Below are 57671 nucleotides of genomic sequence, written 5' to 3' on the forward strand. Positions count from 1 at the left end.
AGATTCCTTAGAAAGGAGGTGATCCAGCCGCACCTTCCGATACGGCTACCTTGTTACGACTTCACCCCAATCATCTGTCCCACCTTCGGCGGCTGGCTCCCAGAGGGTTACCCCACCGACTTCGGGTGTTACAAACTCTCGTGGTGTGACGGGCGGTGTGTACAAGGCCCGGGAACGTATTCACCGCGGCATGCTGATCCGCGATTACTAGCGATTCCGGCTTCATGCAGGCGAGTTGCAGCCTGCAATCCGAACTGAGAATGGTTTTATGGGATTGGCTAAACCTCGCGGTCTTGCAGCCCTTTGTACCATCCATTGTAGCACGTGTGTAGCCCAGGTCATAAGGGGCATGATGATTTGACGTCATCCCCACCTTCCTCCGGTTTGTCACCGGCAGTCACCTTAGAGTGCCCAACTAAATGCTGGCAACTAAGATCAAGGGTTGCGCTCGTTGCGGGACTTAACCCAACATCTCACGACACGAGCTGACGACAACCATGCACCACCTGTCACCGCTGCCCCCGAAGGGGAAGGCCTATCTCTAGGCCGGTCAGCGGGATGTCAAGACCTGGTAAGGTTCTTCGCGTTGCTTCGAATTAAACCACATGCTCCACCGCTTGTGCGGGCCCCCGTCAATTCCTTTGAGTTTCAGCCTTGCGGCCGTACTCCCCAGGCGGAGTGCTTAATGCGTTTGCTGCAGCACTAAAGGGCGGAAACCCTCTAACACTTAGCACTCATCGTTTACGGCGTGGACTACCAGGGTATCTAATCCTGTTCGCTCCCCACGCTTTCGCGCCTCAGCGTCAGTTACAGACCAAAGAGCCGCCTTCGCCACTGGTGTTCCTCCACATCTCTACGCATTTCACCGCTACACGTGGAATTCCGCTCTTCTCTTCTGCACTCAAGTTTCCCAGTTTCCAATGACCGCTCACGGTTGAGCCGCGAGATTTCACATCAGACTTAAGAAACCGCCTGCGCGCGCTTTACGCCCAATAATTCCGGACAACGCTTGCCACCTACGTATTACCGCGGCTGCTGGCACGTAGTTAGCCGTGGCTTTCTGGTCAGGTACCGTCACGGTACCGTTAGTTACACGGTACTTGTTCTTCCCTGATAACAGAGTTTTACGATCCGAAAACCTTCTTCACTCACGCGGCGTTGCTCCGTCAGACTTTCGTCCATTGCGGAAGATTCCCTACTGCTGCCTCCCGTAGGAGTCTGGGCCGTGTCTCAGTCCCAGTGTGGCCGATCACCCTCTCAGGTCGGCTACGCATCGTTGCCTTGGTGAGCCGTTACCTCACCAACTAGCTAATGCGCCGCGGGCCCATCTGTAAGTGACAGCATAACCGTCTTTCAACCTTTCCCCATGCAGGGAAAGAAGTTATCCGGTATTAGCTCCGGTTTCCCGAAGTTATCCCAGTCTTACAGGCAGGTTGCCCACGTGTTACTCACCCGTCCGCCGCTAATCTTTAGGAGCAAGCTCCTAAAGATCCGCTCGACTTGCATGTATTAGGCACGCCGCCAGCGTTCGTCCTGAGCCAGGATCAAACTCTCATTAAAGTTTGTTAGCTCATTAGCTGGTCTTGCAAAAAAAATAATTTTTGACGTTTTGTTTCGTTCAGTTTTCAAAGATCAAACTCTCATAAGCTTTTTAAGCAACTTTTATATAATAACATCGATGTTATTCAATGTCAATACATTTTTTAAAATAAAACTTTCAAGCTCGTAAGCACATTTACTAATATAACAACTTTCGATAAAGTATGCAAGAGTTTTTTTAAAAAGAAAATAATGGTATTTTTGTCCAACATCTATTCTTTGTTAGCTTCCTATAATGGAATCGATATAAATGTTTCTATTTTTCTCTAGATCAAGGATTTCACCTGTATCTAAGATTTTCACCAATGGTCTAAGCAAGGCGTCTTGTTTTACGAAAATAATCTTTCCTAGCTGATCATCAGAAAGTTTAATAGTTGTTCCGACAGGAAGAGAAGCAATTCCGGATATTAAAACCTTCAAAATGGAAATATGCAATTTGCCAAACTGGTCTTCCTCCATCACTTGTAAGGCTTTAAAAGGGGATTGCATACTTTTATATGGTCGTTCTGCCGTCATCGCATGATAGATATCTGCAATTGCCACAATTTGTGAATGCATTTGAACCCGATTTCCTATTTCACCAATTGGATAACCGGAACCATCCAATCGTTCATGATGTTGTAATATGGCTATCTTAGTTTCAGGTTTTAATAATGAAATATCCTTCACTAATTGATAACTATGTATTGGATGTTTCTTAATTTCATTCCATTCTTGTTCGTTTAAGGATCTTGTATTCATAAACGTCGATTCATTTATTTTTGCCATTCCACAATCCGCAAGACAACCAGCTAAAGCAACTTGCAAACATTGTCCATTGTCATAGCCTAATCCCTTTGCTATAAAGCTGGCAATCATAGCGACTGCAATCGGGTGATGATAAAAATAATCCTGTTTATTCGAAAATCGGTGAATTCTTCGAATCCAATTTTTATTTTCTTGAGCTTTATCAAATAGTGGTATTAGGAATGTTCTTATATTAGCAATATTTATTCCCATTCCTGATTGCCAAGATTGAAATTCCTTTTTATACTGCTCAACTGCTTGACTGTAATACTCTAAAAAGGAAGCGGACTGTGATGACTTCTCTTGAGAAGTGCTTTCTAATTCACTCGTTCCCTTAAAATACTCACCGTTTTCTAATTTATTTTCTATTTCAACTTCTGTTATCAAAAAAGATTTTAATATTTGCAAATGAATTTTATTCAATACCGTATCGGCCGGTATAATAGGATTTTTCGTCCTTCCCATTACATCCTTATGTATAATGCATCCTTCAACTAAATTCTCTACTTTAACTTTCACTATTCCACCCCCGGAAAACGTTTTCCTCTTCATATTGTATCAAAATAAGGTCAATTCGTGGGGATTTTTAATAAGCAAAATAAATATAAATGAGAAAACTCCAAATAATAAAAAGCTCGCTAAGGAGCCTTTAATGGTTATTTTGATTTAGTAAGGTCTGTATCCGATGATTTATAATCAGTAAAGAAAAATAAGAAAAACGCTAAAAGACCGGCTGCAATAAAAAGTGCACTTTTGAAAGGCTTTATTGTAGGCATATCTGTAAGTGCCATTCCCTTTCCCCCTTTCATTTACGATGATAATCAAGACCATTTGCTTTTAAAAAAAGTGAAAGATGTTCAAAAAATTCTTTCTTTGCCTCTTCTAAAACTTCTGTTTTTGGAGCCCCAAATATAGGCTCACTTACGATAATTGAAAAATACCCCGATGAGATTAATGTACCTCTGACACTGATTTGCCCGAATATCAGCAAGAGGGCGATAATAAAATCAATGGAATCTACCACAAAAGTTAAAGCTTTTGAATTATTTTTTCCGACTAATCGTCTCCACCCGTGATTGGTCCCTGCAATGGGATGGAAAATCCCCCAGTCGGTAGAATAAATATACCGTTCATCGTTAATTGACCCGTTATCAACAGGACAGCAGCAATAAGATTAATATCAAGATAAATCCATTCGGCTGTATCTTTTTCCAAAATTCTCACCGTCCTATTCCTTTCACTATAAGATATTCATTGCCTGAAGGAGCGTAACAACGTTTATATTTGAAATCATCATGGCAGGTTTTTTCTCCTCTCATCTCGTTTATCTTTACTAAAATTTCTTCACTGTTTTTCGAATTGATGAATGTAAACTGCCATCATCATCATAAGATGAATTAGCATGCCCTAATTAGGTGGGGGTGAAAGAAAGCATGACGATCATTGGAAAAAGCATTTACCGTAAAGAATCCTTAGATAAAGTAACGGGTAAGGCTAAATATACGAATGATTTTGAATCAAAAGAAATGCTATACGGAAAACTTGTAACTAGTCCATACGGCCATGCAAAAATTATTCATATAGATGACACAAAAACCCGTACTATAAAAGGAATTCGCGCCATTATTACAGGTGGAAATTTCCCGCTTACAGGCGAAGAATTACGTGACCGTCCTCCCATCGCTTTTGATCGGGTGCGTTATTTTGGAGAAGTCGTCGCGATTGTTGTAGCGGATACTCGTCAATTAGCAGAAATGGGAGCTAATAACCTTGATATAACATATGAATCTTTACCTGTTGTCAATTCTCCAAGTGATGCCATTCAGCCAAATGCACCGTTAATCCACGAACATCTAGAAGATTATAAAAAAACAGCAGGTGTGTCTCCCGAACCAGGAACGAATATCGCTTCAAAAATAAAAATTCGCAAAGGAGATATTCGAAAAGGTTGGATGGAGAGCGCTGTAGCGGTCGAAGCAACTTTTTCATTTCATCCCTCAGACCATGCTGCGATGGAAACACGTTGTTCATTTGCCCAAATTCATGATAGTGGTATGGTCGAAATTACATCCTCATCGCAGGCTCCCTTTATGATAAAAAAGTTGATTGCGGATTATTTCGACATACCTTCTGGAAACATCGTTGTGAATACTCCACTAGTCGGAGGAGCATACGGTGGAAAAGCATCCGTTCAATTGGAGATCCTCGCCTATATAGCAACATTGGCAGTAGGTGGCAGACCCGTTAAAATCGTCAACACGAGGGAAGAAGATATGGTCACTTCCCCAGGGCATATTGGGCTCGAAGCAAAAGTAAAACTTGGGTGTACAGAAAAAGGACTTTTAAAGGTTGCGGAACTTATTTATTTATGGGATAGCGGTGCTTATTCAGATAAAGGGATTGATTTAGCGAGAGCTGGCGCCGTCGATTGTACAGGACCGTATCATATTGAGAATATTTATTGTGATTCATATTGTATGTATACGAATCATCCTTACCCAGCACCTTTTAGAGGCTTTAGCCATTCAGAAGTTCAATTTGCTTTTGAAAGAACGATGGATACGCTAGCCAATAAATTGAATATGGACCCCTTTCATTTGAGATCAATTAATGCAATTAAACCGGGAGATACGACACCCACCCAAGTTAAACTAAACACTAGCAACGTAGGGAACTTACAAAAATGTATTTCTATTTTGAAGGAACGAATGGATTGGGATAACGGACAGGTGATCAAAGTCGATCAGCACAAAATTAGAGCGAAAGGAATTAGCTGCATTTGGAAAAACTCTACGATCGATTCAAATGCAAGTTCAGGCGTTATTTTAACGTTCAATCCCGATGGAAGTATAAATTTAATATCAGGTGTCGTAGAAATTGGAACTGGGACAAAAACGGTCTTAGCACAAATCTTAGCCGAAAAATTGAAAATGCCGATTGAAAAAATCCATGTACAAATGCCAGTTAATACCCAAAGTACGCCAGAACATTGGAAAACAGTCGCAAGCCGGGGAACATTTATGGCAGGAAGGGCTGTGTTAAAAGCTGCAGACGATGTTATTTTTCAATTAAAAGAAAGGGCTGCTTGTGTTTTACTTGCACCAATGGAGGATTTGGAAGTCGGATATGAAAAAGTATTTTTAAGAGATGACCCGACCATTCATATTATCATTAAAGACATTGCATATGGCTTTGTTTACCCAAATGGCAATGCGGTTGGCGGACAAATGATCGGGAGCGGAACATATACACTTAGGCATATTACTACATTGAACAATGAGACGGGCGCAGGAAAGCCCGGGCCTGAATGGACAGTCGGAGCTCAAGGAGTAGAAATTGAAATTGATACGAGGTCTTATCAATATCGGTTAATAAAAGCTTATTCGGTCATTGATATCGGCAAGGTTTTAAATCAAGCTGGCGCCAGAGGACAAGTAATGGGAGCCATGAGCATAGGGTTGTCATTCGCAGGAAGAGAGACATTCATTTTTGATGAAGATGCCCGGGTTTTAAACCCTCAGTTAAGGACGTATCGCCCGCTGCGCTTTGGAGAGCAGCCTAAATACATTGTAGATTTTGTAGAGACTCTTCAAATTGATGCACCTTATGGAGCAAGGGGTGTTGGGGAACACGGCCTAATAGGAATGCCCGCTGCCCTTGGAAATGCTTTATCTGCAGGACTTCACATAAACCTCAACCACTTGCCTCTTATTCCCGAACTAATATGGAGAACAAAAGAGGGAGGGAAATAATATATGTTGCCGGCATATGTGGAGTATTATAAACCAACTAGTTTATCTGAGGCAGTGGAATTGTTTCGAGATTTAAAAAAAGCAAATAAACAGCCAATGTATTTTTCAGGTGGGACAGAGATATTAACACTTGGCAGATTGAACATGGATACTCCCAGCTCCATCATTGATATTAAAGGGATACCGGATTGCAATATGATGGAAAGAACAACCCAATTTTTAATGATAGGTGCGTCTGTTCCCCTGACAATGATCGAATCTAATAATGATTTCCCACTATTAACGAATGTTTCTTACGAAATTGCTGATCGAACCGCTCGTAATAAAATTACAATTGGCGGGAATATTTGTGGAAAAATATTTTATCGGGAAGCAGTTTTGCCCTTCCTGATCTCAGATAGCCACCTTCTTATAGCCAGTTTACAAGGCATACAACAAATTCCGATAAATGTAATCTTTAATAAAGAACTGCTGCTGGAGGAAGGCCAGCTGCTCGTGAGTATACGAACTGAATCACATTTTTTAAGTCTCCCTTTTATTTCTCGAAAAATTAGAAAGCAATGGGAAACAGGTTATCCCCTCATTACAGGTGCTGCTCTAAAAATGGATGGAGTTCTTAGAATAGCCTTCAGTGGAATTTGCCCATTTCCTTTTCGCTCCTTCGCCATGGAAAAGGAAATAAACAATACTACTCTATCTTTTGAAAGCAGAATTGAAAATGCCATACAGCAATTACCCCATCCCATCCTTGATGACATTGAAGGATCAAAGGAATATCGGCTATTTGTTTTAAGGAATATATTAATGGATTTCTTGTTAGAAATGGAGGGGTATAATGGCTAAAGATGGAGATCGAACATTTGAGATAGAATTAGACATAAACGGCGAAATGAAAAATATTAATATTCAGGCAGGCGAAACCCTTCTACATCTCCTTCGCAATAAACTTTCATTGACCGGTGCAAAACCGGGATGCCTAAATGGAGATTGCGGCGCGTGCACTGTCATGGTTGACAATCTCCCTTTAAAATCATGCATTATGTTGGCGATAGAGGCTGCGGGTCATAAAATTACAACGATTGAAGGATTGCGCGGCACTCCTATTCAAGAAGCCTTTATTCAGCATTTTGCCTTTCAATGCGGATATTGTACACCAGGCTTCATTATCAATTGCCATTCATTGCTTTTAAATCATTCAAAACCATCAAAAGAAACAGTTAGAAGCTGGCTCTCATCTAATATATGCAGATGCACAAGTTATCAGGAAATTGAAGAAGCAATCTGGTCTGCCATTGAGAATGAATTAAGGCTATTTTCTTAAAAGCATAAAAAAAAGCGCCAAAATTGGCGCTCGTTTAATTTATTTCATCTTCTATTGGTTCGTCGGAATCAATACTTTCCTCTTCTTCCTTTTCAACCTTCGCTACTGTAGCAACAGCTCCCTCATCACCGAGCGTAATGAGTTTGACGCCTTGCGTATTTCGGCCGATGACAGAAATATCCTGTACATCCATTCGGATCAAGATTCCACCTGCTGTAATCAGCATGACATCTTCATCGCCTCTTACCGTTTCCACTGCTACTACTGTACCGGTTCTATCGGTTACTTTACACGTAATGAGTCCTTTACCACCACGAGTTTGAAGGCGGTATTCAGCTGCAGAAGTTCTTTTCCCATAACCATTCTTTGTTACGACGAGAACATCATGATCCTCTTCAAGAATCTCCATTCCAACTGCTTCGTCGTCATCTGATAAGGTAATCCCTTTTACCCCAGTAGCCGACCTACCCATGGACCTTACATCTGTTTCGACAAAACGAATCAATAAACCACTTTTCGTTCCAATGACGATATTTTTCTCGCCATCTGTTAATTTAACTGAAATCAGCTCATCGTTTTCACGAAGACCTAAAGCAATTAATCCGTTGTTTCGAATATTGGCAAATGCGGAAAGCGGAGTCCGCTTCACAACACCTTGCTTCGTTGCAAAGAACAAATACCAATCATCAAGAAATTCTTCTACACAAATGACCGTATTAATCCATTCGTCTTTTTCAATTCCAAGAAGATTAATGATTGGAAGACCTTTAGCAGTACGACTGAATTCAGGAATTTCATACCCTTTTGCACGATAAACCTTCCCTTTATTCGTGAAGAACAATATCGTATCGTGAGTAGATGTGGTGATCAAATGCTTCACAAAATCATCGTCATTCGTTCCCATTCCTTGTACGCCGCGGCCGCCTCGCCTTTGGCTTCGATAGGTGGAAATCGGCAATCGTTTAATATATCCATTATGAGTCAACGTCACTACGATATTTTCTCTCGGGATTAAATCTTCATCTTCAATTTCCTCTATGCCGCCTGCTACAATTTCGGTACGTCTTCCGTCATCAAAGCGTTCTTTTATTTCCAGCAATTCTTCTCGAATGATTTCAAGAATTTTTTCTTCGTCTGCCAAAATAGCTTTTAATTCAGCAATTAATTTGACTAGACCTTGATATTCTTCTTCAATTTTTTCGCGTTCTAATCCTGTTAAACGCTGAAGTCGCATATCTAAAATCGCTTGTGCCTGCTTTTCAGTTAAGTTAAATTGCTCCATTAATCCATTTCTAGCAATTTCAGTCGTTTCTGATCCCCTGATTAAGCTAATAATGGCATCGATATGATCAAGCGCAATTCTTAAACCTTCTAAAATATGAGCACGCGCTTCCGCTTTTCTCAGTTCAAACTCAGTTCTACGTCTTATAATCGTCTTTTGATGTTCGAGATAATAATATAGACATTGCTTTAAGTTCAATACTTTCGGCTGTCCATCAACTAGCGCCAGCATATTGATCCCGAAACTAGTTTGCATGGCGGTCAATTTGTATAAATTATTTAAAATGACATTGGCATTTGCATCTCTGCGGACTTCCATGACAATGCGCATACCTGTCCTGTCGGATTCATCCCTTAAATCCGTAATACCCTCAATTTTTTTCTCACGGACAAGTTCAGCGATCCGTTCAATCAATTTTGCTTTATTTACTTGGTAAGGAAGCTCATGAACGAGAATCGTTTCTCTGCCGTTTGCCTTCGTTTCGACCTCTACTTTTGCTCTTAAAGTAATAGAGCCACGGCCTGTTTCATATGCTCTTCTAATTCCGCTTCTGCCTAAGATCATTCCTGCAGTAGGGAAATCAGGCCCTTGAATAGACTCCATTAATTCTTGAATAGTAATGTCTGGATCACGGCTTAACAGCATCAATCCGTCGATTACTTCTCCAAGCTGATGTGGTGGAATATTCGTTGCCATACCAACAGCAATTCCCGAAGAACCATTGACTAAAAGATTAGGAAAACGAGCAGGCAAAACAACCGGTTCTCTTTCAGAGCCGTCATAATTGTCTTTATAATCAATCGTATCTTTATTTAAATCTCGGACAAGTTCCATCGAAATTTTGGACATTCTCGCTTCTGTATAACGCATGGCAGCAGCAGAATCCCCATCAACCGATCCAAAGTTCCCGTGTCCATCTACAAGCATATTTCGATAGCTAAAATCTTGCGCCATCCGAACCATTGTTTCATAAACAGCCGAGTCGCCGTGTGGATGGTATTTACCGATAACTTCCCCTACGATCCTCGCTGACTTCTTATACGCTTTATCACTTGTCATTCCAAGGTCATTCATCGCATATAAAATACGACGATGCACCGGCTTTAATCCATCCCGAACATCAGGTAAAGCACGGGCAACGATAACACTCATCGCGTAATCAAGGAATGAAGAACGCATTTCATAACTTAAATTAATTTCTTTTATATTTGAATTAGGTACATCTGCCATAATAGTGGCAACCTCCTCTATAGAAAAGCGCTATGGATATTGATGCAGAATCTATTAAATATCTAGATTCTTTACATTCAACGCGTTTTCTTCAATGAAAATTCGACGCGGCTCCACTTTTTCACCCATTAACATATCAAATGTTTGGTCCGCTTCAATCGCATCTTCAAGGCTCACTTGAAGAAGTGTACGATTTTCTGGGTCCATTGTTGTTTCCCAAAGCTGCTCTGGATTCATTTCCCCTAGACCTTTATATCGCTGAATGCCTGGCTTTGGAACTTGTGGCAATTCAGCCAATAAATCCTCCAACTCTTTATCTGAATACACATAATGATCTTTTTTACTTTGGGAAATTTTATAAAGAGGTGGTTGAGCAATGTATACAAACCCTGCCTCTAACAATGGCCTCATAAATCGGTAAAAGAATGTTAATAGCAATGTTCGAATATGAGCACCATCAACATCCGCATCCGTCATAATCACCATTTTGTGATATCGAGACTTAGCAATATCGAATTCTTCTCCAATCCCCGTTCCAAGCGCCGTAATAATTGTTCGAATCTCATTATTCGAAAGGATTCTATCGAGACGTGCCTTTTCAACATTCAAGATCTTACCTCTTAACGGTAAAATAGCTTGGAAATGCCGATCTCGTCCTTGTTTTGCGGAACCACCTGCAGAATCACCCTCAACGACGAACAGTTCGCTAATTTCCGGATCACGGGAAGAACAGTCTGCTAATTTTCCTGGTAAATTAGAAATTTCAAGCGCACTTTTTCTCCGTGTCAATTCACGAGCTTTTTTTGCCGCTAATCGAGCTCTTGCTGCCATTAATCCTTTATCAACAATTTTGCGGGCAAGTACTGGATTCTCCAGCAATATTTTTTCAAAGTACTCGGAAAACAATGAGTCAGTAATTGTACGAGCTTCTGAATTACCGAGTTTCGTTTTCGTTTGACCTTCAAATTGTGGATCTGGATGCTTAATGGAAACGATCGCCGTTAAGCCTTCACGCACATCTTCACCCGAAAGATTATTATCATTATCTTTAAAAATATTACTTCTCCGTGCGTAATCATTAATAACCCGAGTTAACGCAGTCTTAAATCCAAATTCATGCGTACCGCCTTCATATGTGTGAATATTATTGGCGAAAGAGTATAAATTACTTGCATAGCCATCGTTATATTGAAGGGCAACCTCAACCTCAATACCATCTTTCTCCCCTTCAATATACACAGGCTCCTCATGCAGAACTTCTTTCGATTTGTTTAAATGCTCAACATATGATTTTATTCCGCCTTCATAATGAAACTCACTAATTTTTGGTTCTTCGCCACGTTTGTCCTCAATCGTCAGCTTTAAGCCCTTATTTAAAAAAGCAAGTTCCCGAATACGGGTAGCGAGAGTATCAAATTCGTATTCGACCGTCTCTGTGAATATTTCTGTATCTGGTATAAAGTGGATAATTGTGCCAGTATAATCCGTTTCACCGATCACTTTTAAGTCAAAACATGGAACGCCACGTTCATATTTCTGATAGTGAATTTGTCCATTTAAGTGGACATATACTTCCAATTCAGTCGAAAGGGCGTTTACGACTGATGCTCCAACGCCATGGAGGCCGCCCGATACTTTGTATCCGCCGCCGCCGAATTTTCCTCCAGCATGAAGTACAGTTAAAATAACTTCAACTGCAGGTCTTCCCATTTTCTCCTGGATCCCAACCGGTATACCACGGCCATTATCTTTAACGGTAATGCTATTATCTTTTTCAATCGTGACATTAATTTCATCACAATATCCTGCCAACGCTTCGTCAATGCTATTATCTACAATTTCCCATACAAGGTGATGAAGTCCTTTTGAGCTGGTTGAGCCGATATACATTCCAGGTCGTTTTCGAACTGCTTCCAAGCCTTCAAGCACTTGTATTTGATTTTCATCATATGATTGCTCTTGAAAATCTTTTTGATCCATTGTCATAAAACTCACCCGCTCTTTCAATCATCTATTTCGACATCGCTTTCTGGTTGCAATAAGCGTTTTTTCAATGTTCCTGAAGCAATAGGAGATAAGTAAACATGAGGATTGGTCACGATCATCGATTTAAAATTTCCGTTCGATAAATGAACAATCGCCTTTTTATTTTCTTCTAAAAAGTGCTTAATTTCATCGGAGGAATGGACCGTATCTTTTTCTAGTATGGCAATGATTTCGCTTGAGCGAATCATGACATCTTCCCCGACATGAATATACATCCGTTCACCTCATTTCACTCTTTCCATTACTCCACTCCGAACATTGAAAGTTGTAGCTTCCCTCAGTGTTTGATGATCAATCCCATCAATGGTTGTCGTCGTGACAAACGTCTGGATTTTCCCTTTGATCGTATTTAATAAATGCGACTGGCGATAATCATCAAGTTCAGATAAAACATCATCCAGCAACAAAATCGGATATTCATTAATTTCTGAATAAATCAAATCTATTTCAGCCAATTTTACGGATAATGCGGTTGTTCGCTGCTGTCCTTGGGAACCGAACGTTTGCACATCCCTGCCATTGACAAAAAAAATAATTTCGTCACGATGTGGTCCAATCAAACTAACACCACGATCAATTTCTCTTTGCTTTAGTGAATCGATTTTATCTTCAAATACTGTTACCATTTTGGACCAATCCGTGTCTTCCGATACCTCAATGGACGGCTTATATTGAATAGAAAGTGTTTCTAATCCGCGAGAAATTCCCGAATGGATTGGTTTTGCCCACTTCTCCAGCATTTGGATGAATTCAAATCTCTTTTTTATAACCCTTACCGCCACTTCGATATATTGCGCGGTCAGTACTTCAAGAAACGTAAGATCAGTTTGTTTTTTGATTTGCAGCTGTTTCAAGTAATTATTGCGTTGCTGCAATATTTTTTGAAATTGGCTCATATCGTATAAATACACAGGAGATACTTGGCCAATTTCCATATCAATAAAACGACGCCTTACTTGAGGGCTCCCTTTTACAAGATGGAGATCTTCAGGCGCAAACATGACAACATTCATATTTCCTACGTAGCGGCTTAATTTTTGCTGTTCAATATGATTAAACTTCGCTTTTTTACCCTTTTTTGAAATAATGAGCTCCAATGGTACAGAACCATTTATTTTTTGCAGCCTTCCCTTTATTTTAGCATAATCTGCGTCCCAACGTATTAAATCTTTATCATTGGACGTTCTATGTGATTTTGCCATGGCTAATACGAATATCGATTCCATGACATTTGTTTTCCCTTGAGCATTTTCGCCTAATATGACGTTAACATTATTTTCAAAGGAAACGGTCAGATCATGATAATTTCGATAATCTTTCAACTCCAGCTCTTCAATATACATGAAGTCAACATCCTTTAGCGGACAATGACAAAGGTGCCAAGCCCTTTTATGTCAATTTTATCATTTACTTTCAGTTTTCGGCCTCTTCGTTGGTCCTGCTCACCATTAATAAACACCTCGTGTTCGCTTAAAAACCACTTTGCCATTCCACCGGAGGAAATGACGTCAGCAAGTTTTAAAAACTGACCAAGTGTAATTGTATCCGTATCTATTTTAATTTCATTATCCACGTTCTCACTCTTTTCATGAATAGTCCTTTCTTTATTTTACTAAAGATTGAGGATCATTACAAAAAATTGCTGAAATCTTTGATAACAAAGGTTCCTCGGTTAAAAAATTTAAAAATCCCGCCGTGTTTTTGGCAGGATTTTTAAAACTTATCCGTTGATTTCCGCTGCAGGCGTTCGCCTTCCACTCCAATCAACTCTGTGTATAAACAAATTATTTATTTAAAAGTTTTCTTAATTAAAATGTTCTCACTGGCAAGATCAATTGCAAAATCGATTCATCATCAACTGATTTTATAATAAAAGGTCTCATCGCTCCGGTAAAGTGGATGATGATATCTGTGCCTTCTAAAGCTTTTAGTGCGTCCATCATGTATTTGGCGCTGAAGGAGATTTTTAGTTCTTCTCCGCTGATGGATTCGCTTTGGATTTGTTCGACAACATTACCGATTTCAGGAGTAGTTGAAGATATTTCAATTGTTTTTTCTTCCAACGTAACTAGTTTTACAACATTATTTCGTTCACCTCTAGCAAGGAGTGAAGCACGGTCGATAGCGTGAAGAAAATCCTTTGCCTGAAGTACAAGTTCAGTTTTGCTTTCAGTTGGTATAAGTCTAGATGTATCAGGGTAATTCCCTTCTAAACGACGAGAAAAGAATAAAAGATTTTTTGATTTAAAAAGAAATTGATTATCTGTCATAACAATTTCTACAGGATTATTAGTATCATCCAAAATTTTACTTAGTTCGATTAAACTTTTCCCTGGAATGACAGCATTATAATTTTCCGATGGATCCATATCAATCGGAGCTGTACGCATTGCGAGTCTATGACTATCAGTTGCTGTACATGTCAGTTTCCCATCTTCTATGTGCCAGTTTACACCTGTCAAGATGGGGCGTGTTTCTGAGGTGGACACTGCAAAAACCGTCTGTCTAATAATAGACTTTAATAAATCTGTTGGGATTGAAAAGACTTTATCCTCAGATATTTGTGGGAGATGCGGGTATTCATCAGCATCCAATCCGTTAAGATTAAATTCTGCTTTACCTGATCTAATAATCGTTTGATGATGGTTTTGCACTTCAAATTCAACAAAATCCATTGGCAGCTTCCTGACAATTTCACCAAAAAACTTAGCATTTAAAACAATTGCACCAGGTTCTTTTATTTCTACAATCTCATCTCCGTTTTCCTCTTTTGGGATAAAGGATTCAATAGAAATATCAGAATCACTGCCTGTTAACGTAATTCCTTGATTAGAAGCAACAATTTTAATTCCTGTTAATATTGGGATTGTCGTTCTTGATGATACGGCCTTCATAACATCTTGAACACTATCGATTAGACGATTTCGCTGAATGACAAACTTCATGCTTATTCCCCCATTTCCTAAAATTGAAATTAACTAGTATATTATTATTTTTTAAAAATAAAATCGTAGTAATAGTAATAGGGCCTGTGAATATGTGGATAACCCTGTGAATTACTTGGAAATACAAATTATTCACATGTGGACATGCTGTGCATGAAGGTGTTCAAGTTATACACAAAATCCCCATTATATATTTTTTAGAGAAGAACGAATTTCTTCGAGCTTATTTTGTAATTCCTGATCGATTTCCAATAGCTTCGATATTTTTTCATGGGCATGAATAACAGTTGTATGGTCACGTCCGCCAAATTCCTCACCAATTTTAGGAAGAGAAAAATCAGTCATCTCACGTGAAAGAAACATGGCGATTTGACGAGGAAAAGCAATCGATTTTGTCCGCTTTTTCGCTTTGAAATCATCCAACTTTACATTATATTCAGCGCCAACCACCTTCTGGATATCGAGGATCGTTACAACCTTTGGCTTTGAACTTGGGATGATACTTTTTAATGCTTCTGCAGCTAAATCAGCATTAATATCTTTATTAATGAGGGATGAATAAGCTACTACTCGAATGAGAGCACCCTCTAGCTCTCTAATATTCGAATCGATTTGATTAGCTATATAAAGCATGACCTCATTAGAAATATCTAGTCCATCCGCTTTCGCTTTCTTACGTAAAATGGCGATGCGCGTTTCTAAATCTGGAGGTGTAATGTCTGTTATGAGTCCCCATTCGAAACGTGATCTTAAACGGTCCTCGAGTGTGGGAATTTCTTTTGGGGGACGGTCGCTTGCAATAATGATTTGCTTACTTTCTTCATGAAGAGTATTAAAAGTATGGAAAAATTCCTCTTGCGTCGATTCTTTTCCAGCTAGAAATTGAATATCATCAATCAGCAGGACATCGACGCTGCGATATTTATTTCGAAAATCCTCTGCTTTATTATCACGAATTGAATTAATGAATTCGTTTGTGAATTTTTCAGACGATAAGTAAACGACTTTTGCCGTCGGATTATGTTCAAGTACATAATGGCCAATTGCGTGCATTAAGTGGGTTTTGCCCATTCCTACTCCACCATAAATAAAAAGAGGATTGTACGCATTTGCTGGAGCTTCTGCCACAGCTAATGATGCCGCATGGGCAAAGCGATTTCCGGATCCAATAACGAACGTATCAAACGTATACTTGGAATTAAGCATGTTTTGAAAAAGTTCTACTGGTTCGTCCTTCTTTTTGGGCTTATTGTTCACAACTTCCTTCTTTTCCTCTTCTTGATCAGGTGGAATGATGAATTTTACATTTAATTCTTCGCCGATAATTTCATATAAAAGTCCAGATATCAATTGAGAATATTGACCCTCAAGCCACTCTCTAGCAAATGCATTAGGGGCACTCACGGTAATCGTATCCCCTTTAAGAGAATAAGCTTCCGTTGACCTAAGCCAAGTATCGAAACTAGGCTTACTGACCTTTTTTTTAATATTCATCAAGACCTGGGCCCAAAGATCAGCTATGTTTTCCAAAGTTTTACCTCCCTTGCAATTAAATCACAGCTGTTATATAACTGTTTCGCCTTTTTCCATCCGAATTTTATAATTATGCAACTCTATGAATGTGGAAAACTATATAATAAGGTAGGAAAGCAGATTTCGACATCATCCACCGATTGTGGACAAGTTTATCCAAACCCACTGAATAGTTTATCCACATGTTATTCACAATCTGTGGATAATGATTTCCCGGATAAATTTTATTCAGAATGAAAACACCATAATCATATCAAATAAAAGCATGCTTAGCAATGCATTAACGAAATTATCCACAAGACTAATATACTATGGAAAAAAATTACCCACAGCCACTTAATTTGTGAAAAACTTGTCGATATGTGTTGTGGATAAAGAAAAATGGTAAAAAGTTATTCACAATTTAAAAAAGCGAAGTGTCAACTTTATTGAAAGTTGATTTTTTTAAAAGAAAAAGACTATAGTGATCGCTAGTCGACAACTCTGAAGCTAGACACTAAAAATTGTGATTGGATTCTGATCAGAGGATATGTTTGGTATTTTAAAACCACTTGACATCATCCTGGTGTCTCTCTATAATTATCTAGTATGTCTAATACTGAAATTTTTTCTTACCCTCGGGGAGGTGTCATACATGAAAAGAACATTTCAACCAAATAAACGTAAAAGAAGCAAAGTACACGGATTCCGTGCGCGCATGAGTTCAAAAAATGGCCGTAGAGTATTGGCTGCACGTCGTCGCAAAGGAAGAAAAGTGTTATCAGCGTAGACCACTGAACCGTCTCAGTGGTCTTTTTTTTAGTAGATATTACAAAAATGAAGGTCTCTGAAGGCGAATGTGGTTGATTTCTCGAGTGAACAGGATAGAAAATTTGCTCATAGACGGAACTAAAATCAAAAAGAATCCATAATGCGGGTGAAAGTATGAAAAAAGCGTTTAGGATCAAAAAAAATCTTGATTTTCAAGAGGTTTTTAAGAAGGGGAAATCCGTTGCCAACAGGCAATTTGTTATATATATATTGAAAAAAGAGGAACTAGAATATTTTAGAATTGGCTTATCAGTGAGTAAAAAAATTGGAAATGCCGTAAAACGTAATCAAATTAAACGATACATACGTCAAGCTTTTCATGAATTTAAAGATCAAGTTGATAATGGAAAGGACTATGTCATCATAGCTAGAAAACCTACAGCGGAAATGGATTTCCATGAGGTAAAAAAGAGTTTGGAACATGTTCTTAAGGTAGGCAAATCGTTTAAAAGAAGATAAGTTAAAAATATACGTTTAAAACGAACTATCTTAGCAAAAAAATGTTAAAATAGCCGAAGAACCTATTCGTTTATGTGATTTTGAGAAAGCAGGGAGGATATCTAGCTTGAAAAAAAGAATATTATTGTTATCAGCATTGCTTTTGCTAGTGTTGGTAACAGCTGGCTGTTCAACAATTGATAATCCAAATTATGTTACAGCAGAGAGTACGGGTTTTTGGAGTAAATATATTGTCTATCCACTTTCTTGGCTAATGACAACAGTTGCAGAATTTTTTGGTGGCAGCTACGGTCTGTCGATTATTATCGTAACACTATTAATTCGTTTTGCGATATTGCCGCTAATGATCAAGCAAACGAAAAATTCAAAAGCAATGCAAGCAATCCAGCCGGAATTGGCAAAATTAAAAGAGAAATATAGTTCAAAAGATGCGAAAACACAGCAGCAGCTTCAACAAGAAACAATGCAGCTCTTTCAAAAACATAATGTTAATCCACTAGCAGGTTGTTTCCCATTACTTATTCAAATGCCGATCTTAATTGGTTTTTATCAGGCAATTATTAGAACAGAAGGAATTTCAACGGGTGGAGAATTTTTATGGTTTGATTTAGGTGCACCAGATCCATATTATATTTTGCCAATCGTAGCGGGTCTTACCACCTTCCTACAGCAGAAAATAATGATGGCAGGATCTCCACCAAATCCGCAAATGCAAATGATGCTTTATATCATGCCGGCAATGATTTTAATTTTCGCTATTAATTTCCCGGCAGCATTGGCACTGTATTGGGTAGTCGGTAATATTTTTATGATTGTTCAAACATACTTTATTAAACCACCAGTGATGCAACCTATGAAAGCAAAAGAAGGAGCGGGGGGAGCTAAAAAGTGAGAGAAATCACTGCTACAGGACAAACTGTCGCGGAAGCAGTAGAATCAGCACTTGCTCAACTAAAAACAACGAGAGAAAACGCGGACATCCAAATTGTAGATGAGGGGAAAAAAGGGCTGCTTGGACTGTTTGGTGCTAGGCCAGCTGTCGTAAAGGTGACGGTAAAGCCTGATGCCATCGAAACGGCAAAGGAATTTTTGCAATCAGTTTTGTCGAATATGGAAATCGTATCGGAAATTGACATTGTGAAAGAAGATGAAAGAAACGTCATTTTCAATATTACAGGGGAAAAGATGGGGCTTCTCATTGGAAAAAGGGGACAAACAATCAACTCCTTGCAATATTTAACTCAGCTTGCTGCAAATCGTAATTCCAAACATTATATAACGGTCATTTTGAATCCAGAAAATTACCGTGAACGCCGCAAGGAAACACTCATACAACTAGCTGGGAGACTTGCATCAAAAGCACAGCATCTCAAAAAATCAGTCTCTCTTGAACCAATGCCGAATTACGAAAGAAAAATTATTCATACCGCATTATCTGAAAATAACAAAGTTCAAACCGTTTCTGAAGGGGAAGAACCAAATCGTTACGTTGTCATACAGCCAGTAGTAAAATAATGAAAAGCGTATGTGTCTTGCTTATCGATGCGACGCAAAAAGCGAGTCCGTCAGGATAACTGCAGCTGGACAGCAATTGTAGACATTAAAAATTATAGATATAAAACTTATACTATCTTCACTTAGTACAAAAAAGCCGATAAATCTCTAATAGAGGTCATCGGCTTTTATTTTTTGTCCTTATTTGAAACCTTTTTATGCTCTAATACGTCGCAAATAATGACGACTTAATTAAGTGTTTTTTAGTAAAGTTATAGTGGTAAAATGAAATTAAATAAAATAATCGGAAGTGGCATAAATGAAAAGCAGTTTTTTAACAATACATAAATCAAAAGAAAGCAATGCCATTTTTATTTATAGTACAGCAGTTTTTTTACTATGGCTAAAAATGTGTGCTTTGTACATGTGGATATTCCATATTAATATTCAATCCATTGGTCAAGGGATTGTGTTAGCGGCAACTTCACTTGGATCGGCCGCGTTTTTTCTTAGCTTCGGTTTTCTTTTTCGTAAATCAGTGAGAACGAAGGCTTTTTTTGTGATTGATTTACTGCTCACTGGCATCTTATTCGGAAATGTCCTTTATTATCGCTTTTATATTGATTTCATTACCGTGCCGGTGCTGCTTCAATTTCAAAATGTTGGTGGTTTAAGTCAAAGTACGGTTGAACTCATTAAGTACTATGATATATGGATGTTTCTAGACTTATTTTTACTCCTTTTTTTCATGAGAAAGAAATACTCTGTAAAGTTTAATATGACATTAAAAAGTAATTTCAAAAAACGCCATTTTCTTTTATTAACAGCCATTCCTTTACTCTTTAGTATGATGCTAAATTCAGATTTTTGGAATAAGTCATATGATAAAGAACTAATTGTTAAATCTCTCGGTCTATATTACTATCATGTATTTGATATTTTCCAATACTCAAAGACATCTGTTAATAGTGTTTTAGCAGATGAAAGTGAGGTAGGGGAAATCAGTCATTATTTGAAAGAGAAGCATGATAAGACAACCCCATCTGATTTTCATGGTTTGGCTAAAGGGAAAAACGTCATTGTCATTTTTCTTGAGTCGACCCAAGCTTTTGTCATTGATAAACAAGTAAATAACCAAGAGGTAACCCCATTTTTAAATAAATTAAAAGATGAAAGCTTATATTTCCCAAACTTTTATCATCAAACAGCACAAGGAAAAACATCGGATGCTGAGTTTATCGTTGATAATAGTTTGTATCCTCTTGCTGGCGGTTCTGTGTTTGTCAGAAAACCGAAAAATGACTTTATGGCGACTCCCGAGATATTAAAGAAATATAATTATTATTCTGCATCCTTTCACGGGAATGACGCGCAATTTTGGAATCGATTGACGATGTATGATTCTTTAGGATATGACCGATTTTTCTCAAAAGAAGATTATGATGTTAATGAGGATAACTCGATCAATTATGGCTTAAAGGACATTCCATTTTTTGAGCAATCCATGCCATACTTACAGTCATTGCCACAACCTTTTTATGCAAAGTTTTTGACATTGACGAACCATTTTCCTTTTTTATTAGAGCCTGAAGATCAGTTCATTTCTGAATTGGAAACAGAACAAGGGGTAGTGAACAGGTATTTTACGACGGTTCGATATGAAGATGAGGCTATTAAATCCTTTTTTGAGCAAATAAAAAATACGGATCTATATGAAAATTCTATTTTCGTTTTGTTTGGGGATCATTATGGAATCTCCAAAAGCTATAACGATGCATTAAGCGAAGTACTTGGGCATGAAATTACGGTAAAAGAACAAGTTGAGCTGCAAAAAGTACCTTTATTTATCCATGTTCCTGGTCTTAATGGCGAAGTGATTGATACAGTCGGCGGTCAAATCGATTTAAGAGCGACTATTTTTGATTTATTAGGAGTAGAGGATAAAGACGAAGCGTTTTCTTTCGGAACAAGTTTATTATCAAAAGAGAATGACCGTCTCGTTGTGTTTAGGGATGGTACATTTACAACAGACAAATACATTTATGCCGAAGGAGCTTGTTACAGTAAAGAATCAGGGAAAAAAGTAAAGCGAAATAAATGCTCCCCGTATTTTATAAAAGTTCAAAATGAACTAAATTATTCTGATAAAATTATTTATGGAGATCTCTTTCGCTTTTTTAAAAATGAATAAGGGAAGTGGGCTAATGAAATTCGGTTGCTGTTTAGGCATTGATCAAGCAAAGGTTGCATATGAGGCAGGGTTTGATTTCATAGAATGTACAGTAGTTTCACTAATACCAGAAAAAAATGACCGTGAATTTGCGGAGGTTTTTAAACAATTTCAAGACAGTCCACTCCCTGTTGAAGCATGCAATGTTTTTCTCCCAGGAGATTTGAAAATTGTAGGCGAAACGGTTCATTATGATCGTATCAAGCATTATCTTCAAACAGCCTTACAAAGAGTACATCAAATAGGAGCAGAAATAATCGTATTTGGTAGTGGAGGTGCCCGCTCAATGCCCGATGGGTTTTCTCGGGAACGAGCTGAAGAGCAAATCCTCCAATTTTTAAGTGTAGCGGCAGACTATGCAGATCCACTAGGAATAACGATTGTCATTGAACCGTTAAATAAAAAAGAAAGCAATATCCTTAATAGTGTTTTAGAGGCAGAGGGATTTGCTAAGAAAATAAATCGCAATAGCATCCAAATTTTAGCAGACTTCTATCATATGGATGAAGAAAATGAATCATTAGAAAACATTGTGACAGCAAAAAAGTCTATAAAACATATCCATGTCGCAGATACCGGCCGCTTTGCCCCAGGAACAGGAGATTACCCATATGATCGCTTTGTTGACTGCATACAACGGGCCAACTACAGCGGACGCATTTCAATCGAATGCCAATGGGGTGACTTACATAAAGAACTCGTACAATCGAGGGAATTTTTAAAGGAAATATTTGATACGAAGAAAATATAAATAAGTGGAATCCGAATCGAGATAATGATTCGGATTTTTTTATTGAACAATTTTTAATTGAGTGAATAGGTTTTTTTCGGATGAAAACAACAACATGGTGGGATGGAAAGAAGATGTTGACCCTGGAAAGTCAGCAGTTATTGTTATTCACATGTGGATAAGTTAAAATAAAGAGTGCAGTAAAACGAGTTGTGGATAAATTTTGAAGTGTAAAATAGCTTTTCCACAATCGAAATTTTTGTTATTCTATTATTTTGGGGATAAACTCTTTTTCGCAAAAATGCGATCAATATAAAAAGTTAAAAATGAAAAGAGGTGATCATGATGGAATTTGATACAATTGCGGCAATATCGACTCCAATGGGTGAAGGAGCGATTGCCATTGTACGCTTAAGCGGGGATGAAGCGGTGGCGATTGCCGACCAACTCTTCCGGAGTCCAAATGGAAAGAAATTAATAGAGGTAGAAACGCATACGATTCACTACGGTAGAATAGTCGATCCGAAATCTGAGGAGACTGCTGAGGAAGTAATGGTTAGTTTGATGAGAGCACCAAAAACATTTACGAGAGAGGATGTCGTGGAAATCAATTGCCACGGAGGCATCGTTTCCGTAAATCGTGTACTTCAACTCGCTTTAAATGCGGGAGCTAGACTAGCAGAGCCTGGCGAATTCACGAAACGGGCGTTTTTAAACGGACGCATCGATTTATCACAAGCTGAAGCAGTGATGGATTTAATTCGCGCGAAAACCGACAGGGCGATGAATGTGGCTCTCGGACAGATGGAAGGGCGCTTATCAAAATTAATTGGGAAGCTGCGTCAAGAAATACTTGAAGTTGTAGCTCACGTAGAAGTGAATATTGATTATCCTGAATATGATGACGTGGAAGAAATGACACACCGCATTCTCGTCGAAAAAGCCACTTATATAAAGGGTGAGCTTCAAAAACTGCAGCAAACTTCTCAGCAAGGAAAAATTTTACGAGAAGGCTTATCAACGGTCATTATTGGACGGCCAAACGTTGGAAAATCGTCTTTATTAAATAGTCTTGTTCAAGAAAATAAAGCGATCGTTACTGATATTCCAGGAACAACGAGGGATGTTATTGAAGAATATGTCAATGTTCGTGGTGTTCCGTTGCGATTGGTGGATACAGCAGGAATAAGGGAAACAGAGGATATTGTAGAGCGAATCGGCGTTGAACGATCTCGAGAGGTACTGAAAAAAGCAGATCTAATCTTGCTTGTTTTGAACTCAGCTGATGAATTCACAGTAGAAGATAAGCAATTATTTTCGGCTACAGAAGGAATGGACGTTATCGTCATCGCGAATAAAACAGATTTACCGAGAAAAATAGATATGGACGAAGTTCGGCAAATAGCTGGACATCATCAAATTGTTACGACTTCTCTTCTTGAAGAAGAAGGGATTGATGATTTAGAGCGGGCGATTTCAGATATGTTTTTTAAAGGTCAAATTGAAGCAGGTGACATGACGTATGTATCAAATAGCCGTCATATCGCTCTTTTACATCAGGCATTGCAAGCAATCGATGATGTTTTGAACGGAATTGATTTTGGAACGCCAATCGATATCATACAAATTGATTTAACCCGAACATGGGAACTTTTAGGGGAAATCATTGGAGATACGGTGCAAGAAAGTTTAATCAACCAACTATTTTCACAGTTTTGTCTTGGAAAATAAACATTTTGAATTTAAAAGGAAGGTGAAACAGAATGCAAACAACAACATATGAAGCCGGTGTATACGATGTAATTGTTATTGGTGCGGGTCATGCAGGTTGTGAAGCGGGACTCTCAGCTGCAAGAATGGGTGCAAAAACATTGATGCTAACGCTAAATCTCGATATGGTGGCGTTCATGCCATGCAATCCTTCTCTTGGTGGGCCTGCAAAAGGGGTCGTCGTAAGAGAGATTGACGCACTTGGCGGTGAAATGGCTAAAAATATCGATAAAACATATATCCAAATGAGAATGTTGAACACGGGTAAGGGCCCAGCCGTCCAAGCCTTGCGTGCTCAAGCAGATAAATTCCAATATCAACATGAAATGAAAAATACGTTAGAAAATGAACGTAATTTAACGCTTCTACAAGGTATGGTCGATGAATTAATTGTAGAGGATGGAGAATGTAAAGGTGTTATCACTCATACAGGTGCTGTTTTCCGAGGGAAATCTGTCATTATTACGACAGGAACATTTCTTAGGGGAGAAATTATTTTAGGAGAATTAAAATATTCTAGTGGTCCTAATAACCAGAAACCTTCTATTAAGCTTTCAGAACATCTTGAAAGTCTTGGATTTGATATGGAGCGGTTTAAAACGGGCACGCCTCCTCGTATTAACGGTAATACGATTGATTATAGCAAAACAGAAATTCAACCAGGTGATGAAGAACCGCGTGCATTCAGTTATGAAACAACAAAATATATTACTGATCAGCTTCCATGCTGGCTCACTTATACAAACTTGCGCACTCATCAATTAATTGATGAAAACTTGCACCGTGCTCCTATGTTTTCTGGCATGGTAAAAGGAACGGGAGCCCGCTATTGCCCTTCTATTGAAGATAAAGTTGTCCGCTTTAATGATAAGCCAAGACATCAAATCTTCCTTGAACCAGAAGGACGAAATACGAATGAAGTATACGTACAAGGACTTTCCACAAGTTTGCCTGAAGAAATTCAGCATCAAATCATCGCAACTGTTCCAGGATTAGAAAATGCAAAAATGATGCGACCTGGTTATGCGATTGAATATGATGCCATCGTTCCAACACAGCTTTGGCCAACACTGGAAACGAAAAAAATTAAAAACCTATATACAGCTGGACAAATTAATGGTACTTCTGGCTATGAAGAAGCGGCTGCACAAGGAATCATGGCTGGAATCAATGCGGCTAGAAGGATTTTTGGAAAAGAAGAAGTGATTTTAAGCCGTTCTGACGGTTATATTGGCGTTCTAATAGACGACCTTGTAACGAAAGGAACAAACGAGCCATACCGTCTTCTTACATCTCGTGCAGAATATCGCCTTCTTCTTCGTCACGATAATGCCGATTTGCGTTTAACAGAAATCGGCCATGAAATAGGGCTTATTTCAGATGAAAGATATGAAAAGTATGTAAATAAAAAGGCGGCAATCGAGGCTGAAATTAAGAGACTTCGTTCAATCATTTTGAAGCCAAATGAAAAAACGCAAGAAATGATCATGAAAGCTGGAGGAAGTCCATTAAAAGATGGAATCAGAGCATCGGATCTATTGAAGCGACCTGAAATGTCCTATGAACAAGTCATTGAACTGGCACCTGCTGAAACAGTTTTACCAAACGATGTCGTAGAGCAAGTAGAGATCCAAATTAAATACGAGGGATATATCGAAAAATCTCTTCAGCAAGTCGAAAAACTGAAAAAGCTAGAAGACAAAAAAATTCCTGAAAACATCGATTACGATGCCATTAATGGAATTGCAACTGAAGCCCGTCAAAAACTCAATAAAGTTCGTCCATTGTCCATCGCCCAGGCTTCTCGAATTTCAGGAGTGAACCCTGCGGATATATCAATCCTTCTTGTATATATCGAGCATGGAAAAATTGCAAAGGTTTCGGGTGAATAGGAAAGCCGATAGCAGCTGCGGCTGCAGCAAGACAGGCGTAAAACACGAATAGGAATGAAACCAAAATGAATATAGACCAATTTACAAACATGTTAGGAGAAAAGGGAATCAATCTTGATTCCCATCAACTCCGCATGTTTGAGCGTTATTATGAGCTGCTTGTTGAATGGAATGAAAAAATGAATTTGACTGCTATCACGGACAAACAAGAAGTGTATTTAAAGCATTTCTTTGATTCCGTGAGCGCCGCTTTTTTTATTGACTTTAAAAAGCCAATCAAAATATGCGATGTAGGAGCAGGGGCGGGATTTCCGAGCATTCCAATTAAAATTTGCTTCCCGGAAATTGATCTCACGATTGTAGATTCTTTAAAAAAACGAATTACGTTTCTTGAACATTTATCAAGTGAACTAAGCTTAAGTAATACGCATTTTTATCATGATCGCGCAGAAACTTTTGCTCAAAATTCAAAATTTCGTGAACAATATGATCTAGTCACCGCAAGAGCTGTAGCGAGAATGTCTGTTTTAAGCGAACTATGCCTTCCTCTCGTAAAAGAAGGGGGACAATTTGTCGCGATGAAAGCAGCTAATGCCGAAGAAGAATTACAAGCGGCAAATCGTGCTATAAAGCAATTAGGAGGCAAGCTTTCCACGGTTCATTCTTTTACATTGCCAATAGAGGAAAGCAACCGCAATATTATCGTTATTTCTAAAATCAAACAAACGCCAAAAAAATATCCAAGGAAACCAGGAACTCCGAATAAACTCCCATTAGAATAAATTCCTATGGATAGGACATCTGTTTGGCAGGAAAATTCAAAATAAAATAGAATGATGATATAAAGTCATTTATAATAGAGATATATTGTGTTCGCTAAAGGGAGCTTCTATTAAGGTGGTGTCGAAGGATGAAACATCCTTTCTCTCGATTATTTGGCTTGGGTGAGAAGGAATTACCAATAGAAAAAGAGATGGTAGATGAGAGGGATGAAATAAAAAAAATTCCTGTTTCTCATATTATTCCCAACCGATTCCAACCAAGAACGATATTTGATGAAACGAAAATTGAAGAATTGGCTAGAACTATCCATACACATGGGATCATCCAACCTATTGTAGTAAGAGAATTAGGTATAGATCAATTCGAAATTATTGCAGGTGAACGCAGATTTCGTGCTGTCCAGCTTCTTGGGTGGGATGACGTTCCAGCAATCATAAAAAATTTAAGTGATACGGAAACAGCTTCTATTGCGTTAATAGAAAATCTTCAACGGGAAGAATTAACACCGATTGAAGAAGCGTTGGCATATGGAAAACTTTTAGAAATGCATAATTTAACCCAAGAAGCATTGGCGCAGCGCCTTGGAAAAGGACAATCTACTGTTGCTAATAAGCTTAGATTGTTAAAGTTGCCTGAGGAAGTTCAAGAAGGCTTGCTGCAAAAGAAAATTACAGAGCGGCATGCGCGGGCTTTGATTCCTTTAAAAGACCCAGAAAAACAAATACAAGTGATGAATCTTATCATAGAGAAGGGTCTCAATGTTAAGCAAGCTGAGGAACAAGTAGTAAAGCTTCTTACCGTCACTGAAAAACCGAAAAGTAAACGCCGCGCGATCAGTAAAGATATGAGAATAGCTGTCAATACGATTCGTCAATCTCTATCTATGGTCTCGGATAGTGGAATTAATTTGGATTCTGAAGAAGAAGAGTTTGAAGAATACTATCAATTCACGATAAAAATACCGAAGAAAAAATAATAGATTTTTGTCAAAAATGAGCAATTTGCATTTATCTCTACTCCATTGCCTATTGTAAGATTAATCTTAATGCCTTTCAAATTCCATAAGTGGAAGGCATTTTTTTATAATAAAAATATAGTTTTCTGTCAATTGTATATATAGTGAGAATTGGAGTAATAGTGTTTAATGCCTGTGAGCAGTAGTGTTCAAGCGTTCCTATGCGTAAATAGTGTTTTCATATACGATCATATTGTAGTTATCTTAAAAAAAACGTTAAATGATAACTTCTCTCCTAAAATAAGGTGTTGCAGCAATAGCAAAAATAACCTTGTTTTGAGTTACTTTTTGCATTTATTCTCCATCTTTAATCTATATCTGTCTGCAAGTTTTTTTGCATAAAAATAACGATTTCAGAATCAATCCCTTTATTTCCATTGTTATCAATAAACTCCCAGCTAATTAGGAATTCCCCATATCCCCAATCCTTATAACCTAGCTTTTCATAAAGTCGTTTCGCTTCAAAGTTTTCTACTCCTACTTCTAAGCCAATATGAGTGCAGCCCTTTTCTTTTGAAAGTCGTTCTGCTTCCTGAATGATGGCTGTTGCAACTCCTTTTCTACGATAATCATCTATTGTTAGACCTGCTTCCAGAAAGGCACTAGCAGTAATTTTAATTTTATTCGTTACGGAAGCATCTTGAGGACCACTCCAACGCAGTAAAAAATGGCCGATAGGGACGTTTTCATCCCAAGCGATTAAATATAGTCCTTCTCCATCCTGTTGAACATTATATCGGTTATATTGGAACATTGGATTATCCGGAGAAAACTGGGAAACAAGTAATTGTAAATGTGTTTCTTTTGCTGCTTTTATTTTTACATGAAAGTCTTTTTTATTCATATATAGGCCTCCTACTTTTTACTTTTAATTTTCTTTAAGTAGGCCTAAATTACCTTTATTTCTCTTAAAAATAGTCATTTTTTATAAAATACAGTTCCTATAGGAAGATCTATTATGTGACATACTTCCTGAATATCTTGATATTTACACTAAAAACAGCAACAATATGAATATAGCAACTTTTTTTCTATTTTTAATAAACTTTTTTTCACTGAATGAGTAATTTGTGATGAATATTTGATAAAATAGAATATATGATTGCTATTTTGAAGGAAATTAAGGGTAGGTGACATCGTTGGGAAAGATTATTTCCATAGCCAACCAAAAAGGGGGCGTCGGGAAAACGACCACCTCTGTCAATCTGGGGGCATGTTTAGCATATATAGGAAAAAAAGTGTTGCTAATCGATATTGATCCCCAAGGTAACGCAACAAGCGGTGCTGGGATTGATAAAGGAGATGTCCACCAATGTATTTACGATATGCTCGTAGATGACGTGGATATAAAGGACGTAATTAAGCAAACAGGTGTAGACAACATGTTTGCAGTTCCTGCGACAATACAATTAGCGGGAGCAGAAATAGAACTAGTTCCAACTATTTCAAGAGAAGTTCGGTTAAAAAGAGCCTTAGATCAAGTGAAGGATGATTTTGATTATATTTTAATTGACTGTCCACCATCACTTGGCTTACTTACAATCAATGCATTGACGGCATCTGATTCAGTATTAATACCTGTTCAATGTGAGTATTATGCGCTTGAAGGCTTAAGCCAACTGTTAAATACAGTGAGATTAGTCCAAAAACATTTAAATAATGATTTGATGATTGAAGGCGTCTTGCTAACGATGCTTGATGCAAGGACAAATCTTGGCATTCAAGTGATACAAGAAGTAAAAAAATACTTTCAAAATAAAGTATATCAAACAATCATCCCTAGGAATATTCGACTTAGTGAAGCTCCGAGTCATGGGGAACCAATCATCGTGTATGATTCAAAGTCTCGGGGGGCTGAAGTGTATTTAGATCTTGCAAAGGAAGTGGCTGGAAATGGCTAAAGGTCTCGGTAAAGGGATTAATGCTTTATTTGCAAATATGGATATCAATAATGAAGAAACGGTACGTGAAATTGATTTAAAAGAAATTAAACCGAATCCGTACCAACCAAGACGAGTATTTTCTGAGGATGCCATTCAGGAATTAAAAGAATCTATACTTCAACATGGTATATTACAACCTATTATCGTTCGCAAAAATATTAAAGGCTATGAAATTGTTGTAGGGGAACGAAGATTCCGCGCATCAAAGGCTGCAAAGCTAAACAAAATTCCTGCTGTTATTCGTGAATTGACGGATCAACAAATGATGGAATTGGCCGTATTAGAAAACTTGCAACGTGAAGATTTGACTCCTATCGAAGAAGCGACTGCTTACCATACGTTGATGGAAAAACTTCACATCACTCAAGAAGAGTTATCGAAAAGACTTGGAAAAAGCAGACCGCATATCGCCAACCACGTTCGATTACTAACTTTGCCAAAAAACATTCAACAACTCATTACAGATGGAAAGTTATCGATGGGGCATGGGCGGACGTTATTAGGACTTAAGAGAAAAGATAAAATACAAGCTATTGCTGAACGAACAGTTAAGGAAAGCCTTAATGTAAGGCAGTTAGAAAACTTAGTTCAGCAAATAAATGAAAATGTTCCACGTGAAACAAAAAAGCTAAAGACTAAAAAAGATATATTTATTGTTGAAAGAGAAAATAACTTGCGTGAAAAGTTTGGAACAACGGTCACGATTAAACAGTCTAAGAAAAAGGGTAAAATTGAAATAGAGTTTTTATCAAATGAAGATTTGGAAAGAATTTTAGACATTCTCGATCAAAATGAGTAAATATTAAATCAAGTAGTGCCCTTATCTACTTTTAGGGGCACTTATTTTTTATAAGTTCCAATTTGATGTAATCTTGAAAAAGAAAAATAGCTTTCATCTCAGAACAGACATTAAAAATTGGGATAGAGCTGGAAGACTTCCTTATTAGGAATAACAAAAAACAAACTTTAAGAAAACAACCTTTTATAAACAGGTGAAATTATGGTGCTATTTGGAACGTTAGTCAATGGACTTTGTATTATTGTTGGATCGTTAATTGGAAAGTTTTTAAGCAGGATTCCTGAAAAAATGAAAACGACTGTTATGCAGGGAATAAGCCTGGTCGTTATGGTTTTAGGATTGCAAATGGGTTTCAAAAGTGATAACTTTTTGATTGTCATTTTGAGTATTGTCATAGGCGCTGTGCTTGGTGAATGGTGGGCGCTCGATGATAAGTTAAATTCTTTAGGATTATGGATTGAAAGAAAACTTGGAGCGTCAAGCAAGAGTAATATTTCTCAAGGATTTGTCACGGCCACGCTCATTTTTGTAATTGGTGCGATGGCGATTATTGGAGCGCTGGACAGCGGGATTAGGGGAGATCATCAAGTGCTGCTTACAAAAGCAGTGATAGATGGATTTACGGCATTAATATTAACGACAACACTTGGAATCGGAGTGATCCTTTCTTTTATTCCTGTAGTACTTTATCAAGGAATAATTGCTATATTTGCTACACAAATTGATCGTCTTGTCCCACCTGAATTGATGGATATGTTTATTAATGAGTTGACGGCAACGGGTGGAATTATGATTTTTGCCATCGGATTAAATTTATCAGGGTTAATTAAAATACGAGTAGCTAATTTATTGCCAGGAATTATGGTTGCTGCGCTGATCGTAAGTTTGATTTTCGCCTATCATAACATATGAAAAAGGAAAGGGGCTAACATGCCTCTTTCCTTTTTATATTGTCTCTGTATTCAAATTTAATTCAAGTTGAAAATTAGCTTCTTTATTTGTATAAATGGCATCCGCTTCAATAATCCCTGCTGTAATTTGCTTCGCCATTTTCATAACAAGATTGAGTCGTGTATTTTGTAAAACAAAAAACTCCATATGACCACTTATGTTTACAATTCCGGTAATATGCATATTTCCAACAGCCGGCAATTCCTTTTTTACTCCTGCACCTGGTTTAACTGGACCAGCACCGACTTTTAACATGCCGATGTTTTTTAATTTTCCAAGACAGGCATCAATTCCTATAATATAAGGACGATAATGATTTTGTTGAATCATAGCCATTTTTTCACTTAAATTAACAGCATGTACAGGATCCTCTAACGTTCCGTATAAATGAAAACTATCCAAACCAGCTTCCTTTAAAAAAGTCCCAACAAGTGGTCCAAGAGAATCTCCAGTAGATCGATCGGTTCCTATGCATACGATGACAATTTGCCGTTTATATCCGAAGGGGAGAAGATCGATGATACCACTAGAAATTTTCTCACTAGAGGATGGATCATCATATCTAATATTCACATCAAACGCATCAAGTGGATTAAAAAGGGGTGGGTTCATCTTTGTCGCTCCTCTCCTTCGAACATAAAGTAATAGAAGTTTTTTTAAGGTATAAGATTTTTAAATTGGACACACGTTTTGCTATTCTTTACCCATTATACGGAGGAATTTTCATTTCTATACATAAAAATAATGAAATACATGATCTGCCTATGAAAACTCAAAGTTTATTGTTAAAATGAATACATAAAAAATGAATCGTGGAGAATATGATGGAATCTTCAGGAGGAATGAAATTTGGAGAAAAAAGAATTTACTTTAAATGATATAGTGGAAATGAAAAAGCAACATCCATGTGGGACGAATCGTTGGAAGATAATCCGCATGGGAATGGATATTAGAATTAAATGTGAAGGATGTGGCCACAGTGTTATGTTGCCGCGTAGAGACTTTGCAAGAAAAATTAAGAAAATCTTGGAGAAGCATGAGGAATAGAACTCATGCTTCTTCTTTTTAATATACTACCGTCAGAATAATCAATTATCTAGTTTTAAATGCGTGATTTGAATACAGTTGTTTTTTCTCTGTATAATTACTATAATTGTGAAAGGATTAACAGGGGTAGGAAAACCCAGAAGAGGAGTGACCAAAATGGCTCTTACAGCAGGAATTGTGGGGTTGCCGAACGTAGGGAAATCTACATTATTTAATGCAATTACAAAAGCGGGAGCAGAAGCTGCTAACTATCCGTTTTGTACAATAGATCCGAATGTTGGAATTGTAGAAGTACCAGATTATCGTCTTCAAAAACTAACCGAACTTGTACAGCCTAAAAAAACAGTGCCTACGGCATTTGAGTTTACAGATATAGCTGGAATTGTAAAAGGGGCAAGTAAAGGGGAAGGATTAGGGAATAAATTTCTTTCCCATATACGCCAAGTAGATGCTATTTGTCATGTCGTCCGTTGTTTTGCAAGTGATGATATCACACATGTATCGGGAAAAGTTGACCCGATTGATGATATCGAAACGATCAATCTGGAATTAATCTTAGCCGATTTGGAATCTGTAGAAAAACGGATTGGCCGTGTTGAAAAAATGGCGAAGCAAAAAGATAAAGACGCGATGTATGAGTATGAAATTTTAGCTAAATTGAAGGAAGCTTTTGAATCGGATATGCCAGCCAGATCTGTAGAATTTTCTGATGATCAGATGAAGACAGTAAAAGGTCTTCATTTATTGACGAGCAAGCCTGTTTTATATGCGGCAAATGTTGGAGATGAAGATGTTGCCGATCCATCAGAAAATGAATATGTAAAAAAAGTCCTCGAATATGCTGAAAAAGAAAATTCACAGGTCATCGTCGTTTGTGCAAAAATTGAAGAAGAAATTGCTGAATTGGATGATGAAGAAAAAGCAATGTTTCTTGAGGAACTAGGGATTGAAGAATCTGGACTTGATCAATTAATTCGTGCTACGTATGATCTTTTAGGATTAGCCACTTATTTTACAGCTGGTGTTCAAGAAGTGCGTGCCTGGACGTTTAATAAAGGTATGAAGGCACCACAATGTGCTGGGATTATCCATACCGATTTTGAAAAAGGGTTTATTCGCGCCGAAACAGTTTCGTACGATGATTTACTCGCTGGAGGGTCAATGACAGCAGCCCGTGAAGCTGGAAAAGTAAGACTTGAAGGAAAAGATTATCTTGTTAAAGATGGAGATGTCATCCATTTTCGATTCAATGTGTAAGGCACCTATGTGGTGTCTTTTTTTTATAAAAATAGAGGGTTAATTTTCAGGTTATAAATTTTCCTCTTTCTTCAAATAATAGGACTGAATCATTAGCTTGCCATCATATGCTTTTGATTTACATGTTTGAAGAAAGGGGAGTATTAATTGAAAACATTAAGACGAATTGCCTTAGCTTTAATCGTCATAGGGGCAATAAACTGGGGTTTAATTGGTTTATTTCAATATGATTTAGTTGGAAATATATTTGGAGGAACCAATTCCGGTTTTGCCAGGTTTATTTACACCCTTGTCGGTATTAGTGGGCTCATCTGTCTCGGATTACTGTTTAATTCAAGGACAGCCGACGTAGGATCGCCTGAAGAAGGAAGAGGAATAGCCACTAATCAATTTGCAACCGAGTTTGCAGAAGAACCCGATCTTGATCGATTATATAATCCTTCAAGGGAAGCATATGAAGTTGAAGACGAAGAAGAAGAGTGGCAATAAGAAAAGCGTAAGCACCTGATCATCGACGTACGAACTTCAAGACCTCTGACTGAGATAAAGGAAACACGGCGAGGAACGAGCTAGCGAAATTGGCACTTCAAATTTCACCTGATGTTGACTTATCGTAGGGAAGAGGACAAGAAGTTCGCAAGTCGATAGGTGCTGAAGTTGGACAAAGAAAAGCGTAAGTGCGCCTTCGCAAGACATCAATAAACGAGATAATCCCGGCAAGGAAATTTTCCTTAGCCGGGATTTCTATTTTATGAGGAAAGTGGGTCAACACCTTGCATAACCGTGTTTCGTATGCTATACTTACACATTGTGAGTAATGAAAATTGCTCCTTGCCCTTTTACACGAAAAGGGCCGCATAGTCCATAAGGAGGTGACTGAACGATGAGAAAGTACGAAATTATGTACATTATCCGCCCGAACATTGAAGATGAAGCGAAAACGGCAGTAGTTGAGCGTTTCGATAACATCCTTACTTCACAAGGTGCGGAAATCATCGAATCAAAAGATTGGGGTAAGCGTCGTCTTGCATACGAGATTGAGGATTTTCGTGACGGTTTCTACCGTTTAATCCAAACTAATGCAAATCCTGAAGCAGTTCAGGAATTCGACCGTCTTGCGAAGATCAGTGACGATATTATCCGTCATATTGTTGTTAAAGACGAAAGATAAAATTAATTGTTCCACGTGAAACATTTTATAAAGAAGCAAACGGGAAGAGGTTGATTCTGATGATGAACCGAGTTGTATTAGTAGGACGTTTAACAAAAGATCCGGATTTGCGCTACACTCCAAACGGGGTGCCAGTCGCAACTTTTACATTGGCTGTTAACCGTACTTTTACGAATCAACAGGGGGAGCGGGAAGCCGACTTCATAAACTGTGTGATTTGGAGAAAGCCTGCGGAGAATGTTGCTAATTACTTGAAAAAAGGAAGTTTAGCTGGTGTCGATGGCCGCATCCAGACTCGCAACTATGATGGACAGGATGGTAAGCGTGTATACGTGACTGAAGTACTAGCAGATAGTGTTCAATTTCTTGAACCAAGAAGTTCTGCGTCACAAGGTCGTGGTGACTTTGGAGGAAATCAATATGGTGGAGACCAAAATAACCAGTACCGTCCGAACGAGCAAAACCAAAATCAGCGAAGCAACCAAAACTTTACCCGAGCTAATGAAGATCCATTCTCGAATGATGGACAACCAATTGACATTTCAGATGATGATCTTCCATTCTAAAAAAGTAAGGAGGTTATTGTTATGGCAGGTGGACGCAGAGGCGGACGTAAACGTCGTAAAGTGTGTTTCTTTACATCAAATGGTATTACACACATCGACTATAAAGATGTTGAATTGCTTAAAAAATTCGTTTCCGAACGCGGAAAGATTCTTCCTCGCCGTGTAACTGGAACAAGTGCTAAGTATCAACGTAAATTGACAGCAGCTATTAAACGTGCTCGTCAAATGGCATTACTTCCATTCGTTGCAGGCGAATAATAATGACGAAAAATATACGATTTAAATAAATAAAGGCTGTCCTGAACTAGGTATTATCATTTTATATAGTATTTTTTAAAAGATACTATATATAATTGTAATATCTTAGTGATTAGGATCAGCCTTTTTACTTTAATCATACATCGGCAAAGTTGATTGATGGGCCTTTCACCGTTAGAATAGAAAGAGTATACATATTTGCGATGAACCAAGATTTAACACAAAAAGAGGTGGAAGAGTGAAAGAAAGAAAAATGCTAACAGAAGGCGCTTTGTTGTTAGCTTTATATACAATCATGCTGCTAATAGCAATTTTTATTCCATTTTCATCGATTGTCCTTCACCTGTTTTTTATTTTGCCATTTCTATTATATAGTGCAAAATATTCCGTGAAATATTCAATCATTTTCGTTATTAGTGCGATGATTATTTCGTTTATTGTCGGTTCTTTTGTAGCTTTGCCCATTGCTTTCTTATTTGGAACGACGGGATTAATGATGGGATACGGAATTAAAGCGAAAGAAAGTAAACAAATCATTTACATATCATCAAGTATCGTATTCATAGCCAACATCATATTATTTTTTATCATTGCTGCCCTGTTTTTTAACCTTAACTTTATGGATGAACTAAAAAAGATGTTTCAAACATCGATAAATCAATATATGGATGCAATGAATACGATGGGGATGACGCCGCCAATTGAATTCCAAGAGCAGTTAAATAATATGGCTAATTTAATGATATCCATGCTGCCTACATTGTTGATTGGCACTGCTTTTATAAGTGTAATCATCATAATGGTTGTTAACTTTCCTATTTTGAAAAAGTTAGGAATAGATGTCCCAAAATTTCAGCCGTTTCGCCGTTTGAAATTCCCAAAAAGCATTCTGTGGTTGTATTTATTGGTGCTCGTCCTTTCTATTATTTTTAAATTTGAATCTGATTCGTATTTGCAAATGGCCGTTGTGAATGCTGGGTTAATATTACAAACTCTTTTAGTCATTCAAGGGCTTTCGTTTATCTTTTTTTATTGTCATATGAAAAAGTGGACGATTGCCATACCGATTATAGTCGTTGTATTTACATTTTTAATGCCTATAGTTCTTTCAATTGTACGGGTGTTCGGTATAATTGATATAGGATTCGATTTAAGGCAGCGCATCAATAAGAAGTAGTCTTTTCATTTTAAAGATGAGCAAGGCGCATACACTTTTTTGTAAAATTGTTTATATCGATTATATTTTAAATTAGGCTTTCATTGTCTAGCTACGGCGCCTAGCCCCTCGAGGTTAACCAACCTAAGGCAATAAAGGCAAAGAACGACATTTTTGCCCTAGAACATTGCTTATCGGGGCTGTGCAAGGCGCATACGCTTTTCTTGTAAAGGAGCTGAAAGAATGCCTTCATATTTTAAGGGTGGAAAATCACGATATCCATTATATGGTATTGTCGCCATTACAGCGATCTTACTAATTTTTATAGCATTTCAACATTTATGGGTAGCGCTGATTGGTTTTTTACTGCTCTGTGCATTATTTTATGCAGCTGTCCATGGAGAAAAAGAAATTATAAAGGATACAGAGGAGTATATTTCGACCCTTTCCTATCGAGTGAAAAAAGTCGGCGAGGAAGTTTTGATGGAGATGCCGATAGGTGTAATGCTCATTAATGATGATTTTACAATTGAATGGTCAAACCCATTCATGGCCTCTTGCTTTCAAGAGAATACCCTTGTTGGAAAATCTCTTTATGAAGTAGGGGAACAAATCATTCCATTAATAAAGCAAGACATTGAAAGTGAGATCGTTACGATTCAAGACAGGAAGTTTCGAGTCGATCTTAGGTTGGAAGAGAAGTTACTATACTTCTTCGATGTGACTGACCAGGTTGCGACTTTTAAAAGATATGAATCTGAAAGAAATGTCATTGCTATTATTTTTCTAGATAATTACGATGATGCCACTCAAGGTATGGATGACCAAACAAAAAGTGGACTCAATAGTACAGTAACATCACTTTTAAATAATTGGGCCCTTGAACATGGTATTTTTCTAAAAAGAACATCGTCAGACCGATTTGTTATACTATTGAATGAAAAAATATATCATGATCTGGAAAATGATAAATTTTCAATTTTAGACGTAGTGAGGGAAGAGACAGCAAAGCAAAATGTGCCTCTTACTTTAAGCATCGGTGTTGGAATTGGGGATCTGCCACTGCCTGATTTAGGTGTCCAAGCCCAATCCAGTCTTGATCTTGCACTTGGGCGAGGTGGCGATCAGGTCGCAATTAAACTGCCAAATGGAAAGTTAAAGTTTTTCGGCGGAAAAACGAACCCGATGGAAAAGCGTACGAGAGTTCGAGCTAGGGTCATTTCTCATGCATTGAGAGAGTTGATAGTTGAGAGCGATAAAGTTATCGTGATGGGGCATAGATACCCTGATATGGATGCTATTGGTGCCTCGATAGGAATTCGAAAGGCAGCAGAGCTGAATAATCGGGAGGGGTATATTGTCATTGATGCATCTGAAATTGATACAGGAGTAAGGCGTCTGATTGAAGAAACAAAGGCATATCCTGATCTCCATTCTCGTTTTATTACACCTGATGAGGCGATGGAACTCGCAACAGAGCGTACACTTCTGGTCGTTGTCGACACACATAAGCCGGCACTTGTGATTGAAGAAAGACTGCTGACTAAAACGGAACGAATTGTCGTGATTGATCACCATCGCCGCAGTGAAGATTTTATAAAAAAACCACTTTTAGTTTATATGGAGCCATATGCTTCATCGACAGCTGAATTAGTAACGGAACTTCTCGAGTACCAACCAAAAGGTGAAAAAGTAAATATTATAAACACCATCGAGGCAACAGCCTTATTATCTGGTATTATTGTAGACACAAAAAGCTTTACACTCCGGACGGGCTCTCGTACGTTTGATGCTGCTTCGTACTTAAGGGCACAAGGCGCAGATACAATATTAGTTCAAAAGTTTTTAAAAGAAACAGTTGATACGTATTTAAAACGTGCAAAATTAATAGAGACTGTTGAATTTTACGTAGAAGGAATTGCCATCGCGAGTGGATCAGAAGATGAAGTGTATGATCCTGTAGTTACTGCCCAAGCAGCGGATACGTTGCTGACAATGGACGGGGTTTCCGCCTCTTTTGTCATTTCCAAACGAGCAGGAGACGTAGTTGGAATCAGTGCTCGCTCTTTAGGAGAAATCAATGTGCAAATCATAATGGAAGCACTTGGCGGCGGCGGCCACTTATCCAATGCAGCAGTACAGCTATCTGGCGAAAATATTGTGGAAGCTGAGTTAAAATTAAAACAAGTGATAGATGATTATTTGGAAGGGAGCCAAGAATCATGAAGGTTATTTTTTTGAAAGACGTTAAAGGTAAAGGGAAAAAAGGGGAGGTTAAAAATGTAGCGGATGGATACGCACATAACTTTCTTCTTAAACAAGGACTAGCGGTAGAAGCAACATCAGGGAATATGAAAAACTTAGATAATAAAAAGAAAAAAGAAGAACAACAAGCGAGCGTTGAATTAGCAGAAGCGCAGAAACTCAAAGAAACTCTTGAAAATTTAACGGTTGAATTGAAGGCAAAATCGGGTGAAGGCGGCCGTCTATTCGGATCGATTACAAGCAAACAAATTGCGGATGAACTTAATAAAACACATAAAATTAAAATTGATAAACGAAAAATTGGTTTAGACGATGCGATTCGCACGTTGGGAGTGACAAAGGTTCCCGTAAAACTTCATCATGAGGTCGTTGCAACGATTGACGTTCATGTAAAAGAAGAAAACTAAAATTACCATACTTTATAATGATGTTTCATGATAGAATAGATTTAGAAAATAAATGTGATGCGGTTATCGACCGGTCACATTTTTTATATCATATAATGATAATGATTACACAGTAAAATCGTGATTGGATTGTGGAAGGTGAGTACTATGAATGCTGATTTTTCGGATCGAACGCCACCGCAAAATATAGAGGCTGAGCAAGCTGTAATCGGAGCCATATTTTTGGAGCCGTCTTCTTTGGTGCTTGCATCAGAAATTCTTTTACCTGAAGATTTTTATCGCAGTTCACATCAGAAGATTTTTGATGTTATGCTGAAGTTAAGTGATACGGGAAAAGCCATTGACTTAGTTACCGTATCCGAAGAGCTGGCTGCATCTAAAATGTTGGAGGATGTAGGCGGGATTTCATATTTAAGTGAGATTGCTGTTTCTGTGCCAACTGCTGCTAATATTGGCTATTATGCTCGGATTGTAGAAGAAAAGTCGTTGTTGAGACGATTAATTCGAACAGCTACGAATATCGTAACAGATGGATATTCCAGAGAAGATGAAGTAGAGGCAGTCTTGGATGAAGCGGAGAAGCATATTATGGAAGTTGCTTCGCGGAAAAATTCAAGTGCCTTTCAAGATATAAAAGATGTACTCGTTCAAACGTATGACAATATTGAACTTCTTCATAATCGTAAAGGGGACGTTACCGGGATTCCTACTGGATTTGCTGAGCTTGATCGAATGACTGCTGGATTTCAGCGCAATGATTTAATCATTGTAGCTGCCCGTCCATCTGTAGGTAAAACCGCTTTTGCCCTTAATATTGCTCAAAATGTCGGTACGAAAACGGAAGAGAATGTCGCTATTTTTAGTCTTGAGATGGGTGCAGAACAGCTCGTCATGAGGATGCTTTGTGCTGAAGGAAATATTAATGCACAAAACTTGCGGACAGGTTCCTTAACAGATGAGGATTGGCGTAAGCTGACGATGGCAATGGGGAGTTTATCTAATTCAGGCATATACATCGACGATACTCCTGGAGTTCGGATAAGCGAGATTCGTTCAAAATGTCGCCGATTGAAGCAAGAACACGGACTTGGAATGATTTTGATCGACTATTTGCAGCTCATTCAAGGGAGCGGTCGTTCAAGTGAAAACCGTCAACAGGAAGTATCAGAAATTTCTCGTTCCTTAAAGGCATTGGCACGTGAACTGCAAGTTCCCGTTATTGCACTATCTCAGCTTTCCCGTGGCGTGGAACAGCGTCAAGATAAGCGTCCAATGATGTCTGATATAAGGGAATCAGGAAGTATTGAGCAGGATGCAGATATTGTTGCCTTTTTATATCGTGATGACTACTATGATCATGAATCGGAAAACAAAAATATCATCGAAATCATTATTGCAAAGCAACGTAATGGCCCAGTTGGCACAGTATCACTGGCCTTTGTAAAAGAATATAACAAATTCGTCAACCTCGAGCGCAGATTTGACGACGCAGCCGTTCCTTCGGGAGCGTAGAATAATGTGAGCACCTCCTCAGTAGGGGGTGCTTTTTTAATTCTGAGGTGAAGTAAATAAGAAATTTTGGGAGGATTCTCCGTGAAGCTTAAGCTAAGGACGATAAAAGGTAAAAAGCGAGGAAACCGTCCCAAGTTTCTCAAACTGAAGACAGGAAAAGGTAAAAAGGGAGGAAGCTGTCCTAAGTTTCTTGAACTGAAGACAGGAAAAGGTAAAATACAGGGAACCAGTCCCAAGTTTCTCGAACTGAAGACAGGAAAAGGTAAAAAGCAGGGGACTAATCCCAAGTTTCTCGAACTGAAGACAGGAAAAGGTAAAAAGGGAGGAAGCAGTCCTAAGTTTCTTGAACTGAAGACAGGAAAAGGTAAAATACAGGGAACCAGTCCCAAGTTTCTCGAACTGAGGACTGGATAAGGTAAAAAGCAGAGAATCTGTCTTAAGTTTCTCAAACTGAAGACAGGAAAAGGTAAAATGCAGGGAACCAGTCCCAAGTTTCTCGAACTGAGGACTGGATAAGGTAAAAAGCAGAGAATCTGTCTTAAGTTTCCCAAACTAAGGACAGGATAAAGTAAAAGGCAAGGAAACTGTCCTAAGTTATGTCAGCCAAGTACGAGAAAAGGTAAGGAATCTATCCACAAATTAAAGGTAAAAAGGATTCCTAGTTTTTGTATTCTTTCAGGTATGCTTGCCTTTAGCGTTGTCACTTTTTTTAACGTAATAAGCGGCATCTGTGTGTCCTATTAACTTAAAATGCCTAGATAATATCCTCTGTATCGTTTTTTTAGATTTTATTCCATTGCACCATTCATAAATATACTTTGTTGTAATCTTTCTATCGGGAAAAAGTAGTATATATTCCTCTATGCTACGTAAAATGGCAGATGTTACATCTTCTGTATACATACAATCTAAACATTCTAACGTGTTTGTTTTGTCTTCAAGTCTAAAAGAGTGGCAGGAAGCACATGTGATCCCTTTTTGGAGTTCGTTATAGCTATAATTGAGTTTTCTAGTATATGGGGATTTATCGATATTAAGGGAAACAAGCTTTTGAGCGAGCTTTTTGCTTCTCACATTAATTCCAGAAGGCGTATTATTTAGTTTGTTGTAAAAAAACGATCAAGTTGGGTTGGAAAAATAATATGTGGGTTTCGTGTAGCGTGATATAAGTGGAAAGTGGGGTTGATGAAGACTAGAAATGCTTGAATAGGAACGGTATATCCAAGATTTTGGAGTAATATTCGTAGTAAAGATTCACTTCGTTTCAATTGGAGTAACGGATTTTGAATTTCAGATCCGTTGACTCTATACCATTTTTCATCTTCAATGTAATAATCACCTTCATAATTTTTTACTTCAAACAATAGGATGGATTCCTGGGTAATGATCATCGAATCTATTTGGAATATACTATTATTGCTTTTTATTTGCAAATCCTTAAGCACAGTCCATTTTTTTGTAAGCTTGTCCACCCAATCATCAAACATTCTCTCTCCTATAAATCCTTTCTCTAGCCTTGAAAGGGAAGCTTTTTCCTTGTACGCTATATTCTTTCGTTTTTTTAGAACTCTAAGTATTAGTAAATTATCTTTTTCAAATCGTGAATTGTTTTGCATTTTTCACATCCTTTTAAAATAATGTAAATTAATTTTACAGAATGTTTCCTTTGTTTACAACTGCAAATAAAAAACCTGAACAGATATCCCGTTCAGGCATTGATATTTTCACAGCATCGTGTTATGCTTAATTTTGTTTGTGTACTGACTTATAGATAGGGTGCATAAGTACCCAATATAAATTTTATCAATAATAATCAACGTTGTCAAGCATTTTTTATTTTTATATGCAATTTTAAAAGGAGTGTGGGTTGCGGATGAATAAGGAGTGGGAAAAAGAACAGCAAAGAGTGGAATTCATTCAAGATGTAATTGATCAGAAGGTCGCTCACCTTAATCAAAATATGGGCGGACTAAAAGGCGGGATCATCGAATTACGGAAAACATTCTGGGAAGATGTTACGGTTAATCTAGATGAGCCTGATGATGTGATCGAAACTTTTACAAGTATTAAACAACAGGCTGAGCTGCTTGCTGAACGAGAAAGAACCCATGGGCAATCTTATCGGTTGCTTAAACAACTCGATAAATTAAAAGACTCTCCTTTTTTTGGCAGCATCGATTTCCTTGAAGATGGCGAGAAATCTGCGGAACGCATTTATATTGGAATTACCTCTTTAATGGACGTACATGATGAGGAATTTATCGTGTATGATTGGCGTGCCCCAATTTCAAGCTTGTATTATGATTATTCTCCGGGCCCGGCAACATATAAAACTCCTTCGGGCATTATCGAAGGGACAATGGAATTAAAACGACAATACATTATTAAGTATGGTCAGTTAAAAGGAATGTTCGATACTGGAGTCACAATTGGCGACAGCCTGCTTCAGGAAGTACTGGGCGGCAATGCGAATACGCAAATGAAGAGTATCGTTGCGACGATTCAGCGTGAGCAAAACCATATTATTCGAAATGAAAAAAGTAAGATATTAATCGTTCAAGGTGTTGCTGGCAGTGGAAAAACTTCTGCTGCATTGCAGCGTGTCGCTTATTTGCTTTATCGATACAGAAATACACTTTCGTCCGATAATATTATGCTATTCTCTCCGAATCCTTTATTCAACAGCTATGTTGCGACCGTGCTGCCTGAGCTTGGTGAAGAAAATATGGATCAGACGACGTATCAGCAATATTTAATTACAAGACTTGGCAGTCGTTTTGAGGTGGAAGATTCTTTCAATCAAATGGAATACACGCTTACCGCTATGGATGAACCGGGATATGAAACGAAGATGAAATCGATTCGCTTTAAAGCGAGCTTAGATTTTAAAAATATAATTGATCAATATGTTAAGGATCTTTCAAAGGAAGGGCTTATTTTCAAAACGATATCTTTCCGCGGTCGAACCATTGTTTCCGCTCAAGATATATACACGTACTTTTATTCGCTTGATCCATCCATATCAATACCTAACCGTATGAAGCTTACGTCGGATTGGTTATTAAAAGAGATTGCCAAACAAGAGAAGCAGGAGCGGACGAAGGATTGGGTATTGGAAGAGGCTGAGCTCTTAGATAAAACCGACTATTTAGAAGTGTATCAAAGAATGCAGAATGATCTAGGAGAGAAGGAAGAATCATTTGATGATGCAGATAAAGAGCAGCGGATATTGGCAAAATCGATTGTAAATAAACACTTCAAACGAATTCGCAGTGCCGTAAAGAAAAACAAATTTTTAAATACAAAAGCTTTATATCAAAAGCTTTTTTCAGCGAAATCATGGCCTGATGGAATGGAAGACATTTGTGATGAAACGATTGAGAAATTACAGGCAAATATCCTATCGTATGAGGATGCCACTCCATACCTATATTTGCAGGATCAATTGGAAGGAAAAAAATCGAATACACTGATTCGTCATTTATTCATTGATGAAGCGCAGGATTACTCACCATTTCAATTTGAATTTTTAAAACAGCTTTTCCCTCATTGTAAAATGACAATCTTAGGGGATGTGAACCAAGCGATTTACGCACATACGATGGATGCTCCGTCATTATTAAATATGGAACCCGAAGGAACGGATAAAATCGTATTAAGGCGAAGCTACAGGTCAACCAAGCAAATAGTGGACTTTACGAGCGGCCTGATTGCCGGTGGTGATATGATTGAGCCATTTAATCGGGAAGGGGAAAAACCAGTACTGACAGAAGTTGAGAGTCACGATGATCTTCATGTGAAAGTTGAGGAATGCGTCCGTCTTTTAAAAGAAAAAGGCCATGAAACGATAGCGATTATATGTAAGACGATGAAGGAAAGTGAAGCAGCGTATGAAGTGTTAAAAAAGGAATTGCCTGTGCGGTTAATGGATAAAAACGCAAATTCATACGAAAAAGGTATCATCATTTTGCCAGCCTATTTAGCAAAAGGAATCGAATTTGATGCCGTCATTATCTATAATGCATCAAATGAGCAATACGGCCGCGAGTATGAGAGAAAGTTGTTTTATACAGCTTGTACAAGGGCCATGCATGAGCTGCATCTTTTCTCTAAAGGGAAACGAACATATTTGATTGATCAAGTGAGTGAGGATGCGTATAGAAAAGAGTGATCTTACTAAAGCAAAGCCGAAATCGTATAGATTTCGGCTCTGCTTATTTGCCATCAGCTGATGATTGCTACAAAGGGGAAAAGGGTATCCGTCCGAGCACTAATTTTAATTTGGCTCCACATGAACATGTACATAATACACACCATATTTCTCCTTTAAAATATCCTCTACATTTGAAGCGATCTCATGGGCATTGCCGATATCCAATGTTGAGCTTACTAATACAACGATATCGACAATCGTGTTATTTCCATAATTTCTAGCTTGGATTTGACTAACACCTTTTATCCCATTCACGGTTAAGGCAGTTTGTTTGTAAGAATTTAGCACTTTCTCATCAAAACCATCCGTCAGATAATGGGAAGCCTTCTTAAAAATATCCCATGCTGTTTTGCATATTAACAGTCCTACTACGACAGCTGTTACGGGGTCTAACCATGGAAGATGAAACTGTGAACCGATAATTCCAATCGCAGCCCCAATACTGACCCAAGCATCGGAGAGATTATCTTTTGCAGCTGCCATCACGGCTTGACTATTAATTTTTCTAGCTAAAATGATGTTATAACGATAGACCATGTACATCACACCGGCACAAAAAATGCCTGTCCAAGCGGAAATCATATCAGGTGAGGTGTGTTTTGGATGAAATACAGATGAAATGGCTTCATATAAAACTTGAATACCTACAGCCATCATTATAAAGGATGCCACCATGGATGCGACGGTTTCAGCTTTCCAATGGCCGTAAGGGTGATCTGTATCTGGTGGTTTTTGTGATAATTTCAGTCCTACAAGCACGGCAATTGAAGCAATGATATCGGTGGCATTATTAAGTCCGTCAGCTTTTAAGGCAGCCGAGTTTGCCATAGATCCAATAAATAACTTTAGTGCGGATAAAAATATATAAGCAATAATGCTAAGGATTGCTCCACGTTCTCCCAATTTTAAATCTTGATATTTTTCTTGTCCCATCATTATGTACCTCCAAATGTTGCTGTTAGAACATAATATCAATTGAGTTATGAGTGGGTCTATAGCAACGTTTTTTCGTCACTCTATAATGTTGGGGGCAGTCAAAATTAGTGGCGCGAGAGCAATAAAAGAAAAGCGGAAGGCGCCTGAAGCTAGACAATGAAAGACTTCTTTTAAACTAAGGATCGAATAAAACTTTATACTTTCTTTTATATAAAAAAAAGACCCCTCAAACTGGGGTCTTCAGCACTCTCATCGCATTCAATACAGCTAAAAGGGTAACACCTACATCCGAAAACACGGCTTCCCACATCGTTGCAATTCCAAAGGCTCCGAGTATTAGAAAAACAGCCTTTACTCCTAAAGCAAACAGGATGTTTTGCCAAACAATTCGGCGTGTTCTTTTTGCAATTTTGATAGCGGTAGGAATTTTTGAAGGTTCGTCCGTCATGATGACGATATCGGCCGCTTCAATAGCTGCATCGGATCCTAATCCGCCCATCGCTATACCGACATCTGCGCGAGCAAGAACGGGCGTATCGTTAATACCATCACCGACAAAAATGATTTTTTCATTTGCCGCTTTCCGAGCATCCAGTTTTTCAATTTCATCGACCTTATGATGTGGTAAAAGCTCAGCATGCACTTCGTCTAAGCCTAGCTTCTTGCCAACTGCATCACCAACTGTTTTCGCATCTCCAGTGAGCATAACGGTCTTCCTGATGCCAAGATCTTTCAATAAACGAATCGCTTGTGCGGAGTCTTCTTTTACTTGATCGGAAATGACGATGTATCCAGCATACTCGTCATCGACCGCTACATGGACGAGAGTTCCGATTACATCCGGTTGGTCAAAAACAATTTGCTCTTTCTCCATCAGCTTTGCGTTTCCGGCGGCGATCTTTTTACCCGCTGCCGTAACTTGAATTCCGTGCCCGGAAATTTCATTATAATCCTGAATGGAATCTTCTTTTATTTCTTTTCCATATGCCTTTTTTATGGAAAGGGCAATCGGGTGATTGGAATGTACTTCTGCAAAGGCTGCATATTCCAATAATTCGTCTGCCGTCATATTTTTAGGATGAATACTTGTAACGTCGAATACACCTTTTGTTAACGTTCCAGTTTTATCAAAAACAATATATTTTACATCGTTTAATGCTTCTAAATAGTTGCTCCCTTTCACAAGAATACCTGTTTTTGAAGCGGCCCCTATACCACCGAAAAAGCCGAGTGGTATAGAAATGACGAGGGCACAAGGACACGAGATGACTAAGAAGACAAGGGCTCGATAGATCCAGTCTGAAAAAGTCGCTCCACTAAGGATCAGTGGCGGGATAACGGCTAAAATAACTGCAACAATGACGACTACGGGCGTATAGTATCGAGCAAATTTAGTAATAAAATTTTCCGTTGGAGCTTTTCGGCTGCTTGCATTCTGAACTAAATCAAGAATTTTAGAAACGGTTGATTCGCCAAATTCTTTTGCCACTTCAATCGTAAGGACGCCATTTTTATTAATGAATCCACTTAATACATTATTTCCAGCTTCGACCTCACGCGGAACAGATTCACCGGTAAGAGCAGATGTATCAACCATGGAGTTACCTTCAATAATTTTTCCATCCAACGGCACTTTTTCACCTGGTTTTACAATAATAATATCGCCGATTTTTACTTCTTCAGGCGAAACAGTAAGGATATGGCCATCCTTTTTTACGTTGGCAGAATCAGGACGGATATCCATAAGCGCACTGATCGATTTACGTGAGCGATTAACGGCAATCGTTTGAAACAGCTCACCTACTTGGTAAAACAGCATAACAGCTACGCCTTCGGGATATTGCTGAATGGCAAACGCACCAATAGTTGCGATCGCCATCAGGAAATTTTCATCAAATACTTGACCACGTACGATATTTCTTGCTGCACGTAAAACAATATCACCACCGATAATCAAATAGGCAATGATGAAAATCCCTAGTTCCGTCAATCCAGATAAAGGCGAAAACATACCAATCGCGGCTAAAAGGGTTCCTGCAATTAAGCGGGTCACGATTGTTTTTATGTTTTTGTTGCCGTGATCATGATGATGGTCATGGTCATCGTTTCCTTTTTCTAAAGGCGTTATATCAGGTTCAATTGTTTTTACTTTCTTTTTTACTGCGGAAATAATATCTGCCGCATCATCTTGTACAGCTTCCAGCGTAAGAGTTTTGTTTACAAAGTTAACAGAGCAATTCGTAATGCCTTCCATTCCTTTAACACCATTTTCAATTTTCATGGCACAATTCGCACAATCTAATCCTTCTAAGAGGATTTCCTGTTTTATTTTTCGCTTCTGCCTCTCCATATGTCTCTCTCCTAAAACACTCTATATTTTATCTTCATTAACATGTTCAAGTGCTTGATCGAAAATTTGGATTACGTGATCATCTGCAAGTGAATAATACACAACTTTCCCTTGTTTTCGATTTTTTACTAACTTTGCTTGCTTCAATACTCGTAATTGATGCGAAATAGAAGATTGTGTCATATTCAGTAAATAGGCGATATCACAAACACACATCTCCGTTTGAAATAAAGAGTGTAGAATTCTAATCCTAGTGCCATCTCCCAACACTTTAAACAGCTCTGCCACTTCGATCAAACTGTTGTCCTTTGGGATAGTTGCTTGCACCTGCTGAACAATGTCTTCATGAATGACTGTTTGGCTGCAAGTTTCAGGGATCGTCATTTCTTTTTGCATAAAAACACCTCTTTTATTAATTGAACATATGAGCAATTATTCATATGTTTATTATATGCTTCATTTATTTGAAGTGTCAATTGTAAAAGCGGAATAGAATCGGGAAAAGTCTTCAGATTATTACTGGTATATGCTTCGATTTAAAGTGGATGAGATGGATATCTTGCTATTGATGTTTTCTATCACGAATGGACTTGGAGTGGCGGAACTCCAGCCTAGAAAGATTTGCATCCCAATTGAAGCAAAAATTCTGCGGCAATTCCTGCCTATGAACGGCTCTCGTATCGAAAAACCAGGAAAAAAATCGTTTAACAAATTCAGTTGCAAAAGAGCCGCACACGAAAAAAAGGATTAAGCCACTTGGCTCAATCCTTTTCTACATAATATTTAGCGGCTCTTCAATTGAATCGACTACATAATCTTCGGTGACATGGACTTGATACGTTTTTCCATTATGCACGAATTTGAATAGTCCATTGTTGAAGTCCGTTCCAATTTCTTTATAAAAGATTCCTTCATGGCTAATTTGCTTTTGACATGTGAAGCAAAGTCGGTACCCGTCTTTTTCCTTTAGTAAATAGCCGCGGACCCCGGTTTCATAGGTGATATCTTCTCCACCTTTAATTGTCCGGTCCAGCGCGACGATGTGAATATCGATAAAGGATGATATTTCCCTTAAAAGAACGTTCACGAAAGATCCTTTTGTAATTTCTTCCCAACGGTTTTGGGCGGTTTGTCCGATTACAATTTGTGTAATATTATATTTCTGAGCAATACCTGAAATCACTTTTGCGACAGGGCGCTTTTCATTGTCTTGCATAATGAACTCTTCAGCATCGAATTGTTCAGCCAATTCTTTCCACTGATCAATATAGCTGGATTTTTCCGCGTCAAATTTATCATACGGAAGGGGATCTACAGTTAGAATATATAATGGACAATTTAACATACTTGCCATTTTATGACCACGTCTAATTAGGCGCTCACCGTTTGGACCGTAATACACACAAACGAGAATACTCTCATCCATACGACCCTTCACTTTCTTCATGAAAAAATTCACCTCTTAAATGGTTCATTCAAATACATAAAACGTGCCAAAGTCTTTAAACTAAATCATTATATATAAAAATACTTCAGAATACAATAGACGTTAAGAAGGTTTGTAAAAAGTTATGAAAGTAGCCATTTTTAATAAGAAAATCTTATGCAATGAAACTTCAATTGTGTAGTCAAGATGTCTTTTATTGTATAATAATAAGGAAAAATAAAATGCTAAGCCCCAATCCGACACCTTGTCGGTTACTTTTCTGATTAGAGCCCTCCTTTTCTCAAAAGGTTATGGTCTCTTATTATCCCGTTAGTTGGCATAGGAGTCAACCCCTACAAATAAGTAAGCCGCTGCAACCTTAAGATCAAGGGAGGTTATTATTATATTGGTATCGATACAGCTGGCAATCATGGTTCCATTTCTGGCTGCCATCTTCATTCCATTTTTGTATAAAAAATTGCCCCGTATACATATCGGTTGGTTCGTGTTGATTGTACCGACCGCCTTATTTATTGCCCTTGCCCGTTTTATTCCTGCCGTAGCAGAAGGAAAAACATTTTTACATACTGTTCAATGGATCCCTTCTTATGGCATTCATTTCACAACATATGTAGATGGGCTCAGTATTATTTTTGGACTTTTGATCACAGGTATCGGAAGTCTCGTCATCCTTTATTCCATCTATTATTTATCCGCAAAAGAATCTCTACATCATTTTTATACGTACTTGCTTTTATTTATGGGTGCCATGCTCGGGGTCGTTTTTTCCGACAACTTAATGGTTTTATATGTGTTTTGGGAATTAACGAGCATTTCATCCTTCTTGCTGATTGCATTCTGGTACCATCGGAAAAAGTCCCGCTATGGTGCACAAAAGGCTCTGCTCATCACGTTTGGCGGCGGGATGGCAATGCTGACGAGCTTTTTCATGATTTATCTTATAACCGATACGATGAGTGTTCGCGAGATTATATCATCCATTGATACGAACCATGAACTATTTATTCCCGCATTAATATTGCTGCTCATTGGCGCTTTTACGAAGTCAGCGCAATATCCATTTCATATTTGGCTTCCAGACGCGATGGAAGCGCCGACTCCTGTCAGTGCTTATCTCCATTCAGCGACTATGGTAAAAGCAGGTATTTACTTAGTGGCTCGTTTTACTCCTGTTTTCGGAAGCAGTGAAGTGTGGTTTTGGCTCGTCAGCAGTATAGGATTAATCACTTTATTTTGGGGATCGTTTAATGCCGTCCGCCAAATTGATTTAAAAGCGTTGCTCGCTTATTCCACGATCAGCCAATTAGGACTGATTATGAGTTTATTTGGAATTGGGTCCATCGCTCACCAATTAGGGGTAAGTGAAAATTCTATTATCTATACACAAGCTTCATTTGCAGCTCTTTTCCACCTTGTCAACCACTCGACATTTAAAGGGGCACTTTTCATGGTCGTAGGAATTGTCGACCATGAAGTCGGGACAAGGGATATACGAAGGTTAGGCGGCTTAATGGCATTTATGCCTGTATCGTTTACGATTGCTTTGATTGGGAGCTTTTCGATGGCTGGCCTGCCTCCATTTAACGGTTTTTTAAGTAAGGAAATGTTCTTTGAAGCGGTTGTAAATGTGAGCCAGTCTTCTATTTTTTCTGTACATTCCTTAGGTTTGCTATTTCCAATAGTTGCTTGGATCGCAAGTGTTTTAACATTCGTTTATTGTATGATTATCGTATTTAAAACATTCTTAGGACCATATCATCCTGAAAAGCTGGAGCATGGAGCTCATGAAGCGAAGATTGGCATGCTCGTATCGCCTATCATCTTAGGCTCCTTAATTGTCGGTATTTTTATATTCCCAAATGTACTTGGAGATTATTTACTACGCCCTGGTTTAGCAAGTATTTTTCCTTCCTTTCCATTGGATGAGATGACGAAGCCGATATCTTTATGGCATGGATTTAATCCAGCATTATTCATGACAATCGGAGTAGTGGTTGTAGGGATAATTATTTTTCAAATTATACGCCGCAGGAAAAGTCTTTATTTTCCTCCAAGCAAATGGACATTTGATCAATTATATAATTCTACTCTTGAACAAATGGAAGTGCGTGGTTTTAGGATAACAACACTTTATATGACTGGTTCACTTCGAGATTATTTAGTTTATATTTTTCTATTTCTAATCGCATCTGTTGGAGGAATCTTCATATTTACGGATGCTTTCACTTTCGACCTATCTAATAATGCCCCGATTAGTATATATGAAATATTGATTGTATTCGCGATGCTGACAGCTGGGATTGCAATTATTTTTGCCAAATCTCGGATCACAGCTATTTTGTTAAATGGCGTTCTTGGGTATTCGATTGCGCTGCTATTTGTTTTATTCCGGGCACCAGATTTAGCTCTCACTCAGTTAGTCGTCGAAACCGTAACAACTGCCTTGTTCCTACTCTGTTTTTATTTTTTGCCGAAACAGGAAAAGGAAAATTCACCGCAAAAAACGAAACGTATGAATCTAATAGTTTCTATTCTAGTCGGTATTATTTTCGTGTCAGTCGCGCTTTCTGTTCACAGCGGCAAGCTATTTGAGACCATTTCAGCTTATTTTGAAAATGCATATGAACTTGCTGGTGCAAACAATATCGTCAATGCGATATTAGGTGATTTCCGCGCATTCGATACGATGCTTGAAGTTATTGTTCTCTTTATTGGTGGAATTGGAGTTTACACATTGATCAAGCTAAAGGCAAGGAAGGGGGACGAAAATATTGAAAATCAATGATGTGATTTTACAAACGGTCACTAGAATTGCCGTATTTATCATCTTGACGATGGCCATTTACTTATTTATATCAGGCCATAATAGTCCTGGTGGTGGTTTTATCGGCGGTCTAATTCTTGCCTCCGCATTTGTGCTGCTTTGTCTTGCTTTTGATATTGAAACGATCGCGAATGGTATCCCATTAGATTTTAAAAAAGTTGCTGCTACAGGTGGATTTATCGTATTAGGAACGGGGTTGACCGCGATCTTTTTTGATGTTCCTTTTTTAAGTCAGACGCATTCTTACGCCAATCTTCCAATAGTAGGAAAAACAGCATTATCGACTGTCACTTTATTTGAGGCAGGAGTGGCACTAGCAGTCGTGGGGGTTGTCGTAACGATTATTTCGAGTATTAGCGAGGATGTGTAACGAATATGGAAACATTAATCATCATTTTGGCGGGAGTATTGGTGACGGTCGCCACCTATTTAATTCTTTCCAAAGGGGTTTTGCGGGTTATTTTAGGAACAGCTATATTATCTCATGCTGCACATTTATTATTAATGACGATGGGTGGATTGAAAAAAGGCGGCGTACCTGTTATTGGGGAAGGAAACGGCATATACACGGATGCTCTTCCACAAGCATTGATTTTAACATCTATAGTCATCAGTTTTGCTGTAACGGCCTTTCTCCTCGTATTGGCTTATCGAACATACCAAGAAAACGAACTTTCGCAGCTGGCAAGAGGGTTGAAAGATGAATAATATCCTTGTACTGCCGATGGTCATACCGCTGCTCGCGGGTATTATTCTTATTTTTCTAAGGTCGCACGTTCACTTGCAAAGATGGATTAGTTTCGCAGCAATGTCTGTCGTTGCGGGTTTAAGCATCTATATATTAGAGTTGATTCAAATGAACGGAATCCTCCGTCTTGATTTTGGAAATTGGCAGCCGCCTTTTGGCATTCTCTTTGTCGGCGATTCTTTTTCAATGCTTTTAGTTTTGACGGCCAGTGTCGTTACCGGGATTTGTTTGCTCTACGCGTTTCAATCGATTGGGGAAGCGCGGGAAAAAATGTTCTTTTACCCTTTTGTTTTATTTATGGTAGCAGGCGTCAACGGTTCGTTTTTGACAGGTGATCTTTTTAACCTATATGTTTGTTTTGAAGTCATGTTGTTGGCTTCATACGCGTTAATTACACTTGGAGGAACTAAACCGCAATTTAAGGAATCGATAAAATATGTCGTCATCAATGTCGTTTCTTCTTGGTTATTTTTAGTTGCTATTGCTTATTTATATGGAGCGGTAGGAACGTTAAATATGGCTCATCTTTCGGCTCGAATTGCTGAGGCCGGACAAACACCTTTATTAACAGTGATTAGCATTTTGTTTTTGCTTGTATTCGGTTTAAAGGCGGGTTTATTGCTATACTTTTGGCTTCCTGGTTCATATAGCGTACCACCAACAGCAGTGGCGGCATTATTTGGTGCATTGTTGACGAAGGTAGGCATTTATGCGATCTTCCGCATGTTCACTCTACTTTTCTATCATGAGCCACAAATCACTCATACATTGATAGGGGTCATGGCAGGGATCACAATGATAGGTGGAAGCCTAGGGGCAGTCGCCTATAAAGACATCCGCCAGATTGTTTCCTATAATGTGGTCATCGCAGTAGGCTTCATATTGGTGGGACTTGCCGTGGCGACACCAATTGCTGTGGAAGGATCGATCTATTATTTAATTCACGACATGATTGTTAAAGCGGTCTTGTTTTTACTAGCAGGAACAATGGTGGCTCTTACGGGAACCGCGAAGATTGATAGAATGAGCGGGCTTATTCGAAATTATCCTCTACTAGGGTGGCTATTCTTTATTGTGATGTTGGCACTTGCTGGCATTCCGCCACTAAGCGGCTTTATCGGGAAAGTTTTAGTTGGACAAGGGGCTGCTGGGGGAGGAAATTATGTTCTGCTTGCACTTGCATTACTATCGAGTATATTCGTTCTATATTCATTGCTGAAAATATTCAAGAACTGTTTTTGGGGAGAAACCATTATTAGTGAAGATGAGCAAATACCAGTGAAAAAAAGTTTGCTCATCCCTTGTGTAATCCTTACAGCTATTTCAATCGGATTGGGGCTAGGCGCTGAAGTATTGGCTGCTTATGTGAAGGATGCTGCAAATACGTTGATGAATCCTAATGTATACGTGGAGGCTATATTAGGAAAAGGGATCGGTCAGTAACCGCGGTAGGACAGCCTGTAAACGGGGTGTGACGGCCAATCACTCCGGTGCGACCGCTAGTAATCCCGATTGATAACCTGTAAAACTGGAACGATCGACAGGAAAGCCGAGATTAAGGCTAGAAATAGAGGTGATGGTTAATGCCAGCTCAGTTTCTGTTGAATTTATTTATAGCTTTTCTATGGATGGTATTGAATGACGAAGATGTAATGAGATTTCCTACTTTTTTTGAAGGGTTTCTCGTCGGAATTTTTATTATTTTTCTCATGCAGCGATTTTTTGGAAAGCAATTTTACTTACATCGTTTTTATTATGTGCTAAAACTAATTCTCATTTTTATACAAGAGCTGTTTAAGTCTGCCTATGTCGTGTTGAAGCATATTTTAAGCAAAGAAATTGATATTAAGCCTGGTATTTTCACGTATGAAACTTCCTTGAAAAGCGACTGGGAAGTGACGACGCTTGCGATGCTTCTGACATTAACACCTGGGTCAGTCGTTATGGAAGTTTCACCTGAAGGCAATATATTTTATGTTCATGCACTCGATATTGAACGGTATAAAGGCGACCTGATTCGATCCTTAGGAAGGTTTGAAAAAGCGATAATGGAGGTGACTCGATAATGATTGAAGTGATGTTGAAGATTTCCCTTACTATGTTTGCTTTAGCCATCGTCATATCGCTATATCGTATTATTCGTGGTCCATCTATCCCGGATCGTGTCATTGCGATGGATATGATCGGAGTCAATCTCATATCTGCTATTGCCGCTATCTCCATTTTGCTGAACACAAAAGCCTACTTAGAAGTCATCCTTATTTTAGGGATATTAGCATTTATCAGTACGATTGCACTCTCAAAATTCATAGAGAGGGGAGTTATCATTGAGCGTAAACGAGATCGGTGAATTTATCGGGGCATTCCTCATCTTAGTTGGAAGCATCTTTAGTGTCATCAGTGCCATTGGCATTATTCGCTTTCCAGACGTGTACACGCGGGCACATGCCGCGACGAAAAGCTCAACGCTTGCCGTATTATTGGCCCTTTCAGGAGCATTTATTTATATTTGGTTTAGCGACGCCTTCATAAGCGTACGTGTAATCTCAGGAATCCTCTTTGTCTTTATTACGGCTCCGGTTTCTGGACATCTTATTATTAGAGCGGCTTATCGTTCGAAGGTGAAGTTAGCGGATTCGACGATTGAGGATGAGTTAAAGCCGGTGTTGGAAAAAGAAAATTAGTAAAGATTTTTATAATTAAGGGCTGCCGTTAATATGAGGAAGCCCTTTTGTGGTCTTTTCAAGGTTATTTTTATGAAAACTTTTCCTGAATTTCAGTTAAAAACATCTCGGCTGCAGCAGAAAAAACTTGGTGTTTTTTCCAAACAATATTTAAGCTAGATTCAAGTCTTGGCGAAAGCGGCTTAAAACAAAGATTACTATCACTAGACGTATTCACTATTTTATCGAGGGTTATGGCATAACCAATGCCCTCTTCAACCATAATGGCCGCATTATAGGCAAGATTGTATGTTGTTACAACGTTTAATTTATCGAAATCTTCACCAAACCAATCTGCAAATTCATTTTTAGAAAATGTCTGTTTCATAGCTTGACGTGAACAGATAAGCGGAACTTTTAATAAATCCGCTGCTTCAATAGTATCCTTCAAAGCAAGGGGACTGTCCTTCCGCATGACAACGCCCCAAACATCTTTGGCAGGGATATTGATATAATTGTATTTGGATAAATCAGCTGGTTGAATTAATATAACAAAATCAAGAAATCCTTTGTCGAGCCGTTCAGTCACATCTTCCTCATTTCCACTGTAAAGGTGATACTTTATATTTGGATACCTTAATTGCAAATCCTTTACTACCCTTGCAATCTTTTTCATGGCATCTGTTTCCCCGCCGCCTATGTAAATATCACCACTTATTGTATCTTCCATGGAACCAAATTCTGCTTCTAATTTATCGACCATATCAATGATTTCTTCTGCTCTCTTTCGCAGAAGCATTCCTTCATCTGTAAGAATGATACTGTGGCTACTACGAATAAAAAGTTTCTTTCCTAACTCTTGTTCAAGGTCTTTTACCTGTCTTGATAAGGTTGGCTGTGTAACATGCAAAAAATCAGCGGCCTTCGTAATGCTCCCTTCTCTTGCAACTGTAAGAAAATACCGCAATACTCTAAATTCCACTTTTAATTCCTCCCTTTATTTTAGTATATAAATTATAGATATGCTTATCAAGCATATCTAGATATAAGATATAAGTATTAGCTATATGCAAACAGTATAGCTAGAATGAATAGTAAAGGGTGAAACAACGGTAGGAAAGAGGGTTATTGAGTATGTCTGCCATACAAGATAAAGTTGTAGTGATTATGGGCGCCTCAAGTGGAATTGGTGAAGCAACTACGAAAAAACTTGCTCAAGAAGGAGCAACATTAGTTATTGCAGCTCGTCGAGAAAAACGTTTGCAAGCGCTTGTCAAGTCATTGCCGAATGCCACCATTTCATATGCTGTTGCGGATGTTACGAATAAAGATGATGTTCAAGCGGTTGTTGATTTAGCAGTTGAAAAATATGGCCGTGTAGATGTGCTTTTTAATAACGCCGGAATCATGCCGCAAGCTACGCTTTCAGAGGCTGGCCCAGATGACTGGCAACAAGTGGTGGATATTAATATTATGGGAGT

General features: G+C 38.4%; 56 protein-coding genes and 1 rRNA gene (1 of these 57 running past the window's edge). 37 read left to right on the forward strand and 20 right to left on the reverse strand.

The window, feature by feature from the left end; genetic code table 11:
- Window positions 1-11 precede the first annotated feature (11 nt).
- The 5 genes from KHA96_RS07635 to KHA96_RS07650 all read right to left on the reverse strand — a co-directional run bounded on the left by KHA96_RS07635 (window position 12) and on the right by KHA96_RS07650 (window position 3600).
- Window positions 12-1560: ribosomal RNA gene (locus KHA96_RS07635) — 16S ribosomal RNA — on the reverse strand.
- 261 nt (window positions 1561-1821) lie between these two features.
- Entirely contained in the window at window positions 1822-2904 is a 1083-nt protein-coding gene (locus KHA96_RS23000) for an HD-GYP domain-containing protein (RefSeq protein WP_213128735.1), read from the reverse strand.
- A gap of 137 nt (window positions 2905-3041) precedes the next feature.
- Window positions 3042-3176 carry a hypothetical protein gene (locus KHA96_RS23240; RefSeq protein ID WP_283248447.1) on the reverse strand — a complete coding sequence of 45 codons (135 nt, stop codon included), beginning with the start codon at window positions 3174-3176 and terminating at the stop codon, window positions 3042-3044.
- Between the two features lie 14 nt (window positions 3177-3190).
- On the reverse strand, window positions 3191-3409 hold the full coding sequence (locus KHA96_RS07645; protein ID WP_213128736.1) for a hypothetical protein: 219 nt from the start codon (window positions 3407-3409) through the stop codon (window positions 3191-3193).
- A gap of 32 nt (window positions 3410-3441) precedes the next feature.
- Entirely contained in the window at window positions 3442-3600 is a 159-nt protein-coding gene (locus tag KHA96_RS07650; RefSeq protein WP_213128737.1) for a hypothetical protein, read from the reverse strand.
- 218 nt (window positions 3601-3818) lie between these two features.
- On the opposite strand from KHA96_RS07650, the gene KHA96_RS07655 reads away from it, so the two are divergent.
- From KHA96_RS07655 to KHA96_RS07665, 3 genes are read left to right on the forward strand one after another with little or no spacing between them, the layout of a single operon-like run.
- On the forward strand, window positions 3819-6137 hold the full coding sequence (locus KHA96_RS07655) for a xanthine dehydrogenase family protein molybdopterin-binding subunit (RefSeq protein ID WP_213128738.1): 2319 nt from the start codon (window positions 3819-3821) through the stop codon (window positions 6135-6137).
- A gap of 3 nt (window positions 6138-6140) precedes the next feature.
- Window positions 6141-6980, forward strand: coding sequence for an FAD binding domain-containing protein (locus tag KHA96_RS07660; protein ID WP_213128739.1), 840 nt, complete (start codon window positions 6141-6143; stop codon window positions 6978-6980).
- On the forward strand, window positions 6973-7458 hold the full coding sequence (locus KHA96_RS07665; RefSeq protein WP_213128740.1) for a (2Fe-2S)-binding protein: 486 nt from the start codon (window positions 6973-6975) through the stop codon (window positions 7456-7458). The genes KHA96_RS07660 and KHA96_RS07665 overlap by 8 nt, the downstream gene beginning before the upstream one ends.
- 34 nt (window positions 7459-7492) lie before the next feature.
- Here KHA96_RS07665 and gyrA read toward each other — a convergent pair whose 3' ends face one another.
- From gyrA to dnaA, 7 genes are all read right to left on the reverse strand, one after another.
- A complete protein-coding gene (gyrA, locus tag KHA96_RS07670) occupies window positions 7493-9970 on the reverse strand; it encodes a DNA gyrase subunit A (RefSeq protein ID WP_213128741.1) in 2478 nt (825 codons plus the stop codon).
- A 54-nt stretch (window positions 9971-10024) separates the two neighbouring features.
- Window positions 10025-11950 (reverse strand): DNA topoisomerase (ATP-hydrolyzing) subunit B, encoded by a 1926-nt coding sequence (gyrB, locus tag KHA96_RS07675; RefSeq protein ID WP_213129866.1) that lies wholly within the window; start codon window positions 11948-11950, stop codon window positions 10025-10027.
- A 23-nt stretch (window positions 11951-11973) separates the two neighbouring features.
- Window positions 11974-12231, reverse strand: coding sequence for an extracellular matrix regulator RemB (remB, locus tag KHA96_RS07680; RefSeq protein WP_213128742.1), 258 nt, complete (start codon window positions 12229-12231; stop codon window positions 11974-11976).
- 9 nt (window positions 12232-12240) lie between these two features.
- Window positions 12241-13359, reverse strand: coding sequence for a DNA replication/repair protein RecF (gene recF / locus KHA96_RS07685; RefSeq protein ID WP_213128743.1), 1119 nt, complete (start codon window positions 13357-13359; stop codon window positions 12241-12243).
- A 14-nt stretch (window positions 13360-13373) separates the two neighbouring features.
- Window positions 13374-13589, reverse strand: a complete 216-nt coding sequence (yaaA, locus tag KHA96_RS07690) for a S4 domain-containing protein YaaA (protein WP_213128744.1) — start codon at window positions 13587-13589, stop codon at window positions 13374-13376.
- Window positions 13590-13824: 235 nt separating this feature from the next.
- The gene (dnaN, locus tag KHA96_RS07695; RefSeq protein ID WP_213128745.1) at window positions 13825-14961 is read right to left on the reverse strand and encodes a DNA polymerase III subunit beta; all 1137 of its coding nucleotides are present in this window, start codon (window positions 14959-14961) and stop codon (window positions 13825-13827) included.
- A gap of 186 nt (window positions 14962-15147) precedes the next feature.
- Window positions 15148-16491, reverse strand: coding sequence for a chromosomal replication initiator protein DnaA (gene dnaA / locus KHA96_RS07700; RefSeq protein ID WP_213128746.1), 1344 nt, complete (start codon window positions 16489-16491; stop codon window positions 15148-15150).
- 637 nt (window positions 16492-17128) lie between these two features.
- Here dnaA and rpmH point away from each other — a divergent pair.
- The 10 genes from rpmH (at window position 17129) to noc (ending at window position 27638) form a co-directional block, all read left to right on the forward strand.
- Window positions 17129-17263 carry a 50S ribosomal protein L34 gene (gene rpmH / locus KHA96_RS07705; RefSeq protein WP_144926158.1) on the forward strand — a complete coding sequence of 45 codons (135 nt, stop codon included), beginning with the start codon at window positions 17129-17131 and terminating at the stop codon, window positions 17261-17263.
- Between the two features lie 155 nt (window positions 17264-17418).
- A complete protein-coding gene (rnpA, locus tag KHA96_RS07710; RefSeq protein WP_213128747.1) occupies window positions 17419-17763 on the forward strand; it encodes a ribonuclease P protein component in 345 nt (114 codons plus the stop codon).
- 106 nt (window positions 17764-17869) lie between these two features.
- Window positions 17870-18655: a YidC family membrane integrase SpoIIIJ gene (gene spoIIIJ, locus KHA96_RS07715; protein ID WP_213128748.1), complete on the forward strand. Its 786-nt coding sequence runs from the start codon at window positions 17870-17872 to the stop codon at window positions 18653-18655.
- Window positions 18652-19278 (forward strand): RNA-binding cell elongation regulator Jag/EloR, encoded by a 627-nt coding sequence (gene jag / locus KHA96_RS07720; protein ID WP_213128749.1) that lies wholly within the window; start codon window positions 18652-18654, stop codon window positions 19276-19278. Before spoIIIJ ends, jag begins: the two co-directional genes overlap by 4 nt.
- Before the next feature lie 298 nt (window positions 19279-19576).
- The gene (locus KHA96_RS07725) at window positions 19577-21448 is read left to right on the forward strand and encodes an LTA synthase family protein (RefSeq protein WP_213128750.1); all 1872 of its coding nucleotides are present in this window, start codon (window positions 19577-19579) and stop codon (window positions 21446-21448) included.
- The gene (locus tag KHA96_RS07730) at window positions 21441-22238 is read left to right on the forward strand and encodes a sugar phosphate isomerase/epimerase family protein (protein WP_249315401.1); all 798 of its coding nucleotides are present in this window, start codon (window positions 21441-21443) and stop codon (window positions 22236-22238) included. The genes KHA96_RS07725 and KHA96_RS07730 overlap by 8 nt, the downstream gene beginning before the upstream one ends.
- Before the next feature lie 324 nt (window positions 22239-22562).
- Window positions 22563-23948, forward strand: a complete 1386-nt coding sequence (gene mnmE, locus KHA96_RS07735; RefSeq protein ID WP_213128751.1) for a tRNA uridine-5-carboxymethylaminomethyl(34) synthesis GTPase MnmE — start codon at window positions 22563-22565, stop codon at window positions 23946-23948.
- A gap of 32 nt (window positions 23949-23980) precedes the next feature.
- Entirely contained in the window at window positions 23981-25879 is a 1899-nt protein-coding gene (gene mnmG / locus KHA96_RS07740) for a tRNA uridine-5-carboxymethylaminomethyl(34) synthesis enzyme MnmG (protein ID WP_213128752.1), read from the forward strand.
- Between the two features lie 65 nt (window positions 25880-25944).
- Window positions 25945-26661, forward strand: coding sequence for a 16S rRNA (guanine(527)-N(7))-methyltransferase RsmG (gene rsmG, locus KHA96_RS07745; RefSeq protein WP_213128753.1), 717 nt, complete (start codon window positions 25945-25947; stop codon window positions 26659-26661).
- Window positions 26662-26789: 128 nt separating this feature from the next.
- Window positions 26790-27638, forward strand: coding sequence for a nucleoid occlusion protein (gene noc / locus KHA96_RS07750; protein ID WP_213128754.1), 849 nt, complete (start codon window positions 26790-26792; stop codon window positions 27636-27638).
- Window positions 27639-27984: 346 nt separating this feature from the next.
- Here the strand turns inward: noc and KHA96_RS07755 are convergent, their stop codons facing one another.
- Complete coding sequence (locus tag KHA96_RS07755; RefSeq protein WP_213128755.1) at window positions 27985-28521, reverse strand: GNAT family N-acetyltransferase; 537 nt, start codon at window positions 28519-28521, stop codon at window positions 27985-27987.
- A 295-nt stretch (window positions 28522-28816) separates the two neighbouring features.
- Between KHA96_RS07755 and KHA96_RS07760 the strand changes: the two genes are divergently transcribed.
- The 3 genes from KHA96_RS07760 to KHA96_RS07770 all read left to right on the forward strand — a co-directional run bounded on the left by KHA96_RS07760 (window position 28817) and on the right by KHA96_RS07770 (window position 31331).
- Complete coding sequence (locus KHA96_RS07760) at window positions 28817-29578, forward strand: ParA family protein (protein WP_213128756.1); 762 nt, start codon at window positions 28817-28819, stop codon at window positions 29576-29578.
- A complete protein-coding gene (locus tag KHA96_RS07765) occupies window positions 29571-30419 on the forward strand; it encodes a ParB/RepB/Spo0J family partition protein (RefSeq protein WP_213128757.1) in 849 nt (282 codons plus the stop codon). Before KHA96_RS07760 ends, KHA96_RS07765 begins: the two co-directional genes overlap by 8 nt.
- Window positions 30420-30620: 201 nt before the next feature.
- The gene (locus KHA96_RS07770; protein ID WP_213128758.1) at window positions 30621-31331 is read left to right on the forward strand and encodes a DUF554 domain-containing protein; all 711 of its coding nucleotides are present in this window, start codon (window positions 30621-30623) and stop codon (window positions 31329-31331) included.
- Between the two features lie 33 nt (window positions 31332-31364).
- Here KHA96_RS07770 and yyaC read toward each other — a convergent pair whose 3' ends face one another.
- Complete coding sequence (gene yyaC / locus KHA96_RS07775; protein ID WP_213128759.1) at window positions 31365-31982, reverse strand: spore protease YyaC; 618 nt, start codon at window positions 31980-31982, stop codon at window positions 31365-31367.
- A gap of 237 nt (window positions 31983-32219) precedes the next feature.
- Here yyaC and KHA96_RS07780 point away from each other — a divergent pair, with 237 nt between their 5' ends.
- The 11 genes from KHA96_RS07780 to KHA96_RS07830 all read left to right on the forward strand — a co-directional run bounded on the left by KHA96_RS07780 (window position 32220) and on the right by KHA96_RS07830 (window position 41423).
- A complete protein-coding gene (locus KHA96_RS07780) occupies window positions 32220-32417 on the forward strand; it encodes a DUF951 domain-containing protein (protein ID WP_213128760.1) in 198 nt (65 codons plus the stop codon).
- Between the two features lie 156 nt (window positions 32418-32573).
- Entirely contained in the window at window positions 32574-33674 is a 1101-nt protein-coding gene (gene ychF, locus KHA96_RS07785) for a redox-regulated ATPase YchF (RefSeq protein ID WP_213128761.1), read from the forward strand.
- 147 nt (window positions 33675-33821) lie between these two features.
- Window positions 33822-34163 (forward strand): DUF378 domain-containing protein, encoded by a 342-nt coding sequence (locus KHA96_RS07790; RefSeq protein WP_213128762.1) that lies wholly within the window; start codon window positions 33822-33824, stop codon window positions 34161-34163.
- A gap of 394 nt (window positions 34164-34557) precedes the next feature.
- Window positions 34558-34845, forward strand: a complete 288-nt coding sequence (rpsF, locus tag KHA96_RS07795; RefSeq protein ID WP_213128763.1) for a 30S ribosomal protein S6 — start codon at window positions 34558-34560, stop codon at window positions 34843-34845.
- 59 nt (window positions 34846-34904) lie between these two features.
- On the forward strand, window positions 34905-35411 hold the full coding sequence (ssb, locus tag KHA96_RS07800; protein ID WP_213128764.1) for a single-stranded DNA-binding protein: 507 nt from the start codon (window positions 34905-34907) through the stop codon (window positions 35409-35411).
- A gap of 21 nt (window positions 35412-35432) precedes the next feature.
- Window positions 35433-35669, forward strand: coding sequence for a 30S ribosomal protein S18 (gene rpsR, locus KHA96_RS07805; protein WP_213128765.1), 237 nt, complete (start codon window positions 35433-35435; stop codon window positions 35667-35669).
- Between the two features lie 238 nt (window positions 35670-35907).
- Complete coding sequence (locus tag KHA96_RS07810) at window positions 35908-36846, forward strand: YybS family protein (RefSeq protein ID WP_213128766.1); 939 nt, start codon at window positions 35908-35910, stop codon at window positions 36844-36846.
- A 222-nt stretch (window positions 36847-37068) separates the two neighbouring features.
- Window positions 37069-39051 carry a DHH family phosphoesterase gene (locus tag KHA96_RS07815; protein ID WP_213128767.1) on the forward strand — a complete coding sequence of 661 codons (1983 nt, stop codon included), beginning with the start codon at window positions 37069-37071 and terminating at the stop codon, window positions 39049-39051.
- A complete protein-coding gene (gene rplI, locus KHA96_RS07820; RefSeq protein WP_213128768.1) occupies window positions 39048-39497 on the forward strand; it encodes a 50S ribosomal protein L9 in 450 nt (149 codons plus the stop codon). The genes KHA96_RS07815 and rplI overlap by 4 nt, the downstream gene beginning before the upstream one ends.
- A 147-nt stretch (window positions 39498-39644) precedes the next feature.
- Window positions 39645-41009, forward strand: coding sequence for a replicative DNA helicase (dnaB, locus tag KHA96_RS07825; protein WP_213128769.1), 1365 nt, complete (start codon window positions 39645-39647; stop codon window positions 41007-41009).
- 81 nt (window positions 41010-41090) lie between these two features.
- Window positions 41091-41423, forward strand: a complete 333-nt coding sequence (locus tag KHA96_RS07830; RefSeq protein WP_213128770.1) for a hypothetical protein — start codon at window positions 41091-41093, stop codon at window positions 41421-41423.
- Between the two features lie 683 nt (window positions 41424-42106).
- On the opposite strand, the gene KHA96_RS07835 is transcribed toward KHA96_RS07830, so the two are convergent.
- The gene (locus KHA96_RS07835) at window positions 42107-42625 is read right to left on the reverse strand and encodes a nuclease-related domain-containing protein (protein WP_213128771.1); all 519 of its coding nucleotides are present in this window, start codon (window positions 42623-42625) and stop codon (window positions 42107-42109) included.
- Window positions 42626-42882: 257 nt separating this feature from the next.
- Between KHA96_RS07835 and helD the strand changes: the two genes are divergently transcribed.
- Window positions 42883-45180 carry an RNA polymerase recycling motor HelD gene (gene helD, locus KHA96_RS07840; protein ID WP_213128772.1) on the forward strand — a complete coding sequence of 766 codons (2298 nt, stop codon included), beginning with the start codon at window positions 42883-42885 and terminating at the stop codon, window positions 45178-45180.
- A 105-nt stretch (window positions 45181-45285) separates the two neighbouring features.
- Here the strand turns inward: helD and KHA96_RS07845 are convergent, their stop codons facing one another.
- The 3 genes from KHA96_RS07845 to KHA96_RS07855 all read right to left on the reverse strand — a co-directional run bounded on the left by KHA96_RS07845 (window position 45286) and on the right by KHA96_RS07855 (window position 48904).
- Complete coding sequence (locus KHA96_RS07845) at window positions 45286-46155, reverse strand: cation diffusion facilitator family transporter (RefSeq protein WP_213129868.1); 870 nt, start codon at window positions 46153-46155, stop codon at window positions 45286-45288.
- A 229-nt stretch (window positions 46156-46384) separates the two neighbouring features.
- Window positions 46385-48508 carry a heavy metal translocating P-type ATPase gene (locus KHA96_RS07850; protein WP_213128773.1) on the reverse strand — a complete coding sequence of 708 codons (2124 nt, stop codon included), beginning with the start codon at window positions 48506-48508 and terminating at the stop codon, window positions 46385-46387.
- A gap of 21 nt (window positions 48509-48529) precedes the next feature.
- Complete coding sequence (locus tag KHA96_RS07855; protein WP_213128774.1) at window positions 48530-48904, reverse strand: ArsR/SmtB family transcription factor; 375 nt, start codon at window positions 48902-48904, stop codon at window positions 48530-48532.
- A 130-nt stretch (window positions 48905-49034) separates the two neighbouring features.
- Here KHA96_RS07855 and KHA96_RS07860 point away from each other — a divergent pair, with 130 nt between their 5' ends.
- Window positions 49035-49259 carry a hypothetical protein gene (locus KHA96_RS07860; RefSeq protein WP_213128775.1) on the forward strand — a complete coding sequence of 75 codons (225 nt, stop codon included), beginning with the start codon at window positions 49035-49037 and terminating at the stop codon, window positions 49257-49259.
- 21 nt (window positions 49260-49280) lie between these two features.
- Here the strand turns inward: KHA96_RS07860 and KHA96_RS07865 are convergent, their stop codons facing one another.
- Window positions 49281-49955 carry a universal stress protein gene (locus KHA96_RS07865; RefSeq protein ID WP_213128776.1) on the reverse strand — a complete coding sequence of 225 codons (675 nt, stop codon included), beginning with the start codon at window positions 49953-49955 and terminating at the stop codon, window positions 49281-49283.
- 385 nt (window positions 49956-50340) lie between these two features.
- Here KHA96_RS07865 and KHA96_RS07870 point away from each other — a divergent pair, with 385 nt between their 5' ends.
- The 7 genes from KHA96_RS07870 (at window position 50341) to KHA96_RS07900 (ending at window position 56211) form a co-directional block, all read left to right on the forward strand.
- Window positions 50341-52740, forward strand: a complete 2400-nt coding sequence (locus KHA96_RS07870) for a Na+/H+ antiporter subunit A (protein ID WP_213128777.1) — start codon at window positions 50341-50343, stop codon at window positions 52738-52740.
- A complete protein-coding gene (locus tag KHA96_RS07875; protein WP_213128778.1) occupies window positions 52727-53149 on the forward strand; it encodes a Na(+)/H(+) antiporter subunit B in 423 nt (140 codons plus the stop codon). Before KHA96_RS07870 ends, KHA96_RS07875 begins: the two co-directional genes overlap by 14 nt.
- Before the next feature lie 5 nt (window positions 53150-53154).
- Window positions 53155-53487 (forward strand): Na(+)/H(+) antiporter subunit C, encoded by a 333-nt coding sequence (locus KHA96_RS07880; protein ID WP_213128779.1) that lies wholly within the window; start codon window positions 53155-53157, stop codon window positions 53485-53487.
- Window positions 53480-54970, forward strand: a complete 1491-nt coding sequence (locus KHA96_RS07885) for a Na+/H+ antiporter subunit D (protein WP_213128780.1) — start codon at window positions 53480-53482, stop codon at window positions 54968-54970. The genes KHA96_RS07880 and KHA96_RS07885 overlap by 8 nt, the downstream gene beginning before the upstream one ends.
- Before the next feature lie 140 nt (window positions 54971-55110).
- Window positions 55111-55593, forward strand: a complete 483-nt coding sequence (locus tag KHA96_RS07890) for a Na+/H+ antiporter subunit E (RefSeq protein WP_213128781.1) — start codon at window positions 55111-55113, stop codon at window positions 55591-55593.
- Window positions 55593-55877, forward strand: a complete 285-nt coding sequence (locus tag KHA96_RS07895; protein WP_213128782.1) for a Na(+)/H(+) antiporter subunit F1 — start codon at window positions 55593-55595, stop codon at window positions 55875-55877. Before KHA96_RS07890 ends, KHA96_RS07895 begins: the two co-directional genes overlap by 1 nt.
- Window positions 55855-56211 carry a Na+/H+ antiporter subunit G gene (locus KHA96_RS07900; protein WP_213128783.1) on the forward strand — a complete coding sequence of 119 codons (357 nt, stop codon included), beginning with the start codon at window positions 55855-55857 and terminating at the stop codon, window positions 56209-56211. Before KHA96_RS07895 ends, KHA96_RS07900 begins: the two co-directional genes overlap by 23 nt.
- Before the next feature lie 70 nt (window positions 56212-56281).
- Here KHA96_RS07900 and KHA96_RS07905 read toward each other — a convergent pair whose 3' ends face one another.
- Complete coding sequence (locus tag KHA96_RS07905; protein ID WP_213128784.1) at window positions 56282-57172, reverse strand: LysR family transcriptional regulator; 891 nt, start codon at window positions 57170-57172, stop codon at window positions 56282-56284.
- Between the two features lie 152 nt (window positions 57173-57324).
- On the opposite strand from KHA96_RS07905, the gene KHA96_RS07910 reads away from it, so the two are divergent.
- Window positions 57325-57671, forward strand: the 5' portion of a protein-coding gene (locus KHA96_RS07910) for an SDR family oxidoreductase (RefSeq protein WP_213128785.1). Its footprint extends 391 nt past the window's final position; only the first 347 of its 738 coding nucleotides appear in the window; its start codon is at window positions 57325-57327; its stop codon lies beyond the right edge, outside the window.

Source organism: Bacillus sp. FJAT-49711, assembly GCF_018343715.1.
Taxonomy (GTDB): domain Bacteria; phylum Bacillota; class Bacilli; order Bacillales; family Bacillaceae_C; genus Lederbergia.

What these genes read in the sequence shown, in the direction of transcription:
- KHA96_RS23240 (WP_283248447.1), bottom strand. Translation starts at nt 3,176, where the DNA reads ATGGCACTTACAGATATGCCTACAATAAAGCCTTTCAAAAGTGCACTT.
- KHA96_RS07655 (WP_213128738.1), top strand. Translation starts at nt 3,819, where the DNA reads ATGACGATCATTGGAAAAAGCATTTACCGTAAAGAATCCTTAGATAAA.
- KHA96_RS07660 (WP_213128739.1), top strand. Translation starts at nt 6,141, where the DNA reads ATGTTGCCGGCATATGTGGAGTATTATAAACCAACTAGTTTATCTGAG.
- KHA96_RS07665 (WP_213128740.1), top strand. Translation starts at nt 6,973, where the DNA reads ATGGCTAAAGATGGAGATCGAACATTTGAGATAGAATTAGACATAAAC.
- gyrA (WP_213128741.1), bottom strand. Translation starts at nt 9,970, where the DNA reads ATGGCAGATGTACCTAATTCAAATATAAAAGAAATTAATTTAAGTTAT.
- gyrB (WP_213129866.1), bottom strand. Translation starts at nt 11,950, where the DNA reads ATGGATCAAAAAGATTTTCAAGAGCAATCATATGATGAAAATCAAATA.
- remB (WP_213128742.1), bottom strand. Translation starts at nt 12,231, where the DNA reads ATGTATATTCATGTCGGGGAAGATGTCATGATTCGCTCAAGCGAAATC.
- recF (WP_213128743.1), bottom strand. Translation starts at nt 13,359, where the DNA reads ATGTATATTGAAGAGCTGGAGTTGAAAGATTATCGAAATTATCATGAT.
- dnaN (WP_213128745.1), bottom strand. Translation starts at nt 14,961, where the DNA reads ATGAAGTTTGTCATTCAGCGAAATCGTCTAATCGATAGTGTTCAAGAT.
- rpmH (WP_144926158.1), top strand. Translation starts at nt 17,129, where the DNA reads ATGAAAAGAACATTTCAACCAAATAAACGTAAAAGAAGCAAAGTACAC.
- rnpA (WP_213128747.1), top strand. Translation starts at nt 17,419, where the DNA reads ATGAAAAAAGCGTTTAGGATCAAAAAAAATCTTGATTTTCAAGAGGTT.
- KHA96_RS07725 (WP_213128750.1), top strand. Translation starts at nt 19,577, where the DNA reads ATGAAAAGCAGTTTTTTAACAATACATAAATCAAAAGAAAGCAATGCC.
- KHA96_RS07730 (WP_249315401.1), top strand. Translation starts at nt 21,441, where the DNA reads ATGAATAAGGGAAGTGGGCTAATGAAATTCGGTTGCTGTTTAGGCATT.
- mnmE (WP_213128751.1), top strand. Translation starts at nt 22,563, where the DNA reads ATGGAATTTGATACAATTGCGGCAATATCGACTCCAATGGGTGAAGGA.
- mnmG (WP_213128752.1), top strand. Translation starts at nt 23,981, where the DNA reads ATGCAAACAACAACATATGAAGCCGGTGTATACGATGTAATTGTTATT.
- rsmG (WP_213128753.1), top strand. Translation starts at nt 25,945, where the DNA reads ATGAATATAGACCAATTTACAAACATGTTAGGAGAAAAGGGAATCAAT.
- noc (WP_213128754.1), top strand. Translation starts at nt 26,790, where the DNA reads ATGAAACATCCTTTCTCTCGATTATTTGGCTTGGGTGAGAAGGAATTA.
- KHA96_RS07755 (WP_213128755.1), bottom strand. Translation starts at nt 28,521, where the DNA reads ATGAATAAAAAAGACTTTCATGTAAAAATAAAAGCAGCAAAAGAAACA.
- KHA96_RS07765 (WP_213128757.1), top strand. Translation starts at nt 29,571, where the DNA reads ATGGCTAAAGGTCTCGGTAAAGGGATTAATGCTTTATTTGCAAATATG.
- KHA96_RS07770 (WP_213128758.1), top strand. Translation starts at nt 30,621, where the DNA reads ATGGTGCTATTTGGAACGTTAGTCAATGGACTTTGTATTATTGTTGGA.
- yyaC (WP_213128759.1), bottom strand. Translation starts at nt 31,982, where the DNA reads ATGAACCCACCCCTTTTTAATCCACTTGATGCGTTTGATGTGAATATT.
- ychF (WP_213128761.1), top strand. Translation starts at nt 32,574, where the DNA reads ATGGCTCTTACAGCAGGAATTGTGGGGTTGCCGAACGTAGGGAAATCT.
- rpsF (WP_213128763.1), top strand. Translation starts at nt 34,558, where the DNA reads ATGAGAAAGTACGAAATTATGTACATTATCCGCCCGAACATTGAAGAT.
- ssb (WP_213128764.1), top strand. Translation starts at nt 34,905, where the DNA reads ATGATGAACCGAGTTGTATTAGTAGGACGTTTAACAAAAGATCCGGAT.
- rpsR (WP_213128765.1), top strand. Translation starts at nt 35,433, where the DNA reads ATGGCAGGTGGACGCAGAGGCGGACGTAAACGTCGTAAAGTGTGTTTC.
- KHA96_RS07815 (WP_213128767.1), top strand. Translation starts at nt 37,069, where the DNA reads ATGCCTTCATATTTTAAGGGTGGAAAATCACGATATCCATTATATGGT.
- rplI (WP_213128768.1), top strand. Translation starts at nt 39,048, where the DNA reads ATGAAGGTTATTTTTTTGAAAGACGTTAAAGGTAAAGGGAAAAAAGGG.
- dnaB (WP_213128769.1), top strand. Translation starts at nt 39,645, where the DNA reads ATGAATGCTGATTTTTCGGATCGAACGCCACCGCAAAATATAGAGGCT.
- KHA96_RS07835 (WP_213128771.1), bottom strand. Translation starts at nt 42,625, where the DNA reads ATGCAAAACAATTCACGATTTGAAAAAGATAATTTACTAATACTTAGA.
- helD (WP_213128772.1), top strand. Translation starts at nt 42,883, where the DNA reads ATGAATAAGGAGTGGGAAAAAGAACAGCAAAGAGTGGAATTCATTCAA.
- KHA96_RS07845 (WP_213129868.1), bottom strand. Translation starts at nt 46,155, where the DNA reads ATGGGACAAGAAAAATATCAAGATTTAAAATTGGGAGAACGTGGAGCA.
- KHA96_RS07850 (WP_213128773.1), bottom strand. Translation starts at nt 48,508, where the DNA reads ATGGAGAGGCAGAAGCGAAAAATAAAACAGGAAATCCTCTTAGAAGGA.
- KHA96_RS07855 (WP_213128774.1), bottom strand. Translation starts at nt 48,904, where the DNA reads ATGCAAAAAGAAATGACGATCCCTGAAACTTGCAGCCAAACAGTCATT.
- KHA96_RS07860 (WP_213128775.1), top strand. Translation starts at nt 49,035, where the DNA reads ATGCTTCGATTTAAAGTGGATGAGATGGATATCTTGCTATTGATGTTT.
- KHA96_RS07865 (WP_213128776.1), bottom strand. Translation starts at nt 49,955, where the DNA reads ATGAAGAAAGTGAAGGGTCGTATGGATGAGAGTATTCTCGTTTGTGTG.
- KHA96_RS07880 (WP_213128779.1), top strand. Translation starts at nt 53,155, where the DNA reads ATGGAAACATTAATCATCATTTTGGCGGGAGTATTGGTGACGGTCGCC.
- KHA96_RS07885 (WP_213128780.1), top strand. Translation starts at nt 53,480, where the DNA reads ATGAATAATATCCTTGTACTGCCGATGGTCATACCGCTGCTCGCGGGT.
- KHA96_RS07890 (WP_213128781.1), top strand. Translation starts at nt 55,111, where the DNA reads ATGCCAGCTCAGTTTCTGTTGAATTTATTTATAGCTTTTCTATGGATG.
- KHA96_RS07895 (WP_213128782.1), top strand. Translation starts at nt 55,593, where the DNA reads ATGATTGAAGTGATGTTGAAGATTTCCCTTACTATGTTTGCTTTAGCC.